43 protein-coding genes, 3 pseudogenes and 1 riboswitch are annotated in these 57,149 nt (G+C 72.7%); of the genes and pseudogenes, 25 read left to right on the forward strand and 21 right to left on the reverse strand.

Annotated elements, in window-relative coordinates:
* Positions 1-95: 95 nt before the first annotated feature.
* The gene (locus V7E46_RS10195) at positions 96-290 is read right to left on the reverse strand and encodes a hypothetical protein (protein ID WP_329182633.1); all 195 of its coding nucleotides are present in this window, start codon (positions 288-290) and stop codon (positions 96-98) included.
* A gap of 242 nt (positions 291-532) precedes the next feature.
* Here V7E46_RS10195 and V7E46_RS10200 point away from each other — a divergent pair, with 242 nt between their 5' ends.
* The 3 genes from V7E46_RS10200 to V7E46_RS10210 all read left to right on the forward strand — a co-directional run bounded on the left by V7E46_RS10200 (position 533) and on the right by V7E46_RS10210 (position 3,805).
* Entirely contained in the window at positions 533-1,162 is a 630-nt protein-coding gene (locus tag V7E46_RS10200; RefSeq protein WP_333768116.1) for a uridine kinase, read from the forward strand.
* Positions 1,163-1,383: 221 nt separating this feature from the next.
* Positions 1,384-2,400, forward strand: a complete 1,017-nt coding sequence (locus V7E46_RS10205; RefSeq protein ID WP_333768117.1) for a GNAT family N-acetyltransferase — start codon at positions 1,384-1,386, stop codon at positions 2,398-2,400.
* 388 nt (positions 2,401-2,788) lie between these two features.
* Positions 2,789-2,978, forward strand: a riboswitch (cyclic di-AMP (ydaO/yuaA leader).
* Positions 2,979-2,983: 5 nt separating this feature from the next.
* A complete protein-coding gene (locus V7E46_RS10210; RefSeq protein ID WP_333768118.1) occupies positions 2,984-3,805 on the forward strand; it encodes a M23 family metallopeptidase in 822 nt (273 codons plus the stop codon).
* A gap of 98 nt (positions 3,806-3,903) precedes the next feature.
* Here V7E46_RS10210 and V7E46_RS10215 read toward each other — a convergent pair whose 3' ends face one another.
* From V7E46_RS10215 to V7E46_RS10235, 5 genes and pseudogenes are all read right to left on the reverse strand, one after another.
* Positions 3,904-6,651: a helix-turn-helix transcriptional regulator gene (locus V7E46_RS10215; protein WP_333768119.1), complete on the reverse strand. Its 2,748-nt coding sequence runs from the start codon at positions 6,649-6,651 to the stop codon at positions 3,904-3,906.
* Positions 6,652-6,661: 10 nt separating this feature from the next.
* A pseudogene (locus tag V7E46_RS10220) lies at positions 6,662-6,826 on the reverse strand (phytanoyl-CoA dioxygenase); the annotation flags it as partial.
* A 217-nt stretch (positions 6,827-7,043) separates the two neighbouring features.
* Positions 7,044-8,195 (reverse strand): transcription termination factor Rho, encoded by a 1,152-nt coding sequence (gene rho, locus V7E46_RS10225; RefSeq protein ID WP_333768120.1) that lies wholly within the window; start codon positions 8,193-8,195, stop codon positions 7,044-7,046.
* A 342-nt stretch (positions 8,196-8,537) separates the two neighbouring features.
* Complete coding sequence (locus V7E46_RS10230; protein ID WP_333768121.1) at positions 8,538-9,743, reverse strand: D-alanyl-D-alanine carboxypeptidase family protein; 1,206 nt, start codon at positions 9,741-9,743, stop codon at positions 8,538-8,540.
* Between the two features lie 392 nt (positions 9,744-10,135).
* On the reverse strand, positions 10,136-11,182 hold the full coding sequence (locus V7E46_RS10235) for an LLM class flavin-dependent oxidoreductase (RefSeq protein WP_333768122.1): 1,047 nt from the start codon (positions 11,180-11,182) through the stop codon (positions 10,136-10,138).
* Positions 11,183-11,372: 190 nt separating this feature from the next.
* Between V7E46_RS10235 and V7E46_RS10240 the strand changes: the two genes are divergently transcribed.
* The gene (locus V7E46_RS10240; protein ID WP_333768123.1) at positions 11,373-12,602 is read left to right on the forward strand and encodes a transglycosylase family protein; all 1,230 of its coding nucleotides are present in this window, start codon (positions 11,373-11,375) and stop codon (positions 12,600-12,602) included.
* Positions 12,603-12,809: 207 nt separating this feature from the next.
* On the opposite strand, the gene V7E46_RS10245 is transcribed toward V7E46_RS10240, so the two are convergent.
* Positions 12,810-13,814, reverse strand: coding sequence for an aldo/keto reductase family protein (locus V7E46_RS10245; protein ID WP_333768124.1), 1,005 nt, complete (start codon positions 13,812-13,814; stop codon positions 12,810-12,812).
* Between the two features lie 48 nt (positions 13,815-13,862).
* Positions 13,863-16,124 (reverse strand): galactose-binding domain-containing protein, encoded by a 2,262-nt coding sequence (locus tag V7E46_RS10250; protein WP_333768125.1) that lies wholly within the window; start codon positions 16,122-16,124, stop codon positions 13,863-13,865.
* Positions 16,125-16,295: 171 nt separating this feature from the next.
* On the opposite strand from V7E46_RS10250, the gene V7E46_RS10255 reads away from it, so the two are divergent.
* The 6 genes from V7E46_RS10255 to V7E46_RS10280 all read left to right on the forward strand — a co-directional run bounded on the left by V7E46_RS10255 (position 16,296) and on the right by V7E46_RS10280 (position 24,681).
* The gene (locus V7E46_RS10255; protein WP_333768126.1) at positions 16,296-17,321 is read left to right on the forward strand and encodes a LacI family DNA-binding transcriptional regulator; all 1,026 of its coding nucleotides are present in this window, start codon (positions 16,296-16,298) and stop codon (positions 17,319-17,321) included.
* 300 nt (positions 17,322-17,621) lie between these two features.
* A complete protein-coding gene (locus tag V7E46_RS10260) occupies positions 17,622-19,025 on the forward strand; it encodes an ABC transporter substrate-binding protein (RefSeq protein ID WP_333768127.1) in 1,404 nt (467 codons plus the stop codon).
* A gap of 167 nt (positions 19,026-19,192) precedes the next feature.
* A complete protein-coding gene (locus V7E46_RS10265) occupies positions 19,193-20,146 on the forward strand; it encodes a carbohydrate ABC transporter permease (protein WP_329179521.1) in 954 nt (317 codons plus the stop codon).
* Between the two features lie 14 nt (positions 20,147-20,160).
* On the forward strand, positions 20,161-21,051 hold the full coding sequence (locus tag V7E46_RS10270; RefSeq protein WP_329179519.1) for a carbohydrate ABC transporter permease: 891 nt from the start codon (positions 20,161-20,163) through the stop codon (positions 21,049-21,051).
* 65 nt (positions 21,052-21,116) lie between these two features.
* Positions 21,117-22,820, forward strand: coding sequence for a glycoside hydrolase family 13 protein (locus V7E46_RS10275; protein WP_443054106.1), 1,704 nt, complete (start codon positions 21,117-21,119; stop codon positions 22,818-22,820).
* Positions 22,821-22,920: 100 nt separating this feature from the next.
* Positions 22,921-24,681 carry an NAD+ synthase gene (locus tag V7E46_RS10280; RefSeq protein WP_329179515.1) on the forward strand — a complete coding sequence of 587 codons (1,761 nt, stop codon included), beginning with the start codon at positions 22,921-22,923 and terminating at the stop codon, positions 24,679-24,681.
* Here the strand turns inward: V7E46_RS10280 and V7E46_RS10285 are convergent.
* The 3 genes from V7E46_RS10285 to V7E46_RS10295 form a co-directional block, all read right to left on the reverse strand.
* Positions 24,678-25,604, reverse strand: a complete 927-nt coding sequence (locus V7E46_RS10285) for an endonuclease/exonuclease/phosphatase family protein (protein WP_443054109.1) — start codon at positions 25,602-25,604, stop codon at positions 24,678-24,680. The genes V7E46_RS10280 and V7E46_RS10285 overlap by 4 nt on opposite strands.
* A gap of 287 nt (positions 25,605-25,891) precedes the next feature.
* On the reverse strand, positions 25,892-26,506 hold the full coding sequence (locus V7E46_RS10290; protein ID WP_329179511.1) for a TetR/AcrR family transcriptional regulator: 615 nt from the start codon (positions 26,504-26,506) through the stop codon (positions 25,892-25,894).
* Entirely contained in the window at positions 26,503-28,095 is a 1,593-nt protein-coding gene (locus V7E46_RS10295; protein ID WP_333768129.1) for an MFS transporter, read from the reverse strand. Before V7E46_RS10295 ends, V7E46_RS10290 begins: the two co-directional genes overlap by 4 nt.
* Before the next feature lie 221 nt (positions 28,096-28,316).
* Here V7E46_RS10295 and V7E46_RS10300 point away from each other — a divergent pair, with 221 nt between their 5' ends.
* From V7E46_RS10300 to V7E46_RS10325, 6 genes and pseudogenes are all read left to right on the forward strand, one after another.
* Entirely contained in the window at positions 28,317-30,707 is a 2,391-nt protein-coding gene (locus tag V7E46_RS10300; RefSeq protein WP_333768150.1) for an excinuclease ABC subunit UvrA, read from the forward strand.
* Positions 30,708-31,132: 425 nt separating this feature from the next.
* Complete coding sequence (gene panB / locus V7E46_RS10305; protein ID WP_329179506.1) at positions 31,133-32,017, forward strand: 3-methyl-2-oxobutanoate hydroxymethyltransferase; 885 nt, start codon at positions 31,133-31,135, stop codon at positions 32,015-32,017.
* A gap of 302 nt (positions 32,018-32,319) precedes the next feature.
* The gene (locus V7E46_RS10310; RefSeq protein ID WP_443054110.1) at positions 32,320-32,811 is read left to right on the forward strand and encodes a sigma-70 family RNA polymerase sigma factor; all 492 of its coding nucleotides are present in this window, start codon (positions 32,320-32,322) and stop codon (positions 32,809-32,811) included.
* Positions 32,808-33,494, forward strand: coding sequence for an anti-sigma factor family protein (locus tag V7E46_RS10315; RefSeq protein ID WP_333768130.1), 687 nt, complete (start codon positions 32,808-32,810; stop codon positions 33,492-33,494). The genes V7E46_RS10310 and V7E46_RS10315 overlap by 4 nt, the downstream gene beginning before the upstream one ends.
* 204 nt (positions 33,495-33,698) lie before the next feature.
* A pseudogene (locus V7E46_RS10320) lies at positions 33,699-34,634 on the forward strand (ATP-binding cassette domain-containing protein); the annotation flags it as partial.
* Complete coding sequence (locus V7E46_RS10325; RefSeq protein ID WP_333768132.1) at positions 34,631-35,464, forward strand: ABC transporter permease; 834 nt, start codon at positions 34,631-34,633, stop codon at positions 35,462-35,464. The pseudogene V7E46_RS10320 and the gene V7E46_RS10325, both read left to right, overlap by 4 nt.
* Positions 35,465-35,479: 15 nt before the next feature.
* Here the strand turns inward: V7E46_RS10325 and V7E46_RS10330 are convergent, their stop codons facing one another.
* On the reverse strand, positions 35,480-38,857 hold the full coding sequence (locus tag V7E46_RS10330) for an AfsR/SARP family transcriptional regulator (RefSeq protein ID WP_333768133.1): 3,378 nt from the start codon (positions 38,855-38,857) through the stop codon (positions 35,480-35,482).
* Positions 38,858-39,435: 578 nt separating this feature from the next.
* Here V7E46_RS10330 and V7E46_RS10335 point away from each other — a divergent pair.
* A complete protein-coding gene (locus V7E46_RS10335; RefSeq protein ID WP_333768134.1) occupies positions 39,436-40,215 on the forward strand; it encodes a site-2 protease family protein in 780 nt (259 codons plus the stop codon).
* Between the two features lie 25 nt (positions 40,216-40,240).
* Here V7E46_RS10335 and V7E46_RS10340 read toward each other — a convergent pair whose 3' ends face one another.
* Positions 40,241-40,420: a hypothetical protein gene (locus tag V7E46_RS10340; protein WP_329179493.1), complete on the reverse strand. Its 180-nt coding sequence runs from the start codon at positions 40,418-40,420 to the stop codon at positions 40,241-40,243.
* 139 nt (positions 40,421-40,559) lie between these two features.
* Between V7E46_RS10340 and V7E46_RS10345 the strand changes: the two genes are divergently transcribed.
* Positions 40,560-41,501 carry an NADP-dependent oxidoreductase gene (locus V7E46_RS10345; RefSeq protein ID WP_333768135.1) on the forward strand — a complete coding sequence of 314 codons (942 nt, stop codon included), beginning with the start codon at positions 40,560-40,562 and terminating at the stop codon, positions 41,499-41,501.
* A gap of 313 nt (positions 41,502-41,814) precedes the next feature.
* Here V7E46_RS10345 and npdG read toward each other — a convergent pair whose 3' ends face one another.
* From npdG to V7E46_RS10360, 3 genes and pseudogenes are all read right to left on the reverse strand, one after another.
* Positions 41,815-42,534, reverse strand: a complete 720-nt coding sequence (gene npdG / locus V7E46_RS10350; protein ID WP_329179489.1) for an NADPH-dependent F420 reductase — start codon at positions 42,532-42,534, stop codon at positions 41,815-41,817.
* 138 nt (positions 42,535-42,672) lie between these two features.
* Positions 42,673-43,542: a dimethylargininase gene (ddaH, locus tag V7E46_RS10355; RefSeq protein WP_333768136.1), complete on the reverse strand. Its 870-nt coding sequence runs from the start codon at positions 43,540-43,542 to the stop codon at positions 42,673-42,675.
* A gap of 146 nt (positions 43,543-43,688) precedes the next feature.
* Positions 43,689-44,503, reverse strand: a pseudogene (locus V7E46_RS10360) (heme ABC transporter ATP-binding protein).
* Between V7E46_RS10360 and V7E46_RS10365 the strand changes: the two are divergent.
* A complete protein-coding gene (locus tag V7E46_RS10365) occupies positions 44,502-44,738 on the forward strand; it encodes a hypothetical protein (protein WP_333768137.1) in 237 nt (78 codons plus the stop codon). The pseudogene V7E46_RS10360 and the gene V7E46_RS10365 overlap by 2 nt on opposite strands.
* 265 nt (positions 44,739-45,003) lie before the next feature.
* On the opposite strand, the gene V7E46_RS10370 is transcribed toward V7E46_RS10365, so the two are convergent.
* On the reverse strand, positions 45,004-45,657 hold the full coding sequence (locus tag V7E46_RS10370) for a biliverdin-producing heme oxygenase (protein ID WP_333768138.1): 654 nt from the start codon (positions 45,655-45,657) through the stop codon (positions 45,004-45,006).
* Positions 45,658-45,876: 219 nt separating this feature from the next.
* Between V7E46_RS10370 and V7E46_RS10375 the strand changes: the two genes are divergently transcribed.
* The gene (locus V7E46_RS10375; RefSeq protein ID WP_333768139.1) at positions 45,877-46,593 is read left to right on the forward strand and encodes a bifunctional DNA primase/polymerase; all 717 of its coding nucleotides are present in this window, start codon (positions 45,877-45,879) and stop codon (positions 46,591-46,593) included.
* A gap of 19 nt (positions 46,594-46,612) precedes the next feature.
* Here V7E46_RS10375 and V7E46_RS10380 read toward each other — a convergent pair whose 3' ends face one another.
* Together V7E46_RS10380 and map are read right to left on the reverse strand one after the other, a co-directional pair.
* The gene (locus tag V7E46_RS10380) at positions 46,613-47,581 is read right to left on the reverse strand and encodes a hypothetical protein (protein WP_333768140.1); all 969 of its coding nucleotides are present in this window, start codon (positions 47,579-47,581) and stop codon (positions 46,613-46,615) included.
* 66 nt (positions 47,582-47,647) lie between these two features.
* Complete coding sequence (map, locus tag V7E46_RS10385; RefSeq protein ID WP_333768141.1) at positions 47,648-48,505, reverse strand: type I methionyl aminopeptidase; 858 nt, start codon at positions 48,503-48,505, stop codon at positions 47,648-47,650.
* Positions 48,506-48,582: 77 nt separating this feature from the next.
* Here map and V7E46_RS10390 point away from each other — a divergent pair, with 77 nt between their 5' ends.
* From V7E46_RS10390 to corA, 3 genes are all read left to right on the forward strand, one after another.
* Positions 48,583-48,795, forward strand: a complete 213-nt coding sequence (locus V7E46_RS10390) for a hypothetical protein (RefSeq protein WP_329179472.1) — start codon at positions 48,583-48,585, stop codon at positions 48,793-48,795.
* A gap of 327 nt (positions 48,796-49,122) precedes the next feature.
* Entirely contained in the window at positions 49,123-50,664 is a 1,542-nt protein-coding gene (locus V7E46_RS10395; RefSeq protein ID WP_333768142.1) for a phytoene desaturase family protein, read from the forward strand.
* Entirely contained in the window at positions 50,661-51,776 is a 1,116-nt protein-coding gene (gene corA / locus V7E46_RS10400; protein WP_329179470.1) for a magnesium/cobalt transporter CorA, read from the forward strand. The genes V7E46_RS10395 and corA overlap by 4 nt, the downstream gene beginning before the upstream one ends.
* A gap of 264 nt (positions 51,777-52,040) precedes the next feature.
* Here the strand turns inward: corA and V7E46_RS10405 are convergent, their stop codons facing one another.
* Entirely contained in the window at positions 52,041-53,039 is a 999-nt protein-coding gene (locus tag V7E46_RS10405) for a small ribosomal subunit Rsm22 family protein (protein WP_443054107.1), read from the reverse strand.
* Positions 53,040-53,527: 488 nt separating this feature from the next.
* On the opposite strand from V7E46_RS10405, the gene V7E46_RS10410 reads away from it, so the two are divergent.
* Positions 53,528-54,886 carry a sugar transferase gene (locus V7E46_RS10410; RefSeq protein WP_333768152.1) on the forward strand — a complete coding sequence of 453 codons (1,359 nt, stop codon included), beginning with the start codon at positions 53,528-53,530 and terminating at the stop codon, positions 54,884-54,886.
* Here the strand turns inward: V7E46_RS10410 and V7E46_RS10415 are convergent.
* Positions 54,883-55,890, reverse strand: coding sequence for a GDP-L-fucose synthase family protein (locus V7E46_RS10415; RefSeq protein ID WP_443054108.1), 1,008 nt, complete (start codon positions 55,888-55,890; stop codon positions 54,883-54,885). The two genes, V7E46_RS10410 and V7E46_RS10415, sit on opposite strands and share 4 nt — an antisense overlap.
* Before the next feature lie 88 nt (positions 55,891-55,978).
* Here V7E46_RS10415 and gmd point away from each other — a divergent pair, with 88 nt between their 5' ends.
* Positions 55,979-56,992 (forward strand): GDP-mannose 4,6-dehydratase, encoded by a 1,014-nt coding sequence (gene gmd, locus V7E46_RS10420; protein WP_329179462.1) that lies wholly within the window; start codon positions 55,979-55,981, stop codon positions 56,990-56,992.
* Positions 56,993-57,149 lie beyond the last annotated feature (157 nt).

A 57,149-nucleotide genomic window follows, 5' to 3' on the forward strand; every position in this document is an offset into this window, starting at 1 on the left:
GGTGCGGAGGGGGAGGGGCCGAAAGCGACCCGGGAGCGGGGCGACCGCTCCCGGGTCCGGGGGTGACATGCGCGCCGTCTGCCGTGGACGGCGGGCTAGATCTTGATCCCGCTCAGCATGCCGGCCAGGCTCGCGCCGCCCGCGGTGATGCTCGGAGCGATGGCGGTGCTCGCGAGGTAGAAGCCGAAGAGAGCGCTGACGATGCCGTGGGACACCTTCAGCCCGTCCTTGCGGAAGAACAGGAAGACGACGACGCCGAGCAGGACGACGCCGGAGATCGACAGGATCATTGCTTTCTCCTGGGTGCTGGGGACGGTCACCATGAGTTCTTCCAGAGTCACAAAAAGTCATGAATCCCGCTCGGTGGCAAATGGGTGATTTATAGATAATTTGGCCCACGAGGGTGGAAGCCCGGACGAGTCGGCCCGGATGCCGCCGCGCCCCCGCCCCGCCGCGCCACGGCCGATCCCGCCCGAACGAGTGAGCCGGCGTCCGCACGCCGTGCGGACGCCGGCTCCGGCAGGATGGCCGTGTGCAGCTCACCCCGATCACCTGGCCCCGGCTCGCCGAAGCCCTCGCCGACCGGATCACCGCGGCTCCGCCGCCCGCGGGCCCCTGGTGGCGCGTCGCGGTGGACGGTGCGCCCGCCGCCGGCACCGCCGACCTCGCGGACGCGCTGGCGGCCGCGCTGCCCGCGCTCGGTCACCCCGTGCTGAGGGTGCGCTCGGCCGGCTTCTGGCGGCCCGCCTCGCAGCGCCTGGAGTACGGGCACGAGGACGTGGACGCGTACTACCAGCTGTGGCTGGACACCGGCGCCCTGCGCCGCGAGGTGCTCGACCCGCTGGGACCCGGCGGCACCGGCCGCGCCCTGCCGTCGCTGCGCGACGCCGGCACCGACCGCTCCACCCGGGCGGAATATGTGACGCTGCCGCCCGGCGGCGTCCTCGTGCTGGACGGCCCGCTGCTGCTCGGCCAGGGCCTGCCGCTGGACCTGACGGTCCATCTGCGGCTGTCGCGGGCCGCGCTGGAGCGGCGTACGGAAGCGGCCGAGCGCTGGACGCTGCCCGCTTACGAGCGCTACGCCCGCGAGGCGCTGCCGGAGGAGAGCGCCGATGTCCTGGTGCGTGCCGACGACCCGCGGCACCCGGCCTGGACCGGCTGAGGGCAGGCGCGCCGTACCGGGACCGGCGCGGCAAACGGGTGCCGCGGCCCGGCCCCGACCGCCGCGGCAAACGGCGCCGCACCCCGGCCCGGACGGGCGCGGCAAACGGGCGCCGCGCCCGTTCCCGGAGTGGCTGAAGGCCCCGCCCCGCACCGGTTGGCGGCCCCTGGACGTCCCGCCTTGCCCTGGGGGTGCGCACGCCGCTAGCGTCCTCGAACACCATGACTGTCGCCACCGCGCCGCTGACCGCCGAGCACATACCCCTGGCCGTGCAGCGCTACGACCGCTGGTTCTCGCGCGCCCGGCTTCCCCCCTCCCAGCGGTCCTGGCTGGCGGACGGACCTGTGCGCGGCGACGAGTTGGTGGGCAAGCTGCACGCCGTGCCCGGCCTCGAATCCTGCCGCGCGCTGGACGGCGACGGCAATCTGATCGGCTACCTCGCCGCCCAGCCGGTCACCCTCGCCCCGGACGACCCGGCGGCGCTGCGCACCCACCCGCGCTCCGCCCTGGTCCCCTACGGCGGCCACGCGCTGCCCGGCGGCCGGGAGACCGAGGTGCTGCGCTCGCTGTACGCCCGGATCGCCGACCGGCTGGTCGCCGACCGCCGTCTGGTCCACTACGTACAGGTGCCGGCCGGCGAGATCGCCACCGCCCCCTGGTCCGACCTCGGCTTCGGGCGCGAGCTGGTGCACGGCCTGATGGCGGTCAAGGCCAGGGGCCGCCAGCCGCGCGGCGTCGACGGCCTCGGCATCCGCCGGGCCGGCCCCGGCGACCTGCCGCAGATCGGCCGGATGGCCGCCGAGTCCTCCCGGCGGCAGCGCGAGTCGGCGATGTTCCAGCCGCAGCCGGAGGGCGCGCTCGCCGCGCTGCGGCTGCACTACGCCGACGCGCTCGCCGACCCGCGCTGCGGCGCCTGGATCGCGTCCCGCAGGGGCGAGGAGATCGCCATGGTGCTGGTCGTCCCGGCCGTCGCCGACCCGGTGACACCCGAAGCCTGCGTCGAACTCGCCGAGGCGTACGTGGCGCCCGCCGCGCGCGGCGAGGGCATCAGCCGGGTGCTGCTGGCCACCGCGCTGGCCTGGGCCTACGACGGCGGCCACCGCTACATGTCGGCCCGCTGGCACTCCGCCTCCCCGCTGGCCGCCGGACACTGGCCCGCGGTCGGCTTCCGGCCGGTGGGCTACCGGCTCAGCAGGACGCTGGACGCGCGGATCGGCGGAGCGCCGGGCAGCTACTGACGGGCGGACCGGCGCCCTGTCGGCCGCGACTCAGGGCACATCCGAAACGGCCGTACATATCCGGCATTTCACGGTGATGCGGGTCACCTCCGGCTCGTCGTGTGACCGGCGTCATGGTGTGAACACGGTCCGGCTTCCCCGGACCACCCGCTGTTCACGGCGCGGCCCGTTTCTCACCCCGCGCACCCCGCCGCTCGACCCGCCGTGACCGGCGCGCACACGTACCGGTGCGCGCGGATGGCGAGGAGTAACCACCGGTACGGGCGGAATGGTGCGGCATGCCGCGTTTGGTTGCCCGCCGCTCGGGGCGTCGTCTAGCTTCGCCCTACCGCGGGCCGGACGTCCGCGAGATCCGCCGGGCGGAACGCCGAATCCTGCCGCCGCCCGGTCACCGGAACAGCCGAGCATTCAGGGCAGGAGCGGGGGACCCAGGCAAGCCGCCGTCCGGGAGGACCCGGACGGCTCGGGGTGAAGCCGCACTGCCGTACGCGCGCCGCACAGCGCGACCACGGCGGACCGCGGCCGGGCATCTCCTGCCCGAACCCGACAGCTCACCTCGCAGGCGTAGGAGAGGAAATCCCCCATGCCCGCAAAGGGACAGCACCGCAAGCCCCGCTCACTCAACCGCCTCACCCGCGTGTGCATCGCCGCGGGCACCGGAGGCGTCGCCCTCGTGGTGCCGCTGGTCGGCGTCGCCCACGCGTCGGCCGCCGAGCCGGCCAAGGCGCCGGCCGTGTCCGCCAAGGCCCAGCAGTACACCGTGGTCCCCGGCGACACGCTGGCGAAGATCGCCGCCGCCCACCACGTCAAGGGCGGCTGGAAGCCGCTCTACGAGGCCAACAAGAAGGTCATCGGCGCCAACCCCGGCCTGATCCGGCCCGGCCTGCACCTCACGCTGAACACCGCCCCGGTCAAGGCCGCCCCGGCCCCGGCGGCGAAGACCGCGTCCGCCCCGGCTGCGAAGGCGGCGCCCGCCGCCGTGAAGGCCGCAAGCTCCACCGCCTACAGCAAGCCGGTCGGCGACGCCGCGATCGGTACGCAGTACCACGCCGAAGGCTCCAACTGGTCCTCCGGCTACCACACCGGTGTCGACTTCCTGGTCAACAGCGACACCCCGGTCCACTCGGTGGCCGCGGGCACCGTGGTGCACGCCGGCGCGGACGGCGCCTACGGCAACGACGTGATCATCCAGCACGCCGACGGCAAGTACACCCTGTACGGGCACCTGACCGACCCGGTGGTCTCGGTCGGCCAGACCGTCACCTCCGGCCAGGAGATCGGCATCTCCGGCGCGACCGGCAACGTCACCGGGCCGCACCTGCACTTCGAGGTGCGCACCACCCCGGACTACGGCTCCGACATCGACCCGGTCGCCTACCTCGCGGCGCACGGCGTCACCGTCTGACCCTCCGGCGCGCCCCCCGAGAACGTGCCCGCCCGGATTCCATCCCCGGGCGGGCACCGCCTTTTCCCCGGCCGCTCCCCGGCATCCTTCGGTCCCGGCTACCCGAACATCCCGGCCAGCTCGCCGCGCGAGACCACACCGAGCTTCGGATACGCCTTGTAGAGGTGGTAGCCGACCGTCCGCGGACTGAGGAACAGCCGGGCCGCGATGTCCTTGTTCGACAGGCCCTCCGCGGCCAGCCGCACGATCTGCGACTCCTGCGGGGTGAGCCCCGCCGCCGCGTCCACCGGGCCGCCGTCCCCGGCCGCCTCCGGCACCGTGCCGCCCGCCGCGCCCAGCTCACCGCGCGCCCGGTCCGCCCACGGGTGCGCGCCGAGCCGCTCGAAGGTGTCCAGGGCACCGCGCAGCCGCACCCGGGCCTCGTTCTTGCGCCGCGCCCGCCGCAGCCACTCCCCGTACAGCAGCTCGGTGCGGGCCGACTCCATGGCACGCCGGTGCGGGTCGTGCGCCGCCAGCGCCTCGTGGAAGTACGCCTCCGCGCCGGTATCCGGCGCCCGCAGCGCCCGGCAGCGGGCCACCAGCGCCGCCGCCCACTCCTGGCGGGACCGCGCCGCCCATGCCTCGAACCGGGCGAAGGACGCGTCCGCCCGCCCGGGCTCGCCGACCCGGACCGCGGCCTCCACCAGGTCGGGCACACTGCGGGTCGCGCAGATGTGGTGGCGCACCGACTCCTCGCCGAGCAGCGCGAGCCGGTCCAGCGCCGCCCGGGCGCGGCCGAGCCCCAGGTCCAGCAGGCCCTGGGACCAGTACGCCCAGGGCGCGCCCGGTGCCATCGCCGTACCCGAGCCGCCCGCGAGGGCCGCGTCCACCATGCGGCGGCAGCCGTCCTCGTCACCGCGCAGCGCGGCGATGTGCGCCAGGGCGCTGCTCAGCTGGCTCACCCACTGCCGCTGGCCGGTGTCCGCCGCGATCCGCAGCCCCTCCGCGGCGGTCGCCGCGGCGTCGCCGTAGCGGCCGTCGAAGATCTCCGCCTCCGCGCGGAAGAACATGATCGTGGTGAGCCGCCCCACCCCGCCGCTCTCCCGGCTCTCCGCGGCCAGCGCCGTGGTCAGCTCGTGCGACTGGGCGTCCTGGCCGAGGGTGAGGCCCACCCCGCACAGCATCACCAGGTCCCGCGGGTCCACCCGCCCGCCGTGCGCCGCCCGCGCCGCCGCGGCGGCCTCGCCGACGGCCGGCGGCACCCGGCCGGCGGCGCCCCGGCCCAGCGCGCCGGTCAGGAAGCCGGCGACCGGCAGGATCGGGGCGCCGGCGGGCAGCCGCAGCGCCGCCAGCCGCTCGACGGTGTCGGCGACCTCCTCCGCGCCGAGATACCACGCGGTGTGCGTGGCCTGCACCAGCATCCGCGCCGCCCGCGCCGGATCGGTCCCGGCGACCAGCGCGGCGCCCTCGATGAGCACCCGGTGCGCCCCGGGGAAGTCGCCCTCCCAGAAGCCGGCCAGCCCCCGTACGTGCAAGGCCCGCGCCGCCGCCTGTCCGGTGGGGTCCGCGCCGGGGGCGGCCGCCGCGCGGGCGGCCTCCTCCGCGAAGGTGCGGGCACGCGGGATCTCGCCCGCCTCCGAGGCGGACTCCGCCGCCAGCAGCAGCCGGCGCAGCCGGGCGCCCGGGTCGGTGCTCAGGCGTGCGGCACGGTCGTAGGCGGCGGCTGCCGCGGTGTGCCCGCTGCGTTCCCTGGCGCGGCCCGCGGTCTGTTCGAGCGCGGTCGCCACCTCCTCGTCGGGGCCGGTCGCGGCGGCGGCCAGGTGCCAGGCCCGGTGGTCCGGGTCGCGCCGCGGGTCGGCGGCGCGGGCCAGGGCGCGGTGGGCGGCGAGGCGTTCGGGCAGCGCGGCCCGCTGGTGGATCGCGGCCCGCACCAGCGGGTGGCGGAACCGCAGCGCGGTGCCGTCCACCGTGACGAGCCCGTTGTCCTGCGCGGGCGGCAGGTCCGCGACGCCCGCGCCCAGATCGGCCGCGGCCCGCAGGATCGTGCCCAGCTCGCCGGTGTGGTCGGCGGCGGCCACCAGCAGCAGCGTCCGGGTGGCCCGCGGCAGATGGCTGACCCGGCCGTGGAAGGCCAGTTGCAGCCGGCTGGTCAGCGGCAGCGTCCCCGCCGAAGCCGCGCCCGCGTCCGTACCGCGCAGGCCGACCGGAAGTTCGAGCAGCGCCAGCGGATTGCCCTGCGCCTCGGCGAGCACCCGGCGCCGTACCGGCTCCGCGAGCGGCCCCGCCCGGTCGGCGAGCAGCGCGCCGGCCGCGGCCTCGTCCAGCGCGGCCGGGCGCAGCTCGGGCAGCCCGGGCGCGGTGAAGGCGCCCTCGCCGTCCCGTGCGGCGAAGACCATCGCGATGCCTTCCGCGTCCAGCCGCCGGGCGGCGAACAGCAGCGCGTCGGTGGACGCCCGGTCCAGCCACTGGGCATCGTCCACCACACACAGCAGCGGCGCGTCCCCCGCGTGCTCCGACAGCAGCGACAGCACCGCGAGCCCGACGAACATCGGCTCGCCCGCCCCCTCGGTCGCCAGCCCGAACGCGGCCCGCAGCGCCCGCCGTTGCGGCTCGGGCAGCGCGTCCAGCGACCCCAGCGCGGTACGCAGCAGCAACTGGATTCCGGCGAAAGGGAGTTCGGCCTCGAATTCGACGCCCGAGCCGCGTACCACCGTCATCGGGCCGGCCGCGGCCACCGCATGTTCGAGCAGCGCGGTCTTGCCGATCCCGGCCTCCCCGCGCAGCACCAGCACCCCGCTGCGCCCGGCCCGCGCGTCGTCGAGCAGGGCACGCAGCGCCGCGGCCTCCCCGTCCCGTCCGTGCAGCATGCCCAGCACGCTAACCGATCGGCCCGCCGCGGTCCGCCCCGGCGAGCCCCCGCCGGATCGCCGGCTCCACCGGTGTGTACGCCCCGTCGGCCCGCTCCAGCTCCAGCGGCGCCGCCGGACAGAGCGGCGGCTGCGCCGGGAAGCGCGGCCTGGTGCCGTGGTCGGGCAGCGCCGCGCACTCCTGTGCGGTCGCCGCAGGGAAGGCGCCCTCGATCTTCACGAAGCCGTCCCGCAGGAAGGCCTCCGTCATCGCCGTACCTGCGGCCGTATCGTGCGCCTGGTCCTCAGGTCCGATCACCACCCGCCCCGGACACCTGCGGCCACCGGATTTCCGCCCCGCGTCCGCCCGCCGCGCCGCCGGTCGCGGGGTCGTACGCGGGCGGCCCTGCCGGTCAGCCGCCGGTGGGAACGGTGGACTGCACCTGGCGCAGGAAGGCCGCGTTGTCCGGCGTCCTGCGCAGCTTGTCCAGCAGTACGTCCAGGCCGGACTGCGCGTCCCGGCCGTGCAGCACCTGCCGCAGCCCGCGGATCACGGACAATTCACCGGCCGGCAGCAGGAGTTCCTCGCGCCGGGTGCCGGAGGCGGTCACGTCCACCGCGGGGAAGATCCGCCGCTCGGCCAGCGAACGGTCCAGGTGCAGCTCCATGTTGCCGGTGCCCTTCAACTCCTCGTAGAAGAAGTTGTCGGCCCGTGACCCGGTGTCCACCAGCGCGGTCGCCAGGATGGTCAGCGACCCGCCCTCCTCGGACAGCCGCGCCGCCCCGAACAGCCGCTTCGGCGCCAGCAGCGCGGCGGCGTCCACACCGCCGGACAGCGTACGGCCGCTGCTCGCGCCCGCCGTGTTGTGCGCCCGGCACAGCCGGGTCAGCGAGTCCAGCAGGATCACCACGTCCTGCCCCAGCTCCACCAGCCGCTTGGCCCGCTCCACCGCCAGCTCGGCCAGCGCGATGTGCTCCTTCGCGGGCCGGTCGAAGGTCGAGGAGAGCACCTCGCCGCGCACACCGCGCCGCATGTCGGTGACCTCTTCCGGGCGTTCGTCCAGCAGCACCACCATCAGGTGGCACTCCGGGTGGTTGGCGGCGATCGCCGCCGCGATGTTCTGCAGCAGGATGGTCTTGCCCGCCTTCGGCGGGGCCACGATCAGACCGCGCTGGCCCTTGCCGACCGGCGAGACCAGGTCCATCAGCCGGCCGGACAGCGCGCCCGAGCCCTTGAGCAGCGGGCTCTCCAGCCGCAGCCGCTCCCGGGGGTGAAGCGGCGTCAGGTCCGCGAAGTGCGGCCGGCCGTACCGGGCCGGCACACCGTTGACCAGCGTGACGTCGCCGAGGACGCCGGGCCGCAGGGCCGTGCCCTCCACCAGGTCCCCCCGGCGCAGGCCCGCCCTGCGGATCTGCGCCGCGGAGATCTGGACGTCGCCGGGGGCCGCGTGCCACCCGGAGGTGCGCAGGCGGCCCTGGCCGCCGGCGCCCTGGATGTCGAGGACACCCGCCACGCGGGCGGATGTCTGCGGCCGTACGTCCGGCCGCTCAAGGATGTCGGTCATGAAAAGTCGTCCTTTCGCGGACGGAAGAAGAAGAGGGGAAAGCGGGTGTGCGGCGCGAGCGGACTCGTCACGCTCCGCGACCGCGGACGTCACCCGGTGGCCCGGGCCGCGGCATCTCGCCACGGCGCTGGGGGCGAACCGGCGCACATCACTGGGTGTGGGGCTATGGGGGACCGCACTCTCAGGATTGCGGAGAAGAACCACCGGGCCGGACAGGATTGCCGACGGGCGATGGGATTTCGGAACCAGCACCGGCGCCGCTGACAAGAGGGCGCAGACATGTGCTACTCGAACTGTAGCACGCGATCCTTGGCGGTCGGGGCGGCGCCGGGCGGTCCGCCGTCACCGGTTCCGGCCGCCGCCGGTCCTGCGCCGCAGCAGCAGCACGGAGCCGGCCGCCAGCACGGCCAGACCGCCGCCCACGTACCAGGCCCGCGCCGAGGCGTTCGAGGAGTGCGCGGCGGGCGCGGGCGCCGGGCGCGGGTGCCGCTGGGCGGGCGCCGGGGCCCGCGCGGGGACGCCCGCCAGGTGGTACGCGGTCGGCGCGGCGTTCAGCGTGCCCACGGAGGCGGTGTGCCCCGCGGCGGCGAAGCCCCAGTCGAGCAGCTTGCCCGCCTCCGTGTAGACCGCCTGCGGCACGCCCGACTGCGGGTTCATCACGGTGACGATCAGCGTCCTGCCCTGCCGGGTCGCGGCGGCGACCAGGGTGTTGCCCGCGTTGCTGGTGTAGCCGTTCTTCACCCCGATCAGCCCCTCGTACGGGTGGACGCCGCCCGCGCCGGTCAGCAGCCGGTTGGTGTTCTGGATGCCGAACGACTTCACGAACACGCCGTGCGCGTCGTAGCCGCCGGGGAATTGCGCGGACGCCGTCGAGGCGTAGGCGGCGAAGTCGCGGTTGCCCAGGCCCGCGCGGGCGAACAGCGCCAGGTCGTAGGCGGACGAGACCTGGCCGGGGTTGTCGTAGCCGTCGGGGGAGACGACATGCGTGTCGTCGGCGCCCAGCATCCGCGCCTTGGCCTGCATCTGAGCCACCGTCTGCGACACCGAGCCGTTCATGTGCGCCAGGACGTGCACCGCGTCGTTGCCCGACGCGAGGAAGACGCCGCGCCACAGGTCGGCGACGGTGTACGTCTGCCCGGCCTGCACACCGACCATGCTGCTGCCCGCGCCGATGCCGGTCAGGTCGTGATCGGTGACCGTATGGGCCTGGTCGGCGGGGAAGCGGGGGAGCACCGTCACCGCGAAGAGCGTCTTGAGCGTGGAGGCGGGCGGAAGCCGGCGGTGCGCGTTCTTCGCGGCGAGGACCTGGCCGGTCCTGGCGTCGGAGACGGTCCACGACAGGGCGGAGATGCCGGAGGGCAGTTCGGGGGCGCCGTCCTCGCGGTCCACATGCACGCCGGGCTCGGCGAGCAGCGCCCCGCCGGCCTGCGCGGCCGGGCCCCCGTCCGCGGCCTGGGTCGGCGCCGCGAGCACCCCCAGGCAGCACGCCGCCCCGAACACGGCGGCGACGCGGCGGCGGACGCGGGCGGCTGCGCGGCGGTTGCTCATACGCTCACCGTATGAACGCGGTCAGCTCGCGGGCGCGGTGACGAGGCCCATCCGGGCCAGGCTTGCCACCCCCGGGTGAACGACCTCTGCTCCGACCAGCCGATCCCCTCCGGGGGCGCGCGAGTCTGTACCGCACCCCTGCCGCGCGAGGGCGCCCCTCCCGAGGGCACGACCCGTCCGCGGCCCCACCGTGCCCCGGCCAGGGGCGCGGGGAACGGCGCGGGCAGCCCACCGTCGGCGGTTGGTCCGGATCGGACCGGTCCGCCCCGCCGGGCCGTTGGCGACCCGAGCGCAGGTGGGGACCGGCCGCGCCGTTCCCCGCATCCCTGGGGGTTGGCCTCCGCGGCGGGGAACCGCCTGGGGGTTGGCCTCTCCGGAGGAGGAAGCCGGGCTCAGCCGGTAGCCGGCCCGGGGTGTACGGAACCCTCTGCGGGATGCAGGGAGAGGACGCCGGCCAGAAGCCGGTAGGAGTCGAGCAGCCGACGGCGGTCATACGTACTGGTCGTCACCAGGAATTCATCCGCCCCGCTGCGCCCGAGCAGCGAGGAGAGAGCCGCCGCCACCTCCCCCGGAGCACCGTGCACCTGCCCGGCCAGCGCCGCGTCGAAGCGGCCCCGCTCCGCGGCGGTCATCGTCCTCGCCTCGATCGCCTCGGCCGGCGCGAGCGGGGGGAAGACGCCGTGGGTGCGCGAGTACGCCGTCGACCAGGCCTCGGGGATCAGCATGCGGCGGGCCTCAGCGGCCGAGGGCGCGACCGCGACCGTACCGGAGAGCACGACGTGGGGCGCGTCCGCCCAGGCCGAGGGGCGGAAGGCGGCCCGGTAGCGGTCGACCGCCCGCAGCATCGCGTCCTCGCCGCGGATACCGCCGATGACCAGCGGCAGCCCCAGCTCCGCCGCGAGGTCCGCGCCGCTGCCGGTGGCCAGCAGGAAGGGCGCCGGGCGCAGCCCTTCCGCGGGCCACGCGCGCACCCGCGGGTGCGCGTCCCGGTCGCCGGTGAACCAGCCGAGCAGCTCGGTCAGCTGCTCCCCGAACGACCCCGCCGCGTCCTTGCCGCGCCCCAGCGCCCGCCGGACGTCGTCGGTGAAGCCGACCGAGCGGCCGAGGCCCATGTCGATGCGGCCGGGGAAGAGCGATTCGAGTACGCCGAACTGCTCGGCCACGACCAGTGGTTGGTGATTGGGCAGCATCACCCCGCCCGTACCGACCCGGATCCGCGAGGTGGCCGCGGCGACCGCGGCGGCCAGGACCGTGGGCGCGGAGCCGGCCACCCCCGGCACCCCGTGGTGCTCGGCGACCCAGAAGCGGTGAAAGCCCATGGCCTCGGCCTCGCGGGCGAGGGCCACCGTGTCGCGCAGCGCCCGCGGGGCGTCCTCGCCCTCCCGGACCCTCGACCGGTCGAGGACCGAGAACGGCGTGTCGCGCAGTACGGAACTCACCCTCGTTCCAACGCCCACGCCCGCCGGTGATTCCCGGACGCCCGCGGCCGTACGGGGGCGCACACGTGCTGTGCGCCCTTGTGGTGCGCCCGGGCCGGGCCTAATCTGTGGCGCGCCCGGCCAATCGGGCATACGGCAGCCCGGGTCGCGGAGCGCGGCGCCGGGCCGGTCCTGGGGAAGGACTCGTGCTATGCCCTTACGCGGTCGTCACCGCCGTTATCGCCCGAGCCGGGTCTCCCAGGCCTCACTGACCGTCACCGCGGGCGGCGCGGGCCTCGCGCTCCCGCTGATCGGCCTGAGCAGCGCGCACGCGGAATCGGCGGGCGTGTGGGACAAGGTCGCCAACTGCGAGTCGTCGGGCAACTGGCACGTCAACACCGGCAACGGCTACTACGGCGGCCTGCAGTTCACCACCTCCACCTGGAAGTCCTTCGGCGGCGGCAGCTACGCGTCCCGCGCGGACCTCGCCACGAAGAACCAGCAGATAGCGGTGGCCGAGAAGGTGCTGCGCAGCCAGGGCCCCGGCGCCTGGCCGGTCTGCTCGATACGGGCCGGGCTCACCCGGCAGGCGGCCACGGCGTCGCACGCCGTGCACGTGCCGGCGGCGAAGATCAAGCCCGTGGCGAAGAAGCACACCACCGCGGCGAAGGCCCCCGCCAAGGCCCCGGCGAGGACTCCCGCCAAGGCGCCGGCGAAGGCGCAGGCCGAAGCGCCGGCCCGCCCGGCGGCGCACGACCGCTACACGGTCGCCTCCGGCGACACGCTGTCGGGGATCGCCGCCGACCAGCACGTCAGGGGCGGCTGGCCGCGGCTCTACGCCGACAACCGCTCGGTCGTCGGCAGCGACCCCGACCTGATCATTCCGGGCCAGCGTCTCGCCCTGACCGCCCCGCCGGCCGCGCCCGCGAAGGCCGCGCCGAAGCCGGCGCCCAAGGCGGCCCCGAAGCCCAAGGCCGCCCCGAAGAAGACCGTCACCCCCGCCTCGGCCCACACCAAGCCCGTCGCCGCCCCGCACACCGGCTACACCCTGCCGGTGCACGCCAAGCTCGGGACGCCGTACGACGCGTCCGGCAGCCACTGGGCCAGCGGCCACCACACCGGTATGGACTTCCTGGTCCCGACCGGCACCGCCGTGCACTCGGTCGCCGCGGGCAAGGTCGTCACGGCCGGCTGGGGCGGCTCGTACGGCTACCAGGTGGTGATCCTGCACGCGGACGGGCACTACAGCCAGTACGGCCACCTGTCGCAGATCTCGGTCAAGGCCGGCCAGCACGTCACCGAGGGCCAGCGGATCGCGCGGTCCGGCTCGACCGGGAATGTCACCGGGCCGCATCTGCACTTCGAGATCAGGACGGGCCCGGTCTACGGCGACGACATCGACCCGCTGCGGTATCTGCGCGCCCACGGCGTCCCGGTCTGACCGCCGGGCGTCCTGGCGACTGCCGGGCGTCCCGGGCCGGCCGTAGGGTCCGCTCAAGGCGCTCAAGGCGCTCAAGGCGCTCAAGGCGTTCAGGCGCTCAGCGGCGGCAGCGGCCGGGACAGCCCCGGCCGTAAGGTCGTCGCCCGGGTGACCCTCCCACGGCGGCGGGGCGCGCGGCCGTATGCCCCGGCCGCGCGCCGCCGTAGGCTACGGCCGGGCCGTGGGGACGTTGTCGTGCACCTCGACCGGGTCGGTCACCGCGACCGGTTCGAGGATCTGCTCGATCTTCGCCATGACCTCGGCGTCGATCCGGACGCCGGACGCCTTGGCGTTCTCCGCGACCTGCTCGGGGCGGGACGCGCCGACGATGGCGGCCGAGACATTGGGGTTCTGCAGCACCCAGGCCACCGCGAGCTGCGCGAGTGAGAGGCCCGCGTCGGCGGCCAGCGGCTTGAGCTCCTGGACCCGGGCCAGCAGATCGTCCCGCATCCAGCGGTTGATCATGTTGGCGCCGCCCTTGTCGTCGGTGGCCCGCGAGCCCTCCGGCGGCTGCTGGCCCGGCAGGTACTTGCCGGTGAGCACGCCCTGCGCGATCGGCGAGAACACGACCTGGCCGAGGCCCAGCTCCTCCGAGGCCGGCACGACCTCGCCCTCGATGATCCGCCACAGCGCTGAATACTGCGGCTGGTTGGACACCAGCGGGACCCGCAGCTCGCGCGCCAGCGCGTGGCCGCGGCGGATCTGGTCCGCGGTCCACTCCGACACGCCGATGTAGTGCGCCTTACCGGAGTGCACGACGTCGGCGAAGGCCTCCATCGTCTCTTCGAGCGGGGTGAACCGGTCGTAGCGGTGGGCCTGGTAGACGTCGACGTGGTCGGTCTGGAGCCGTCGCAGCGAGTTGTCGATCGACTCCATGATGTGCTTGCGCGACAGGCCCCGGTCGTTGCGACCGGGGCCTGTGGGCCAGAAGACCTTGGTGAGGATCTCCAGGCCTTCGCGGCGCTCACCCTTCAGCGCCCTGCCGAGTACGGACTCCGCGCGGGTCTGCGCGTAGACGTCGGCGGTGTCGAAGGTGGTGATGCCGACGTCCAGCGCGGCGCGTACGCACGCGGTGGCCGCGTCCTCCTCCACCTGGGAGCCGTGGGTGAGCCAGTTTCCGTAGGCGATCTCGCTGACGATCAGGCCGCTGCGGCCGAGGTGACGGTATTCCATGGTCCTGGACCTTAATCAATCGTCGCCCCGGCACGCGGAGAAGGCGCCTCAGGAGGTGTAGGCCTCCAGCTCGGAGAGCTGGGCTGCCGGCCAGCCGGTGTTGCCGGTGACGGTGAGCCGCAGGTAGCGGGTGCTGGTGGGGGTCAGGGTGATGGTGGCGGTGTTGCCGGTGGCCGGGTTGAGGGTGTAGCCGGCCGAGTTCTTCAGGGTGGTCCAGGTGCTGTTGTTGGTGGAGCCGAGCACGGAGAGGGTCTCGGTGCGGGTGGCCCAGGCGGTGGCCGGGGGCAGTTTGACCACGACGCGGCCGACGGTCCTGGCCGCGCCGAGGTCGACGGTGATCGACTGCGGGAAGGCGTTGTTGGTGCTCTCCCAGTAGCTGTTGGCGTTGCCGTCGACCGCGTTGCCCGCGGTGTAGACGTCGGCGTGGCCGGTGTCGCTGACCGGACGGCCCAGCGCCAGGTTGCTGTTGGCCGGCGGGGGCGTGGTCGTACCGCCCGTGGTGCCGCCCGCCGTGCTGCCGGGGCCGCTGCCGGGCTGCGGCCAGCTGTTGCAGTCGCCCCAGGTGCCGTCCCAACCGCTGTTCCCCGCGCCCTTGTTGATGGTGAAGGCGGGCAGGTTCGCCGGGTAGGAGCAGTTGTAGACGCCGGTCGCGCCGGTGCTGGTGGCCGTCACGTTGCTGATCGACGCGGAGCCCGGGGTCTCGGCCTGCACCACGACGGTGCCGGTGCCGGACGCGGTCGCGCCGCTGATCGTCACGCCGCTGACCTGGTAGCCGTGGCCGCCGCCGGAGACGAACTCGAAGTCGCTGTACGGGCTGTCGATGAAGGTGGTGTTGCTGATCCGCACATCGTTGCTGATGGCGTAGTCGTAGGAGTCGACCCGCAGCGCACCCATCGGGTGGCCCCAGTTGGGGTTCAGCGCGCCGGTGCGGATCAGGGTGTTGCCGGAGACGGTGACCGTGCCCGACAACGGGTTGAACGGCTGCAGGAAGGCCTGGTTGGAGATCGCGATGCCGCTGCCGAGCGCGTTGGTGTCGGCGATGACGTTGTTGGAGGCGGTGTTGTTGCTGCCGCCGTAGATCGCGATGCCGTTGGCCAGGTTGGGCTGCACGATGGTGTTGCCGGTGAAGGAGTTGCCGGTGTCGGGCGAGCCCAGCGACCACATGGCGAGCGAGTCGTCACCCTGGTTGCGCAGGAAGTTGTTCTTGACGGTGACGTTGTGGGCGCTGCCGTCGAGGTTCAGCCCGTCGGCGGTGGTGCCGATGATCCGGCTGTTCTGCACCACCAGGTTGTCGTTGTTGCCGGTCAGCCACAGGCCGACCTTCTCGCGCTGCACCCACATCCCGGAGACGACCGAGTTCGGGCCGAGGCTGCCGGTGATGAAGTTGTCGGGCGAGTTGTCGTTGCGGACGCTGACGTCGCCGAAGACGGCGAAGTCGTAGAGCTTGGTGTTGCCGCCCGCGGAGCCCTGGTCGATGAAGTGCGAACTGTGCACCACCGAGTACCAGTTGCCGGCGCCGCGCAGGGTGACGCCGTCGGCCGGGATCTGCGAGGTGACCTTGAAGTCGCCCTGCGGGATCCAGACCTCCTTGCCCTGTGCCCTGGCGTCGGATATCGCCTGCCGGAACGCCTGGGTGGAGTCGCCGCTTCCGCTGGCGTCGGCGCCGTCGGTGACGACGGAGACGGAGTTCGCGGGCTGGGTGGCGGCGCCCGCGACCTGCTCGAAGTCGGCCACGTCGATGGTGGCGCTGCCGGTGTCGCCCGCGTCGAGCTGGAGCTTGACCTTGGCGCCCGCGGCGGCGTTCCGGCCGAGCAGCAGCCGGGAGTCGTCGAAGAAGTGGTGCGTCTTGGCGCCGGCGATCCAGCCGGTGTCGACGTACGAATACTGCGAGGTCACCGCGAGCTTGCCGGCGATCTTGGTGCCGTCGACGTAGACCGAGACGGTGCCGGAGGCGCCGCGCGGCAGGTTCACGGCCACGTCGACCGCGTTGGCGGCCTTGGTGAGCGTGAACTCCACGTACTTGCCCTGGCCGCTGAGGGTGACCGCGCGGCGGCCGGACGCCTCGGAGGCCACGGTCGACTGCGTGTAGTCGGGTCCGACCTGCGAACCGTTGGTGGCCGCGGCCTCGGCCTCGTACTCGGTGAACGGTACGGTGGCGCCGCCGCTGACGGCGAAGGGTGAGACGGCGGCCTGTGCGGTGGGGGCGGCACTGGCCTGCTGAGTGGTCATGGCGACGGCGAGTGCGCCGGCGGCGAGCGCGGCGGCGGTCGCCGAGGCGAGCCAGACCGATGAGCGACGTCTGGTGTCCATGCGGTGGGGGGGTCCCTTCTGACGGGAGTCGCTGGTGTGACGACCGACACCCTAGGGACAGCAACCTGACGCAGCAATATGTCGACCAGGTTTCGCAAAATTTGGATGACTTGCAGAGATTCCGCAAAATCACCGCAAGAATCTTGCGCCACCTGTACTAGAATCGACGCCATGACACGACGACTTGCCGAGGTGGCAAAGAAGGTCGGGGTGAGCGAGGCCACCGTCAGCCGGGTGCTGAACGGAAAGCCCGGCGTCTCCGACGCTACCCGGGCCGCGGTCCTCACCGCCCTTGACGTGCTCGGATACGAACGGCCCACCCAGCTGCGGGGCGAACGCGCCCGGCTGGTCGGCATGGTCATGCCCGAGCTGCAGAACCCGATCTTCCCCGCTTTCGCGGAGGTGGTCGGCGGCGCGCTGGCACAGCAGGGCTTCACCCCGGTGCTGTGCACCCAGACCGCGGGCGGTGTCTCCGAGGCCGACTATGTCGAGTTGCTGCTCCAGCAACATGTCTCCGGGGTCGTCTTCTTCGGCGGGCTGTACGCCCAGGCCGAGTCGCCGCACGATCATTACGCGCGGCTCGCGGAACGCAATCTGCCCACCGTGCTGATGAACGCCGCCATCGACCATCTCGACTTCCCCCGGGTCTCCTGCGACGACGCGGTGGCGGTGGAGCAGGCGATGAACCACCTGATCTCCCTGGGCCACCAGCGGATCGCGCTGGTGCTCGGCCCGCCCGACCACGTACCGTCCCGGCGCAAACTGGCCGCCGCACGCCGGGTCGACCCGTCGGTGACCGTGGAACACGCGCTGTTCACACTGGAGGGCGGCCAGGCCGCCGCCAGCCGGCTGCTTGCGCGCGGCATCACGGCCTTCATCTGCGCGTCCGACCTGCTGGCGCTCGGCACCATAAGAGCCGCCCGCAGACGGCGGCTGTCGGTGCCGGACGACGTGTCGGTAATCGGTTACGACGACTCGTCGCTGATGAACTGCACCGAGCCGCCGCTGACCACCGTACGGCAGCCCATCGAGGCGATGGGACGGGCCGCGGTGGACCTGCTGGCCGGGGAGATCAGCGGTGCGTCGGTCGATCACGACGAGCTGTTCTTCGAGCCGGAGCTGGTAGTACGCGGTTCCACGGGACCGGCCCCGCACCAGGCCCGCATCCCGCACCCGGAGGCCCGTACGAACGTCTAGCGGTGCCCCTGGGACGGCCGTCCCGGGGGCGGAGCGCGCAGTTCCCCGTGCCGGGCGCCGGCGCGGTGCGGCTGCGCGCTCAGTCGTCTCCGCGGCGCAAACAGCACCGGCCACCGTCGTGACCAAGTCGTGTCTTTGCGAAATTCACGCGACATCTTGCGGACATCTATCGGGTTAAGTACGTTGAGCCAACCCGAGACGGTGGCGCGCACCTGGGCCGGACATCATGTGCATCAAGCGCCGCGGGGGTCCCAGATCGCAGTCCAACGACGCGCAGTGGTTCAGGGGAAGGGTTTGATCATGAGCAGAATCCGCTACCGCAGACTGGTGGCAGTGGCGCTGGTCGCAGGCATCGGATTGACCGGTGCCGCGTGCTCCTCCAGCGACAAGAAGGACGACAACGGCAGCAAGACCAGCAGCTCCGGCGCCGGTACCCCCTTGGACCCGAAGACCAAGGTGACGATCAGCGTCGACTGCATGCCGCCCACCACGAAGAAGCCCGAGCGGAAGCAGTGGCTCGACGACATCGCCGAGTTCCACAAGACCTACCCGAACGTGACCATCAACAGCAAGGACACGTTCCCCTGCGAGGACACGGACAAGTTCACGGCCCAGCTGCAGGGCCAGTCCGAGACCAACGTCTTCTACAGCTACGTCACGGACCTCAACCAGGTCCTGGACGCGGGCCAGGCCGCTGACATCACCGACTACGTCAACGACAAGACGGTCCCGAACCTCAAGGACATCGACCCCAACGTCCTGGCGATCCTCAAGGACAGCGGCAAGCTCTACGGCCTCCCGACGACCAACTACTCGATGGGCCTGATCTACAACCGCAAGATCTTCAAGGACGCCGGCCTCGACCCCGACAAGCCGCCGACCACCTGGGACGAGATCCGTACCGACTCCAAGGTCATCCAGGACAAGCTCGGCAGCAAGGGCATCCACGGCTTCTTCGAGTACGGCGCCGGCAACCAGGGCGGCTGGCACCTGACCTCGGCGCTGTACGGCGCGGGCAACAACGTGGTCAGCGAGGACGGCACCAAGGCCGCGTTCAACGGCCCCGAGGCCACCTCGATCCTGCAGACCATCCACGACATGCGCTGGGTGGACAACAGCATGCCCTCCAGCGCCGGCAAGGAGTGGGGCGAGAGCCAGAAGGCGATGGGCGCCGGCCAGATCGGCATGTACCTCGCCGCGCCGGACGACATCCAGCTCATGGTCCAGCAGTACGGTGCCAACTTCGACGACCTGGGCATGGCGCCGATCCCCGGCGGCAAGACCTCGCTGATGGGCGGCAACGACTACTTCTTCAAGAAGTCGGACTCGCCGGACCAGATCAAGGCCGGTATCGCCTGGATCAACTTCAAGTTCCTGACCCTGAAGAAGGGCCAGTTCAACTACGGGCGCAACAAGGCCGACGGCATCCCGGTCGGCCTGCCGCAGCCCTTCTTCTTCACCGGCCAGGCCAAGGCCACGGACACCGCGGACAAGACCCAGTACGCGACCGTGCCGGTGGCGAACTACAAGTCCTACGTGGACGCGCAGGTCCCGGTGAAGGGTGAGCCGCCGAACGCGCAGAAGCTCTACACCGTGCTCGACACCGTGATGTCCGGCGTGCTGAGCAACAAGAACGCCGATGTCAGCAAGCTGCTCTCGTCCGCCGAGACGCAGGCGAACCAGCTGCTGGCCGCCGGCCAGTAACAGCACAGCCCCCCGGGGGGGGGGGGGGGGGGGGGGGGGGGGGGGGGGGGGGGGGGGGGGGGGGGGGCGCCCCCCCCCCCCCCCCCCCCCCCCCCCCCCCCCCCCCCCCCCCCCCCCCCCCCGGCGCGGCACGGACCTCTTGCACCGCTTCCAGCCGAGGAGCCTTCATGGCGGCGACGACCGTCCCCGACAAAACAACCAGGCGCCACGCCGGGCGCGCCGCAGGTCCTAAGGCCCAAGGCGGCCGGGGCGGCCTGAGCCGCAAGCTGAGCCAGAACCTCCAGGCCTACGGGTTCCTCATCGGGGCGATCCTCTGCTTCGGGTTCTTCTCCTGGTACCCGATGGTCCGGGAGTTCATCATGAGCTTCCAGCAGACCAAGCGCGGGGTGACCAGCTGGGTCGGTTTCCACAACATCAAGACCGTCTACCACGACCCGTACTTCTGGACGGCGTGGAAGAACACCGGGCTCTTCACGCTCTACGCGCTGGTGATCGGCTTCGCCGTTCCGTTCTTCGTGGCGATCCTGCTCAACGAACTGCGGCACGCACGGGCCTATCTGCGGGTTCTGGTGTACCTGCCCGTCATGCTCCCGCCGGTGGCGGGCGCGCTGCTTTTCAAGTACTTCTACAACCCCGAATACGGGCTGTTCAACCGCATTCTCAAGATCTTCCACCTGCCGACGTCGCAATGGCTCGACTCGTCGCACACCGCGCTGATCTCGGTGGTCATCGCGGCGACCTGGATGAGCATGGGCAGCGCCACCCTGATCTACCTGGCGGCGCTGCAGAACATCCCCGGTGAGCTGTACGAGGCCGCCGACCTGGACGGCGCGGGCCTGTGGAGCAAGATCTGGCACGTCACGATCCCGCAGACCAAGCTGGTGCTCTCGCTCATGCTGCTGCTCCAGATCGTGGCGACCATGCAGGAGTTCACCAACGTCTTCTTGATGGCCGGCGGAAACGGTCCCGAGAATTCCACGATGACCGTGGTCTACATGGTCTACCAGTACGGCTACCGCTACAACAATTTCGGTGGCGCGGCCGCACTCGGCCTCTTCCTGCTCCTGGTACTCGCCGGATTCTCCGGCCTGTACGCACGGCTCAACCGGAACAGCGACTAGGACGGATCACGATCATGGCAGAGTTCTCCTCCGCGAACCGGACGCTGATCTCGTCCGCGACCCTGGCCAGGCCCCGGGGCAAGGCCATCTACTGGACCGTGCTGTCCGTGGTGCTCGTGGTCTTCACGCTGGTCTTCCTCGGGCCGCTGTACTGGATGGCCACCAGCGGTTTCAAGTCGGTGCACGAAGTGCTGCAGAACCCGCCGACGCTCATACCGAAGGACCCGCACCCGTCGAACTACAAGACGGCCTGGACCCAGCTCAAGCTCGCCAAGCTGCTGTGGAACACCTTCTACTACGCCTTCGGCGCGCTGGCCTTCCAGCTGGTCTTCGACGTGGCCGCAGCCTACGCGCTGTCCAAGCTGCGTCCTGTGCTCGGCAACATCGTGCTCGGCGGCATGCTCGCCACCTTGATGATCCCGTCGGCGGTGCTGATCATCCCGCAGTACATGACGGTGCTCGACCTGCCGCTGCTGCACGTCAACCTGATCAACCACCCGTGGGCGATCTGGCTGCCGACGGTCGCCAACGGCTTCAACATCTTCCTGCTCAAACGATTCTTCGACTCGATCCCCGACGACCTGATGGCTGCCGCGGCCATCGACGGGGCCGGGCCGACCCGCACCCTGCTGTCGATCGTGCTGCCGATGTCCCGGCCGATCCTCGGCGTCGTGTCGATCTTCGCGGTGGTCAACGTCTGGAAGGACTTCCTCTGGCCGATGCTGGTGGAGCCCGACCCGTCGAAGCAGCCGATCAACATCGGTATCAACTCGCTCTCGCAGGGCGTACCGCAGAACGTGCTCATCGCCGCACTGGCCATCTCCGCGCTGCCGACCCTGCTGATCTTCCTGCTCTTCCAACGCAACATCATGTCCGGCCTGACCGCCGGCAGCCTCAAGGGCTGACCGGCCCATGAGGCCGCGCAGCCTTCCGTAACGCACCACCCCACAGCACTCCGCCGCCGGTCCTCATGCCCACATCCCCGCCTCCTGGGGCCGGCGGCGGGGTCCCACCTGCCCGAAAGGACGTTGACGTGGCAGACACCCCTCAGCCCGAGGCCGACGAGAACTGGTGGCGCGGCGCGGTCATCTACCAGGTCTATCCGCGGAGCTTCGCCGACAGCAACGGTGACGGGACCGGTGATCTCGCCGGCGTGCGGTCCCGGCTGCCGTACCTGGCCGAGCTGGGCGTCAACGCTCTGTGGTTCTGTCCGTGGTATCCGTCCCCGATGGCCGACGGCGGCTACGACGTCGCCGACTACCGGGACGTCGAGCCGGTCTTCGGGACGCTGGCCGAGGCGGAGAAGCTGATCTCCGAGGCCCTCGCGCTGGGCATCAGGACGATCATCGACGTCGTGCCGAACCACATATCCGCCGCGCACCCGTGGTTCCGCGAGGCGCTGGCCGCCGGCCCCGGGTCGGCGGCGCGGGAACGCTTCTGGTTCCGCCCCGGCCGCGGCGAGCACGGTGAGCTGCCGCCGAACAACTGGCCGTCGCAGTTCGGCGGCCCGGCGTGGACCAGGACCACCAACCCGGACGGCACACCGGGCGACTGGTTCTTGAACCTCTTCGACTCCGAGCAGCCCGACCTCAACTGGAACTTCCCCGAGGTCCGCGCGGAGCACGAGGACATCCTGCGGTTCTGGTTCGACCGCGGGGCCGGCGGAGTCCGCATCGACTCGGCCGCCATGGTCTCCAAGGACCCCGGCCTGCCCGACCTGACCGACGAGCCGGGCGTACCGCACCCGTACGTCGACCGCGACGAGCTGCACGGCATCTACCGCGGCTGGCGGCGGATCGCCGACTCCTACCCGGGTGCGCGCATCCTGGTCGGCGAGGTGTGGCTGCCCGACGCGGAGCGCTTCGCGCGCTACCTGCGGCCGGACGAGATGCACACCGCGTTCAACTTCGACTTCCTGGCCTGCCCCTGGGAGGCCGACCGGCTGCGGACGTCCATCGACACGACGCTGGCCGCGCATGCCCCGGTGAGCGCGCCCGCCACCTGGGTGCTGTGCAACCACGATGTGACGCGGACGGTGACGCGCTACGGACGGGCCGACACCGGTTTCGACTTCGCCACGAAGGCCTTCGGCATCCCGACCGACCTGGAACTCGGCACCCGGCGGGCACGGGCCGCGGCCCTGCTCACCCTGGCGCTGCCCGGCTCGGTCTACCTCTACCAGGGCGAGGAGCTGGGGCTGCCCGAGGTCGAGGACATCCCGCTGAACAAGCTCCAGGACCCGATGTACCTGCGGTCCGCCGACACCAACCCGGGCCGGGACGGCTGCCGGGTCCCGCTGCCGTGGGCCGGCTCGACCGCTCCGTTCGGCTTCAGCCCGGCCGGCACCACCGCCGAGCCGTGGCTGCCGCAGCCGGCCGACTGGGCCGACCGCACCGCCGAGGCGCAGTCCGCCGACCCTGACTCGATGCTGTCGCTCTACCGGGCGGCGCTGCGCCTGCGGCAGGCGGAGCCGGGCCTGGGCGACGGTACGTTCTCCTGGCTGGAGTCGGCCCCGGGCGTCCTGGCCTTCCGCCGCTCCCCCGGGTTCGTCTGCGTGCTGAACCTGGCGGACGCGCCCGCGGAGCTGCCCGAGCACACCGAAGTCCTGCTGACCAGCGGGCCGCTCGCGGAGGGCCGCCTGCCCGCCGACACGGCCGCCTGGCTGCGCACCTGATCCTCGCGCCCGGTGGGCGCCCCCTTCCGGGGCGCACCCCGGGGGCGACGTGACCGGGCCAACAGCGACATTGTGTCGAGGTGACGATTAGACTGGGGCCGTGCCTCAACTACGACTCGCCCTGAATCAGATCGACGCCCGCGTCGGCGACATCGCCGGGAACGCCGAGTCGGTCCTGCGCTGGTCCCGGCATGCCGCCGGGCAGGGAGCCCACCTCGTGGCGTTCCCCGAGATGATGCTCACCGGCTACCCGGTGGAGGACCTGGCCCTGCGGTCGTCCTTCGTCGAGGCGAGCCGCACCGCGCTGGTCGAACTGGCCGAGCGGCTGGCCGCCGAGGGCCTCGGCGAGCTGCCGGTCGTGGTCGGCTACCTGGGCCGCAGCGAGAACGCGCGGCCCCGCTTCGGCCAGCCGGCCGGCGCCCCGCAGAACTGCGCGGCGGTGCTGCACGGCGGCAAGGTCGCGCTGCGCTTCGCCAAGCACCACCTGCCCAACTACGGCGTCTTCGACGAATTCCGCTACTTCGTGCCCGGCGACACCATGCCGGTGATCCGGGTCCGCGGTGTGGATGTGGCGCTGGCCATCTGCGAGGACCTGTGGCAGGACGGTGGCCGGGTGCCGGCCGCCCGCTCGGCGGGCGCGGGCCTGCTGCTGTCGGTCAACGCCTCCCCCTACGAGCGGGACAAGGACGACAGCCGGCTGGAACTGGTCCGCAAGCGGGCCCAGGAGGCCGGCTGCACCCTGGTGTACCTGGCGATGGTCGGCGGCCAGGACGAGCTGGTCTTCGACGGTGACACGATCGCGGTGTCGCAGAGCGGTGACGTCATCGCGCGGGCGCCGCAATTCACCGAGGACTGCGTCATCCTCGACCTCGACCTGCCGGCCGCGTCGCCGCAGCCGCCGTCCGGCCGGGTGGACGACGGCCTGGAGATCCGCCATGTGACGCTGTCCGAGGAGCCGGTGGCCGGCTACGCCCCGCAGTTCGCCGGCGAGGTCGCCGAGCGTCTGGAGGACGCCGCCGAGGTCTACGGAGCGCTGGTCACAGGCCTGCGCGCGTACGTCGAGAAGAACGGCTTCCGCTCGGTGCTGATCGGGGTGTCGGGCGGTATCGACTCGGCCCTGGTCGCGGCCATCGCCTGCGACGCGGTCGGCGCGGCCAACGTCTACGGGGTCTCGATGCCGTCGGCCTACTCCTCGGACCACTCCCGCGGCGACGCCGCCGAGCTGGCCCGCAGGACCGGCCTGAACTTCCGTACGGTGCCGATCGCGCCGATGTTCGACGCCTATATGGCGTCGCTGTCGCTGACCGGGCTCGCCGAGGAGAATCTGCAATCCCGGCTGCGCGGGGTGACGTTGATGGCGATCTCCAACCAGGAGGGCCACATCGTGCTCGCGCCGGGCAACAAGAGCGAGCTGGCGGTGGGCTATTCGACGCTGTACGGCGACTCGGTGGGGGCGTACGGCCCGATCAAGGACGTCTACAAGACCACCGTCTTCCGGCTGGCCCGCTGGCGCAACGCGGCGGCCGCGGCGCAGGGCGAGACCCCGCCGATCCCGGAGAACTCGATCAGCAAGCCGCCGAGCGCGGAGCTGCGCCCGGGCCAGGTGGACACCGACTCGCTGCCGGACTACGACGTGCTCGACCGGATCCTGGAGCTGTACGTGGACCGCGACCAGGGCCGGGAGGCGATCATCGCGGCCGGCTTCGACGAGGAGCTGGTGACCCGGATCCTCAAGCTCACCGACACCGCCGAGTACAAGCGGCGGCAGTATCCGCCGGGCACGAAGATCTCCGCGAAGGGCTTCGGCAAGGACCGCAGGCTCCCCATCACCAACCGCTGGCGCGAGGGCGACAGGCCTTAGTCCTCGGGCAGTTGGAGGCGGGCGGCGACCGGGAGGTGGTCGCTGCCCGTCCTCGGCAGGGTCCAGGAGGACCTGGGCTCCGCGCCCTTGACCATGATCTGGTCGATCCGCGCCATCGGCTCGCCGGCCGGCCAGCTGAATCCCATGCCGTTGCCCGCGGCGCCCTGCGTGGAGCGCATCTGCGAGGTGACCGAGGCCAACGCCCGGTCGTTCATGGTGCCGTTGAGGTCGCCGAGCAGGACGACGCTGTGCAGCGACTCCGCCGCGATGGCCTCGCCGAGCGCGTTGGCGGCGCTGTCGCGCTGCCCGGCGGTGAAGCCGGCGTCGAACTTCACCCGCACGGACGGCAGATGGGCGACGTAGACCGCGACCTTCCCGTCGGGCGTGCTGACCGCGGCCCGCATCGCCCGGGTCCAGCCCATCTTGATGTCCACCGGCCGCACCCCGCTCAGCGGGTACTTGCTCCACAGCCCGACCGTGCCCTGCACCGAGTGGTACGGATACGCCGCCGCGAGATCGTGCGCGTACCGGGGCGCCTCGCTCTCGGCCAGCTCCTCCAGCGCGAGGACGTCGGCCCCGGCCGCGATCAGGTCCTTGGCGGTGCCGTCGGGGTCCGGGTTCTCGGCGTTGACGTTGTGCGTCGCCACGGTCAGGTCGCCGCCGGACGAGGACTTGTCGGTGAGCAGCCCGCCGAACAGGTTGAGCCACACCAGGGTCGGCAGCAGCAGGGCGATCAGGGCGGTTGTCGAGCGGCGCAGCACCGCGAGTACGAACAGCACCGGCAGCGCGACGCCCAGCCAGGGCAGGAACGTCTCCAGCAGGCTGCCCAGATTGCCGATCCGGTTGGGGATGTCGGAGTGGAAGAACAGCACTCCGGTGAGCAGGACGCACAGGGCGGCGAGCACGATCCCGCGCCGCCACATTCCGGCGGGCCGCCACCAGCGCAGGAACCGCCGCACCGCACGGTCCCGTCCGCCGGCGTCGGCGCGGTCCTGCGTACCGTCGCCGCCCGCGGTCGCGTCCGTGCTGCTCTGCGCCTGGGTCATGTGGATCCTCGCTGCCTTGCCGGGTGCACTGCCGACCTTAGGGGATCGGTATGTGAACCGACGGCCCCCGCACCCGTGCGGGTTCCCCCGGCCGTCCCATACGCCCCGCTTGTGACAAAACCCTTACGTGCGGCGGCACCCGGCGGCGGCACCCGGCACGTGCGTCAGGGCGGCGGGGCGATGCCGCGCAGGATCAGGTCGACCACGCGCTCGGAGAGCCCTTCGCCCAGGGACGCGCCCTGGTGGAAGGCGGTCCTGGTGAGCAGCGGGCCGGTGACGAAGTCGATCAGCAGCTCGATGTCGGCGCCCAGTTCCGGCCGTACCGCCCCGACGGCGATGCCCTCCTCCAGCAGCCGCCCGAGGGCGGCGCGCCGGGTGGCGATGACCGTGTCGTGGTAGCGCTGCCACAGCGCGGGGTTGTTCTGGATCTGGGTCAGCATGTTGCGCAGCATCGCGGATTCGCGCTTGGCCAGGCCCCGCTTGCGTATCGACTCCACCGCGACCACCAGGTCGTCGCGGAAGGACGTGCCGGGCAGCGCCGGCAGCACGGGGGTGTCTATCGCGGCCAGCACGTCGAGCAGCAGCGCGTCCTTGCTCGCCCACCGCCGGTAGACGGTGGCCTTGCCGACACCGGCCTCGCGGGCGATACCCTCCATCGTCAGATCGCCGAAGGTCGTGCCGTCGGCGATGAGCCCCAGGACCGTCTCGACGACCTTGTGCCCGACGGCCGCGTCGCGCGGTCGCCCGCGCGGCACGGCCGTCGTATCCGGGGCCCTCATTGCTCGGCACCGGCCATCGTCAGCTCCGCCTCACCGCCGGGCGCGGCGGCCGCGGGCACGGGCTTGGCGGGCAGGTAGAACAGGACGATGAGCGCGCCGAACAGGGCGGCGCCGCCCGAGGCCGCCGCCGTGACGTGCATGGCGTGGATGAAGGCGTGGTGGGCCGGCTCGACCAGCACCTGCCCCTTGGGGCCGAGCTTCGCGGCGACGCCGAGCGTGGCCTCGATGGACTCCCCCGCCGAGTGCCGGGCGGGCGCGGGCAGGCTGTCGAGGTGGCCGCGGATGCTGTCGCGGTAGACCGTGGACATCACCGAGCCCAGCACGGCGACCCCGATCGCGCCGCCGACCTGCCGGAAGACGTTGTTGACGGCCGATCCGGAACCGGCCTTCTCGCGCGGCAGCGCCGACATGATCATCACGGTGGCGGGCGGCATGACGTGCGCCATGGCCGCGCCCATCAGGAAGAACAGCACCTCCATGACCCAGATCGGGGTGTCCGTGTCCAGCAGCAGGAAGCCGAGAAAGGCCAGCCCGGTCATCGCCATGCCGCCCGTGCAGACCGCCCTGGCGCCGAACTTGTCTACCAGCAGCCGCGCCCTGGGCGCGAAGACCATCTGCGCGGCGGCCAGCGGGAGCAGCAGCAGGCCGGACTGCAGGGCGCTGTAGCCGCGGACGGACTGGATGTAGAAGACCATGAAGAAGGTCACGCCCATCAGGGCGAAGAAGATCAGGCCGATAGCGGCGACCGACGCGGAGAACTGCCGGTTCTTGAAGTACGTCACGTCCAGCGCCGGGTGGTCGCTGCGCTTCTCGTACCAGACGAAGCCGGCCAGGATCAGCAGGCCGGCGACCGAGGTCGCCCACACCTCGGGCTCGGTGAAGTCGCCCGCCTGGCCGCCCTTGATGATGCCGTAGACGAGCAGGACCAGGCCCGCCACGGACAGCCCGACGCCGACCGGGTCGAGCCGGCCGGGCTTGGGGTCCTTGGAGTCGGGGACGAGGATGAACATCGCGATCAGGCCGGCGACCACGATCGGCACGTTGACCAGGAAGACCGAGCCCCACCAGAAGTGCTGGAGCAGCAGTCCGCCGGTGATCGGCCCGACGGCGATGCCGAGGCCGACGACGCCGGCCCAGATGCCGATCGCCTTCGGCTGCTCCTCGCGCTGGAAGACGTTCATGATGATGGCCAGCGTCGCGGGCATGATGAACGCGCCGCCGATGCCCATCAGCCCGCGCCAGGCGATCAGTTCGCCCGCCGAGCTGGACACCGCGGACAGCGCGGAGCCGACGCCGAAGATCAGCATGCCGGCCAGCAGCACCTTCTTGCGCCCGAGCCGGTCGCCGAGCAGGCCGGCGGTGAACAGTATCCCGGCGAAGACCAGGGTGTAGGAGTTGATCGCCCATTCCAGCTGACTCTGCGTCGCCCCGAGCCCGGTCGGCTTGGGCTGCGCGATCGTCTTCATCGCCACGTTGAGGATCGAGTTGTCCAGCACCACGACGAGCAGACTGAACAGCAGCACGGTGAGGATCGCCCAGCGTCGGCGGTGTATCGCCTCCGGGACGGCAAAAGTCGCATTGTCGGCCATGCGTGCCAGCGTAAGCGGCACTTACGATACGGGGGTGTCTCGTATCGTAAAGTCCGGGTAAAACCGGTTCGGGCCTGTGCCGCGGGGTGTGCGGCACCGTCCGCGGCAGGTCGGTCACAAATGGAGAAGCGCGCGCCGCGGCCCGCCCGTAGCGTGACAGCATGGCCGCTCCGACGGGGGCGGCCATGGGACAGCGGCACCGCGCGACGGACGGAGACACGATGACCACGGCCAGGAGGAAGGGCGCGAAGCCGCCGGCGGGGGACGGCGCGGACAGCCACGACCTGATCCGCGTGCACGGCGCCCGCGTGAACAACCTCAAGGACGTCAGCATCGGGATCCCGAAGCGCCGGCTGACGGTCTTCACCGGTGTGTCGGGGTCGGGCAAGAGCTCCCTGGTGTTCGGCACCGTCGCCGCCGAGTCGCAGCGGCTGATCAACGAGACCTACAGCGCCTTCGTGCAGGGCTTCATGCCGACGCTGGCGCGGCCCGACGTCGATGTGCTCGAAGGGCTGACGACCGCGATCGTGGTCGACCAGCAGCGGCTGGGCGCCGACCCGCGCTCCACCGTCGGCACCGCCACGGACGCCAACGCGCTGCTGCGGATCCTGTTCAGCCGGCTCGGGCAGCCGCACATCGGCCCGCCCAGCGCGTACGCCTTCAACGTGCCCTCGGTCCAGGCCAGCGGTGCGATGACCGTCGAGCGCGGCGCCAGGAAGGCGGTGAAGGTCACCTACCACCGCACCGGCGGCATGTGCCCGAACTGCGAGGGCCGCGGCACCGTCTCCGACATCGACCTCACCCAGCTCTACGACGACTCCAAGTCGATCGCCGGGGGCGCGTTCACCATCCCGGGCTGGACGGCGGACAGCTTCTGGACGGTACGGGTCTATGCCGAGTCCGGTGTGCTCGACCCGGACAAGCCGATCCGCACGTTCACCAAGCGGGAGATGCACGACTTCCTCCACAAGGAGCCGACCAAGGTCAAGGTCGAGGGCGTCAACCTCACCTACGAGGGGCTGATCCCGAAGATCCAGAAGTCGATGCTGTCCAAGGACAAGGAGTCGCTCCAGCCGCATATCCGGGCGTTCGTGGAGCGGGCGGTCACCTTCACCACCTGTCCCGAGTGCGACGGCACCCGGCTCGCGGAAGGCGCCAGGTCATCGAGGATCGACGGGGCGAGCATCGCCGACGCGTGCGCGATGCAGATCAGCGACCTGGCCGAGTGGGTGCGCGGCCTCGACGAGCCGTCGGTGGCGCCGCTGCTGGCCACGCTGGGCGACAGCCTCGACTCGTTCGTGGAGATCGGCCTGGGCTATCTCTCGCTCGACCGCCCGGCCGGCACCCTGTCGGGCGGCGAGGCGCAGCGGGTCAAGATGGTCCGCCACCTCGGCTCGCCGCTCACCGACGTCACCTACGTCTTCGACGAGCCGACCATCGGGCTGCACCCGCACGACATCCAGCGGATGAACGGCCTGCTGCTGCGGCTGCGGGACAAGGGCAACACGGTGCTGGTCGTGGAGCACAAGCCGGAGACGATCGTGATCGCGGACCACGCGGTCGACCTCGGCCCCGGCGCCGGCGCGGACGGCGGCACCGTCTGCTTCGAGGGCACCGTCGAGGAGCTGCGCGCCAGCGGCACCGTCACCGGCCGCCACCTGGACGACCGGGCCGTCCTCAAGAAGGCGGTACGCGAGCCGGCCGGCGTGCTGGAGATCCGCGGCGCCGGCACGCACAACCTGCGGGACGTCGACGTCGACGTCCCGCTCGGGGTGCTCACCGTCGTGACCGGCGTCGCCGGCTCCGGCAAGAGCTCGCTCGTGCACGGCTCGATCCCGGCGGGCGCCGACGTGGTCGCGATCGACCAGAGCCCGATCCGCGGCTCGCGCCGCAGCAATCCGGCCACGTACACGGGGCTGCTCGACCCGGTCCGCAAGGCGTTCGCGAAGGCCAACGGCGTCAAGCCGGCGCTCTTCAGCGCCAATTCCGAGGGCGCCTGCCCCACCTGCAACGGCGCCGGCGTCGTCTACACCGACCTGGCGATGATGGCCGGTGTCGCGAGCGTCTGCGAGGAGTGCGGGGGCAGGCGGTTCCAGGCGTCGGTGCTCGAATACCGCTTCGGCGGCCGGGACATCAGCGAGGTACTCGCGATGTCGGTGACCGAGGCCGAGGAGTTCTTCGGCTCGGGCGACGCCCGTACGCCCGCCGCGCACACCGTCCTCACCCGGCTCGCCGACGTGGGCCTGGGCTACCTCAGCCTCGGCCAGCCGCTCACCACGCTGTCCGGCGGCGAGCGGCAGCGCCTGAGACTGGCCACGCACATGGCGGACAAGGCCGGCGTCTACGTCCTGGACGAACCGACCTCGGGCCTGCACCTCGCCGACGTCGAACAGCTCCTCGCCCTGCTCGACCGCCTTGTCGACGCCGGCAAGTCCGTCATCGTCGTGGAGCACCACCAGGCGGTCATGGCGCACGCCGACTGGATCATCGACCTCGGCCCCGGCGCCGGCCACGACGGCGGCCGGATCGTCTTCGAGGGCACCCCCGCCGACCTGGTCGCCGCCCGCTCCACCCTCACCGGCGAGCATCTGGCGCAATACGTCGGCGGGTGAGCGGCAGCTGTCGTTCCCGGCGCACCGGCCGGTGGCCGGCTGAGCGCGCAGTTCCCCGCGCCCCTTCGGGGCACCCCTTGGCGGAGGGGGACCGCACAGCCGCTGGACCTCACCGTCGCGCAGTACGCGGCCCTCTTCGGGCCGGCCGGCAGCCCCGGTATCTCGGCCGCCGCACTCGCCCGCGCCGGCCTGCCGGCCGTACGGACCGAGGGCCGTATCGCCGCGGAGTCCAGCCCCGCGGGACGCGCCGCGCTCACGAGCCTGCCGGCCCGGGCCGCCGAGGCCGCGGGCGCCCCGGCCGACGGGAATTAGTGCCGTACGGCACAGCACCCGCGCTCTTTGCGCCGCCCGCGAGCCGTGTCAGCATGGAAGGGATCCGGGGACGCCGTCAGGGCGCCTCGAGATGACATGAGGGAGCTGTCACCATGACGCAACTTCCGGCTGCCCAGAAGTCCCCCGCGGGCGGCGACGCGAGCACGGACAACCCCAAGGCGCTCTACGGCGGCACCAGCACCCGCCGGGTCACCGTGCGCGACCTGGCCCTCGCCAAGGAGCGGGGCGAGCGGTGGCCCATGCTCACCGCGTACGACGCGATGACCGCGTCCGTCTTCGACGAGGCCGGTATCCCGGTGCTGCTGGTCGGCGACTCGATGGGCAACTGCCACCTCGGCTTCGACAGCACGGTGCCGGTCACGATGGACCACATGACGATGCTGGCCGCGGCGGTCGTCCGCGGTACGAGCCGGGCGCTGGTCGTCGGCGACCTGACCTTCGGGTCGTACCAGGAAGGCGCCGTGCAGGCGCTGCGCAGCGCCACCCGGCTGGTCAAGGAGGCCGGGGTCGGGGCGGTCAAGCTGGAGGGCGGCGAGCGGTCGCTGCCGCAGACCGAGGCCATCGTGCAGGCCGGTATCCCGGTGATGGCGCACCTCGGGCTGACCCCGCAGTCGGTCGGCACGCTGGGCCACCGCGTGCAGGGCCGCGGCGAGGAGGCCGCACAGCAGCTGATCAGGGACGCGAAGGGGGCGCAGAACGCCGGCGCCTTCGCCGTGGTGCTCGAACTGGTGCCGGCCGAGGTGGCGGCCGAGGTCACGCGCTCGCTGCACATCCCGGTGATCGGGATCGGGGCCGGACCCGACACCGACGCGCAGGTGCTGGTGTGGACGGACATGGTCGGCCTGACCGGCGGGAAGGTGCCGCGCTTCACCAAGCAGTACCTGAACCTGCGGCAGACCCTCGGGGACGCGGCCAAGGCCTTCGCGGGCGAGGTCGTCGGCGGCGCCTTCCCGGCCGAGGAGCACACCTTCCACTAGGTCCTGTCACGACACCTCCGGGTTTTTCCGAAGTGCCGTGCGCTCCATTTGAGACAGACCGCCGCCGGATCCGTACGGGTCGGTGAGCGCCTCCCCCGAGGCGGCCACCGACCCGTACGGGAAGCCACCATGTCCTTCACGCTCCACCGCGCCGCGGCGCCGGCGGGCTCCGGCGGCCGCTGATGTCCGGGCCGGCTGCAGGCGAACTCGACCGGGCGCGCCGGGTAGGGCAGGATGCGCCCGTGGACGGACCACCTCTCGGACCTTCGGAGCCCGCCGGCGCGGCCCCGGAGGAAGAGCTGATGCGGGCGCTGTACCGCGAGCACGCGGGCGCGCTCTACGCGTACGTGCTCCGGCTCGTCGCCGGCGACCGGTTCCTGGCCGAGGACATCGTGCAGGAGACGCTGCTGCGGGCCTGGAAGAGCGCGTCCCGGCTGGACCCCGCGGCCAGGTCGCTGCGGCCCTGGCTGATCACGGTCGCCCGGCGGATCGTCATCGACGGCCACCGCAGCCGCCAGGCCCGCCCGCCCGAGACGTCGCCCGCGGCGCTCGACCAGCTGCCGGCCAACGACGAGATGGAGCGCTCGCTGCGGCTGATGACGATCTCGGACGCGCTCCAGGACCTCTCCGAGGCGCACCGGGAGGCGCTGATCGCCACGTACTTCGGCGGCCGTACGGTCAATGAGGCGGCCGAGGAACTGGGGCTGCCGCCCGGGACCGTACGCTCCAGGGTGTTCTACGCGCTGCGCGCCCTGCGGAACGCGCTGGAGGAGAGAGGGGTGACCACCTCATGAACCCGCATATGGACGTGGGCGCCTATCTGCTCGGCGCGCTGGACGACGACGAGATGGAGCGCTTCGAGGCGCACCTGGTCGACTGCGAGCTGTGCGGGAACGAGCTGGACGAGCTGAGCGGTGTCGTGCCGGTGATCGAGGAGCTGCGGGTCGACGGGCTGGGCGTCGCCGAGATGCCCAGCGGCGACGCGATGCTCGACCGGCTGCTGGTACGAGTCTCCGGTGAGCGCCGGGCGGCCCACCGGCGGCGCCGGCTGATCGCGGTCGCCGCCGCCGCGGTGCTCGTCATGGGCGGCTCCACGATCGCCGTACTGGCGGCCAGGGACGGCGGCCGCGGCTCCGCCGCGGCGGCCCAGCGCTTCGGCACCGACCAGCACACCGCCTCCAACCCGGCGACCGGTGTCTCGGCGGTCGTCGCCCTCACCGACCGGGGCTGGGGCAGCGTGGTCGATCTGCGCCTCAGCGGCGTCCGCGGCCCGCTGACCTGTAGCCTTGTCGCTTTCGCGATCGACGGGAACGGCCAGACGGTGGCGACGTGGTCCGTGCCGACCGAGGGCTACGGCACCAATACGCAGCCGGATCCGCTCACCGTCCACGGAGCGGCGGGGCTGCACGCCTCGGCCATCACCCGCTTCGAGGTCCGCACCGAATCCGGCACGCTCCTGCTCACCGTCCCGACCTGACCTCCACGGGGTACGGGGGTCCCGCGGTTCCCCTGACACCGCACCGACACGGCGCGTCGGTGGGATGTCGGCGCCGTGTCGGAGGGACCCGGCATCGTAGGGGGCATGACGACGCGACTGAGTGACAACGGCGGAGGCGCCGCCGTCGAGGTGCGGGGGCTGGTAAAGCACTACGGCCAGACCAAAGCACTCGACGGGGTCGACCTCGATGTACGGCAGGGAACGGTGCTCGGAGTGCTCGGGCCCAACGGTGCCGGGAAGACCACCCTGGTCAGGGTGCTGTCCACACTGATAAAGCCCGACGCGGGCAGCGCACGGGTGGCGGGCTACGACGTGCTGCGGCAGCCCCGGCAGCTGCGGCGGGTGATCGGCCTCACCGGCCAGTACGCCTCGGTGGACGAGAAGCTGTCCGGCCGGGAGAACCTGTACATGATCGGGCGGCTGCTGGACCTGCCGGGCAAGGAGGCCAAGGCCCGGGCGGACGAACTGCTGGAGCGGTTCTCGCTGACCGAGGCGGCCAAGCGGCCCGCGATGCAGTATTCGGGCGGCATGCGCCGCCGCCTCGACCTGGCGGCGAGCATGATCGGGCACCCGTCGGTGCTGTATCTGGACGAGCCGACCACCGGCCTGGACCCGCGCACCCGCAACGAGGTGTGGGAGGAGGTCCAGCGGATGGTCGCCGAGGGCGCCACCGTCCTGCTGACCACGCAGTACATGGAGGAGGCCGAGCAGCTGGCCAGCGAGCTGACGGTGATCGACCGCGGCAAGGTGATCGCCAACGGCCGGGTGGCGGAGCTCAAGGCGAAGGTCGGCGGCCGGACGCTGCAGATCAGCCCGAGCGACCCGGGCCAGCTCGGCGCGATGGCCGCGGCGATCGGCGAGGCGGGCCTCGACGGGATCGCCGGGGTGCAGACCGACCAGGCGTCCGGCACGGTCTCGGTGCCGATCCTCACCGACGCGCAACTGACCGCGGTGGTCGGCCTGCTGGCCGCCCGCGGGTACGGCATCGCGCACATCGGCACCCATCTGCCCAGCCTGGACGAGGTGTTCCTGGCGATCACCGGCAAGAAGGCCGCCGCCGAGCCGGCGGACACCGGCACGGACGCGCACGCGAACGACAAGGAAGAGGTGACGGTATGACCACGGCCACGGCCACGTTCGACCGGCCGGCGGCGGCCGTCGCGGACGACGAGGGCCGGATCGGCCTGCGGGCCAACCTGCGGCACATCGGTGCCCTCGCCCGCCGCAACATGCTCCAGATCAAGCAGGACCCGGAGTCGATGTTCGACGTCCTGCTGATGCCGATCATCTTCACCCTGCTGTTCGTGTACGTCTTCGGCGGCGCGGTGTCCGGCAAGGGCAACCAGCAGGAGTACGTGAACTACGTGGTGCCCGGCCTGATGGCCATGATGGGCATGAACATCGCGATGGCGGTCGGCACCGGCATCAACGACGACTTCAAGAAGGGGGTCATGGACCGGTTCCGTACGATGCCCATCGCACGGTCCTCGGTACTGATCGCCAAGATCGTCGTGGAGCTGGGCCGGATGATGATCGCCACGGTGATCCTGCTGGGCGTGGGCTTCGCGCTCGGCCTGACGATCCACACCGATGTGCTGCACCTGCTCGGCTCCGTCGCCCTGTCGGCCGTCTTCGGCGCCTCACTGATGTGGATCTTCATCCTGCTGGGTCTGACCATGAAAACGCCGCAGGCGGTTCAGGGGGTCGCCATGCTCGTGCTGATGCCGTTGCAGTTCGGCAGCTCGATCTTCGCCAAGCCCACCACGATGCCGGGCTGGCTGGAGGGATTCACCAAGGTCAACCCGCTGTCCAACCTGGCGGACGCGGCCCGCGCCATGATCAACGGCGGCCCTGTCGCCCACTCGGTGTGGATCACGCTGGCCTGGTCGGTGGGCATCACCGCGGTGACCGCGCCGCTGGCGGTGGCCCGCTTCCGCAAGAAGACCTGACGGTCCCCGCCCGCCTCAGTCCACGTCGCGCATCAGGGCGACGGCCTCGTCCACACCGAGGCCGTCGCCTTCGGCGTATCCGGCGGCGTACCCGTCCTCGCCGAGCAGCGCGAGCAACCGGGCCTTGGAGCGGGCCAGTTCGTCCGCCTCGGCGGGCGGGACGGCGGACGGGCGGAGCCGGTCGTGGGCGTTCACCAGGATCGCGGCCCGGTGGGCACGGAGCTCGCCGACGCCGTCGGGGCCGCCCCGCTCGGCCAGCAGCGCCAGCAGTTCGATCGCGCCGGGCGCCAGCAGGATGCCGAGCCGCGGGGTGATCACGCTGGCCAGCGGGTGCTCGGACAGCGTGGCCAGGCCCTCCTGGAGCATGCCGAGGCCCGCTTCGGGCTCGCCGAGTATGCCGATCAGATAGCCCTTCAGACCCAGCAGCATGCCGAGCACGAAGCCGGGCTGCCCGTTGGCCGCGGCGCCCTGCGCCATCGTCTCCTCGACCAGGACCAGCGCCTCGGCGGCCTGCCCGGTGTGGCTGAGCGCGCCGGCGAGCAGGATCTTGCCGTAGAAGGCGGCGCCGTCGTTGTCGGTGCCGAACCGCTCGGCGTCGTTCACCCCCTCCCAGAGCTTGCGCATGCCCTCCTCGACGTGGCCGGCGTTGACCAGGGCGTCGCCCAGACGCACGGTGAGGACCGGTATGCGCTGGTGGGAGCCGATCTTGCGGGCCAGTTCCATGCCCCGGACACAGCACTCGGCCGAGTGGTCCCAGTCGCCCGCGTTGCTCGCGGCCTCGGCCTCCGCCGACAGCGTCTCGGCCGTGCCCCACTCGTCGCCGAGCCGCTCGAAGATCCGGCGGCTCTCACCGATGTCCCGGATCGACTCCGCGAGGCGCTCCGCCACATCGTTGTTGACCTTGGCCCGCAGCTGGAGCGCGAACGCCAGCTCCCAGTCCCTGTGATGGCGCCGGCAGGCCTCCACCGTGTCGCTGACAAGGGCCTGCAACTGATCGAACCTGCCGCTGAAGAAGGCACCGAAGGGGCGCATGATGCCCGGCAGTCGGGCCGCCTGCGGCAGGTGCGGCGGGTAGTTGGCGATCAGCGACTCCCCGGCCCTGGCCAGGGACGGGTCCGTCCACCACTCCGTCTCGCCCTCGGCAGCGGTCAGTTCGATCACCCGCACCCAGCGGCGGGCCTCCAGCAGCCGAGGTCCCGTCAGCGGCGGCGGGTCGTCCAGCGGCCCGCGCTCCACCGGCTCCAGGTCCGGCGGCAGGGTGAAGGGGTCGTCACCCATGGCGGCCACCCGCTTGGGCCAGTAGCGGCGCTCCGAGATGTAGTTGCGCACCTCCCAGAACCAGGCGCAGCCCAGCACCAGCATCAGCGCTTCCTGCTCGTCCCCGGCGTCCACCGCCCGGCGCAGCGCGGCCCGCAGATTCTCGTGCTCGCGCTCCAGCCGGTCGAACCAGACCAGTTGGCCCGCCTGGCGCAGCAACGGGTCAGCGGTGCGGGCGTATTCGCGGAAGTACGTCAGGTGCCGCCGCTCCACCGCGGCCCGCTCCCCCGACTCGTCCAGCCGCTCGGCGGCGTATTCGGAGATCGTCTCCAGCATCCGGTAGCGCTCGCTGTCCGCGGTCAGCTCGGCGAGCACCAGCGACTTGTCGACCAGCGAGGCCAGCAGCGGGGCGGCGTCGGCGGGGCCGATCGGCGGCCGCGGCCCGGCCCCGGCGGGATGCGCCGGCGGCGGGTCGGCGCATATCGCCTCGGCCGCCTCCAGGGTCCAGCCGCCGCGGAAGACCGCCAGCCGCCGCAGCAGAGTCCGCTCGGCCGGGTCGAGCAGGTCCCAGGACCAGTCCACGACGGCCCGCAGGGTCTGCTGGCGGGGCAGCAGCGTACGGCTGCCACCGGTGAGCAGCCGGAAGCGGTCGTCGAGCCGGTCGGCGAGCCCGCGCGGCGACAGGCTGCGCAGCCGGGCCGCGGCCAGCTCGATGGCCAGCGGCAGTCCGTCGAGGCGGTGGCACAGTTCGGCGCAGGCGACCGGGTCGTCGTCCACCGAGAAGCCGGGCCGGGCCGCGGCGCCCCGGTCGGCCAGCAGCCGCAGCGCGGTGGGGTCGGGCAGCGGGTCCAGCGGGCGTACCAACTCCCCCGGTACGCCGAGCGGTTCGCGGCTGGTGGCCAGCACCGCCAGGCCCGGGCAGTTGGCGAGCAGCTGCTCGGCCAGCTTGGCCGCCGCGTCGATCACATGCTCGCAGTTGTCCAGTACGAGCAGTATCTCGCGGGTCGCCAGGTGGTCGGCGAGGCGGCGCACGGGGTCCTTGGCCTTGGTCTCCACCGCGATGGCCGCCTCGGCCGCGCCACCGTGCAGCAGCGTGTCGCGCAGCCCGAGCGAGCTGATCACGGCCTCGGGGAGGGTGCGGGGGTCGCTGACCGGGGCCAGTTCGGCGTACCAGACGCCGTCCGGCCAGCGCCCGGCGACCAGGTCGCCGGCCTCCTGCGACAGCCGGGTCTTGCCGGTGCCGCCGTGTCCGGTGATCGTCACCAGCCGGGCGCGGGACAAGTCGGCTTCCACCGCCGCGAGTTCGGCCTCCCGGCCGACGAAGCTGGTCAACCGGGCACGGGCGTTGCCGCCGGGCCTGCCGGGTGCGCCGCCGCTGCCGGGCCGCAGCGGGGCGGGCGGCTGCGGCGGATCCTGCCGGGGGTTGAGCAACTCGGCGTGCAGCGCGCGCAGTTCCGGGCTCGGGTCGGTGCCGAGTTCGCCGGCCAGGGCCCGGCGCACCACGTCGTACGCCGCCAGGGCGTCGGCCGTGCGGCCCGCCGCGCGCAGCGCGCGGATGTGCAGGGCGTGCAGGGGCTCGTCCAGCGGGTGGTCGGCGGCCAGCTCCGCCAGCTCGGGCAGCACATGTGCCGCCCGGCCGAGGCCCAGCTCCGCCGTCAGCCGCAGCCGCCGGGTGTCCAGCCGCAGGGCCTCGCTTCGTACGGCCGCGGTGCCGCGGTCGGGCAGGTCGGCCAGGGCGGGGCCGCGCCACAGGGCGAGCGCGTCGGCCAGCAGCCCGGCCGCCTTCACCGGGTCGCCGTCGGCCAGCGCCCGCGCGCCCTCGTCGGCGAGCCGCTGGAAACGGTAGAGGTCGATGTCGTCGCGTTCCGCCACGAGCCGGTAGCCGCCCTCGACGGAGCCGACCGCGTCGTGCCCGATGGCCTTGCGCAGCCGTCCGACCAGGGCTTGCAGCGCCCCGGTCGCGCCGGCCGGCGGGTCCCCGTCCCACACCTCGTCGATCAGGACGTCCGCGGTCACCACCCGGCCGGGGCGCAGCGCGAGCGCCGTCAGCAGCGCGCGGAGCCGGCCGCCCGCGAGGGCGACCGGCTCCGCGTCGTCCCGCAGGGCCTGGGTGGTGCCGAGAATCGTGTATCGCACGGGCCCATTCTTACGGAGTTGCCACCGGCCTGCGGCCCGCGCCTCACCTCTCTCCCGGGGCGCCGCCCTCCCGACCCGCGATGGGCAGGCCTCGCCCTGCGGGAGGGGGCGCCCCGCAGGGGCGCGGGGAACGGCGCGAGCAGCCCGCCACTCGCACCGCCCCAAGGGGCGCGGGTCGCCACCGGCCCAAAGGGGCAGACCGGTCCGCCCCGGACCACCGCCCGGTGGACGGCTGAGCGCGCAGTTCCCCGCGCCCCTGATGGGCACCCCCTTGCCGAAGGGAACCGCACACCCCCACGCCTGGGGAAGGCGCACTCCGGGCACAAGGGCAACCGCACCACCCCGTGCCCGGGTAANTGGGCACCCCCTTGCCGAAGGGAACCGCACACCCCCACGCCTGGGGAAGGCGCACTCCGGGCACAAGGGCAACCGCACCACCCCGTGCCCGGGTAAAGCGGACCGGCGACGCAGCGGCACCCCCTTCACGGCCGCGCCAGCGAGATGGCGAGGTCATGGGATGATCGGGCGCCCGGGGCGCGCCATTGGCACCCCACGACCGCCGGAAGCTGGAGCACTCCATGAGCGTGACGCCGATTCGCCAAGCCCGCCGCGGCGGTGAGCGCATCAGCCCCGTCTTCCTCGGCATCGCGGCGGTCATGGCCGTGTCCGGCTGGGCGGTGTGGACCGGCTTCGCCTCGGACGCCGGCTTCGCGGTCTTCCTGTTCGTCGTGTCCGGCTGGGTCGTCTCGCTGTGCCTGCACGAGTACGCCCATGCCCGTACCGCCCTGCACAGCGGCGACATCACCATCGGCGACAAGGGCTACCTCACCCTCAACCCGCTGAAGTACACCAACGCCGCGCTCTCCGTCGTCCTCCCGGTGATCTTCGTGATCATGGGCGGTATCGGCCTGCCCGGCGGCGCCGTCTTCATCGAGCGGGGCCGCATCCACGGCCGGTGGCGGCACAGCCTCATCTCGGCCGCGGGCCCGCTGACGAACGTGCTGTTCGCCGTCGCGCTGATGCTGCCCTTCACCCTGCACGTGGACAGCTGGCCGCCGACTTTCCTGTCCGCCCTGGGCTTCCTGGCGTTCCTCCAGGTCAGCGCGGCCTTCCTGAACCTGCTGCCGATCCCGGGCCTGGACGGCTACGGCATCTGGGAGCCCTGGCTCCCGTACAGCTTCCGCCGCCAGGTGGAGCCCTTCGCGCCCTTCGGGCTGATCGCCACCTTCGGGGTGCTGTACATCCCCTCGGTCAACGAGAAGTTCTTCGACGGCGTCTACCACGTGATGGGCTGGTTCAACGTGCCGGACGAGTTCGCGAACTACGGCTACTGGCTCTTCCGCTTCTGGAGCCACTGACCCCGCGGCCGGCGGGCCGGTCGCGTCACGCGGCGGCGCGGGCCTCCGCCTTGGCCTTGCGGCGGTAGAACCACCACATGTTGCTGGACGCGCCCGCGAGCAGCACCCACACCACGCCGAGCCAGTTGCCGTTCACGAAGGACACGACGGCGGCGGTGACGGCGAGTACGCACACGACGAGTGCGTAGAGGGCGAGGCGGGGCATGGGGTGGACGGCTCCTGTCCTGACACGTACGGGCTGCGTACGCCCATTGTCCCCCATGGCCCGCGGTGGGGAGGCGGGCGGCCCGCGGAGCCGGTTGACTGGACGCGGCAGCGCCACCCCCGTCGGGAGAGGACGTCCTGTGGACACCACCATGCACGCGGTACGCGGTCACCGCCGCGGCGGTCCCGACGTATTGGCGTACGAGGTCGCACCGCGCCCGGTGCCGGGGGACGGCGACGTCCTGGTCGAGGTGCGGTCGGCGTCGATCACCGCGGGCGAGCTGGACTGGGACGCCACCTGGACCGACAGCCTCGCGCCCGGCGGCGCGTCCCGGCTGCCGGTGATCCCGGCGAAGCAGGTGGCGGGGGTGGTGGTCGCGGTGGGCCCGGACGCCGACGGTCCCGGCGTGGGCGACGAGGTCTTCGGGCTGATCCCCTTCACCCGGGACGGCGCCGCCGCGGAATTCACCGCGGTGCCGGCCGCGGTGCTCGCCGCGAAACCGCCGGGGCTCGGCTTCGACGAGGCCGCCGCCCTGAGCCTGGCGGGGCTGACCGCCTGGCAGGGCCTGGTACGGCACGGCGGCCTGCGGAGCGGTCAGCGGGTCCTGGTCCACGGTGCCGCGGGCGGCGTCGGGTCGCTCGCCGTACAGGTCGCGGCGGCGCTCGGCGCGGAAGTGATCGGCACGGCGGGAGCGCGGCACCTGGACTTCGTACGCGGACTGGGCGCCGAGCGGGTCATCGACCACCGGGCGGAACGCTTCGAGGACCTGGTCGACGAGGTGGACATCGTCTTCGACGCGGTCGGCGGTGAGGTGCAGCGGCGCTCGTGGGGGGTGCTGCGGGACAGCGGGGTGCTGGTGAGCATCGTCTCCCCGCCGCATCCGGACGCCGCCGTCCCTCGCGGGGTCTTCTTCGTCGTGGAGCCGGACCGTGCCGGGCTGACCGAGCTGTCCCGCCTGGTCGAGGCGGGGCGGCTGCGCGTGCCGGTCGATCAGGTGGTGCCGCTGTCCACGGCGTCTGCGGCGTACGCCGCGCTTGAGCGTCGGGGCCGACGCGGCAAACTCGTCCTCCGCGTCGCCTGATCCCGCCCTGGGGGCCGGCCTCCTACGCCGAACGGGCCGCGGGCCCAAAGGGGCGCGGGGGACTGCGCCACCAGCCCGCCACCGGAGGCGCGGGTCGCCACCGGACGAAAAGGGTCTCTTCGGTCCGTCCCGGACCACCGGCCGGCGGTGGGTTGCGCGCGCCGTTCCCCGCACCCCTGGGTGGGCACCGCCTGGCGCAGAGGTACCCCCCAGGCCCGGCCAGCGGGAGGGCACCCCCTTGCCGAAAGGGAGCCGCACCACCCCCGCGCCCGGGGAAAGCGCGCCGGCCGACGCAGGCGGCACCCTGGACGGGTCAGAGGTCGGTCAGGCGGAGGCCCGCGTGGGATTTGTAGCGGCGGTTGACCGAGATGAGGTTGGCCACGAGGGACTCGACCTGGTGGGCGTTACGCAGGCGGCCTGCGAAAACGCCGCGCATGCCGGGAATGCGGCCGGCCAGCGCCTGGACGACCTCCGCGTCGGCGCGGGATTCGCCGAGCACCATCACGTCGGTGTCGATCTCCTCGATCTCCGGGTTCTGCAGCAGCACCGCCGAGAGGTGGTGGAACGCGGCCGTGACCCGGGAGTCGGGCAGCAGCGCCGCGGCCTGCTGGGCCGCGCTGCCCTCGTCGGGCGTCAGCGCGTACGCCCCCTGCTTGTCGAAACCGAGCGGGTTGACGCAGTCCACGACGAGCTTGCCGGCCAGCTCCTCGCGCAGCGACTCCAGGGTCTTGGCGTGGCCCTCCCACGGCACCGCGACGATCACCACGTCGCTGCGCCGCGCGCACTCCGCGTTGTCGGCGCCCTCGACACCGTGCCCCAGCTCCGCGGCGGCGGACTGCGCGCGCTCCGCGTTGCGCGAGCCGATGATCACCTGCTGGCCGGCCCTGGCCAGCCGGTAGGCCAGGCCCCGGCCCTGGTCGCCGGTGCCGCCGAGGACTCCGACCACCAGGCCGGACACGTCGGGCAGCTGCCAGGGGTCCTTGGCCGGGGCTTTGGCGGGAGGCGCGGTCCTGCTGTCGTCAGCGTGAGTCATGACGGCGATCCTGCCAGGTGCGGGGCGCCGCGAGGCCGGGTGCCCCGCCCGGGGTGGCGGGGATCACCCGGCGGGGTGCGGGCGGCAGCGGGCCCGGGCGCAAGCGGCGTGACCGCCGAGGCCGCCGCGGGCGTACCGTCAGGCGGGCGGCGCCGGACGCAGCTCCATCGTGCAGCACTTGACGCTGCCGCCGGCCTTGTGGAATTCCGACATGTCCACGCCGACCGGCGCGTAACCGCGTTCCCGCAGCGGGGCGAAGAGTCCCGTCGCCTCGCGCGGCAGCAGCACGTTCAGGCCGTCGCTGACGGCGTTGAGGCCGAAGACGGCCGCGTCCTCCGCGGTGGCGAGCACCGCGCCGGGGAAGAGCCGGGCGAGCACGGCCTGCGAGCCGGGCGAGAAGGCGCCGGGGTAGTACATGATCTCGTCGGCGGTCTCGTCGAGCACGGCCAGCGCGGTGTCCAGGTGGTAATACCGCGGGTCGGTCAGTTCCAGGCTGATCACCGGCCGCCCGAAGAACTCCTGTGCCTCGTCGTGCGCGAGCGGGCTGCTGCGGAAGCCCTGCCCGGCCAGCAGCCAGGACGAGGTGACGGCGAAGTCGCCCTCGGCCTCGTTGACGTGCTCCGGCTCCCGTACGTCCGCGAAGTCGGCCGCGCGGGCCAGGAACCACGCGAGGTGCGCAGGGGCCTCGGCGGCCCGCTCCGGGTTGGCGAACCGCGCGCCCAGCACCCGTCCGTCGACCACGGTGGCGCCGTTCGCCGCGAAGACCATGTCGGGCAGTCCCTCGACCGGGTCGAGCAGCTCGACGGTGTGGCCGAGCGAGCGGTAGCGGTCGCGCAGGTCTTCCCACTGGAAGAGCGCGAGCACCGGGTCCACCGGTTTGTCCGGGTCCATCCACGGGTTGATGGAGTACGCCACACGGAAGTGCGCCGGGGGACACATCAGATACCGGCGGGGTGTCGCAGTGCGCAAAGAGGGCTCCTCGTGGTGGTGAGTGTGCCTGGGGTGCACGGGGGGCGGTCCCCCGCCGAACGGTCGGCCCGGCCGGGAACGTACTACCAGGATTGTGCGCCCGATCGCCGTATTCGGCGCCGGACTTCACGCAGAAGTAACTGCGCACCGCAGTTAGTGCGGCCGTGCTCCCGGCCGGCGCTCGGTCAGCGCTCGGGGAGCACGAGCGGGAGACCGGTGCGGGGGTGCGGGAACACCTCCACCGGATGGCGGTGGACCGCGCTGAGCAGGTCCGCCGTCAGCACGTCCGCCGGCGGGCCGTCCGCCGCAATGCGGCCGTCGGCGAGCACCGCCACCCGGTCGGCGTGTGCGGCGGCGAGCCCGAGGTCGTGCAGGACGACCACGACCGCGCGCCCGCGGCCGGCCTGCCCCCGGCAGATCCGCAGCACCGGCTCCCGGTGGTGCAGATCCAGCGCGGCGGTGGGTTCGTCGAGCCGCAGCAGACCGCCCGCTGGGCCAGTACCCGGGCCAGCGCCACCCGGGCGCGCTCGCCGCCGGACAGCGCGGGGAAGGGCCGGTCGGCGAAGCCGGCCGTCTCGGTGGCCGCCATCGCCTCGGCCACCGCGGGCTCGTCCTCGTCGGCGAGCGCGGCGCCCGCCCAGGGCGCCCGCCCCATCCGTACGACGTCGCCCGCGGTGAAGGGGAAGGCCAGCGGCGCGGACTGCGGCAGGACGGCCCGGCGCAGGGCGAGTTGCCGCGCCGACCGGTCGCCGGCCGGCGCCCCGCCGACCAGGACGCCGCCGCCCGCGGCGGGCACGTCCCCGGCCAGGGCGCCGAGCAGGGTGGACTTGCCCGCGCCGTTCGGGCCGACCAGGGCGAGCACCTGGCCCGCGGCCACGTCGAGGCCGACGCCGCCGAGCACCGGCCGGGACCCGAGCCGTACCCGCAGGCCGTCGGCGCGGGCCAGCACGTCGCCGGCGCGCGGCGGCGCGGGGAGCACGGTACGGCCGGGGCGCCTCATGCCCAACCCCCTGCCGGTTGCGGGTCCTGCGCAGCAGCCAGAAGAAGAACGGGCTGCCGACCAGCGCGGTCAGTACGCCGAGCGGCAGTTCCGCGGGCGCGGCCAGCGCACGGGCGGCGGCACCCTCGCGGCCACGGGCGCCGGCCTGCCGTCCGGCACGCTGCCCGGCGCCGCGGGCGCCCTGGTGCCCGCGGGCGCCGGGGTGACCGTGACAGCCGCACGCCGCCGCTCCTGACCCGCGTCCGGCAGCACGAGCGCCGGGCGGACCACTGTGGTCCGCCCGGCGCTCGCGGGTGGTTGTCGGGGCGGCGTTCGCGGGCTGGAGTCCGGTCGGCCTTCGCGGTACGGCGTCCGGTCGGCGTCATCGGGCGCGGGGGGGGGGGGGGGGGGGGGGGGGGGGGGGGGGGGGGGGGGGGGGGGGGGGGGGGGGGGGGGGGGGGNCCCCCCCCCCCCCCCCCCCCCCCCCCCCCCCCCCCCCCCCCCCCCCCCCCCGCCAAAGGTCAGGCGCTGCGCGGGAAGGCCTCGCCCAGGTCGGTGAAGACCGCGCTGTTCAGCGCGAACGCGTTCCTGCACTCCTCGACGACCCGCTGCCGCTCCAGGTCGTCCACCGCGAGCCCGTCAAGCAGCAGCCGGTAGTCCCGCTTGAAGGCGGCCGGGTTGGCGATGTCCTCGAAGACGTAGAAGCGGACGCCGTCGCCCTTGTGCGTGAGGTCCCAGGTCTTCTCGGCTATTCCGCGGATCACCTGCCCGCCGGACAGGTCGCCCAGATAGCGGGTGTAGTGGTGGGCGACATAGCCGGCCGGCCACTCGGCCGCGGTCTCGGCGATCCGGGCGGCGTAGCGGGCGGTGGCGGGCAGCGGCGAGGCCCGCTCCTGCCAGTCCCCGCCGAGCAGATGCCCGAGGTCGCGCTCCAGGGCGGCCAGCCTGAACAGTTCCGGCCGGATGAAGGGTCCGGCCACCGGATCGCCCGCGAGGCCCGCCGCGCCCTCCTCCAGCGCCCGGTAGACGAACCACAGCTGCTCCGTGTAGCGGGCGTACGCGGCGACGCCGAGCCCCCCGCCGAGCAGGTCGGCCATGAAGGAGGAGTTCTCCGCCTCGGTGTGCTGCTGCCGGCTCGCGTCGCGGATGACGGCGGAGAAGGGTTGCGCGGGCATGGGGCCTCCGGTTTCGGGCGGGCGGACCGGCTGGTGCCGCCGGCTCGATCCTGACAAGTTAGGTATACCTAAGTCAATGCCTTCCCGACAGGCTGTCGGGAAATTCTCTCCGGGAACACTTCCACCCCGGGTGGGTGTTCATTCCCGGCAAGAGGGAGGATGTCCTCCACCACCCGCGTAGCGTTGACACTGCGGGACGGGGGCGAGGGAAGGAGCTCGATGGCAGGCAAGAGCAGGTTGTCCGAGTGGGTGCGCCGCCGTACGGAGGGCAATTCGGGTGCCCCCCGGGCAGCGGAGCCGGACCTGCGCCGAGACCCTCTGGTCAGAGCTGCCGCCACCGCCGGCTTCCCGGTCGCGCCCGCCGCGCACCCCGCCAACTTCGGCTGTTCCTGTGAGCGCATCGGCTGTCCGATTCCGGCCGTCCACCCGGTGTCGCTGGCCTGGCAGACCCAGGCGAGCACCGAGCAGGACAAGGTCGACCACTGGCTGCGCACCGACCCGGTGGCCAACTTCGTGACCGCCACCGGCATCGCGCACGACGTCCTGGACGTCCCGGCGGAGGCCGGCCGGCTCGCCATCGAGCGGCTGATCGCCGACGGCGCCACCCTCGGCCCGGTCGCCGCCCGCGCCGACCGGCTGCTGTTCTTCACCGAGACCCGCGGCAATCCCGCCGACGAGGACGAGTGGTGGCCCTGCGAGCTGGACTGCCACCCCGAGACCGCCGACGAGCACCCCGGTATCCGCTGGCACTCCCGCGGCAGCTACGTGCTCCTGCCGCCGTCCCGGCTCCCCTCGGGCCTGACTGTCGAGTGGCTGCCCCAGCACGGCCCCGACCTGCCGCTCCAGGACCCGCTCCCGGTGCTGGACGTCCTCGCCGACGCCTGCGCCCAGTTCGCCTACGAGCCCGAGCGCGTACCGGCCACCTGGCTGCGCTGACCGGCGGCGGGGGTAGGGCTCACTCGCCCCTGGCGGACACCAGACCGACGACGCGGCTGAGGAAGACGGCCCGGCCGCTGCCGCCGGCCGGCGGGACGGTGACCGCCTCGTCGGCGAGGTGGCTCAGGGTGACCGAGGTCCGCGGGGTGCCCGTCATGAGGGCCTTGGTGTCGGCATCGATCGCCAGCTTGTAGCCGGCCCGGAAGGTCGCCCTCGACTGGTGGTGCGACGCGAAGAACACCAGCGCGCCGCCGTCCGCCGTCCGCAGCGCGACCGGCGTGAAGTCACCGCCCGCGGCGGGCTGGTCGGCGTACTGGGTGACCGAATTCGCGTTCTGGGCGTGGGCGCTACGGCCGCTGCGCAACTGCGAGGTGGCCGGTCCCGCCGCGAAGACGGTGCCCGCGTCGCTGCCGCCCAGATAGGTGGCGTAGTCCGCGCTCAGCTGCCCGGGCTGCACGAGCAGGTCGGTCCCCGCCAGGCCGAGCACGACGGCGTAACCGTCCTTGTCCCGGGCGAATTTCGGTACGTCCGCGGTGGCGACCGACGCGACGTACACCGCCTTCCACGGCTGCCCGGCGGCGGACCGCCGGAAGACCAGCAGCCAACGCGCCCCGGTGGCGCGGTTGGTGGCGGTGTCGGCCACGAAATACTTCGGCCAGCCGACCTGCCGGGGTATCAGGTACCGCGGGTCGGAGAAGGCCAGCGGGCGGAAGCCGGCGTTGCCGTCCGGGTGGTTGGCGTGCTTGGCGCGCAGCCCGGCCTCGTCGGTGGTGCCGAGCGCGCCCGACTCGACCGCGCCGATGCCGCCGGCGTCGTAGACCTTGCCCACCCGGTTGTTGACCGCGGCGAAGTTCGCCAGCACCCGCGCGGCCTCGTCCTCGCGCACCGACGGTACGTTCGCGCGCTCGCCGTGCACCGTCACGCACCCGGCCAGCGGCAGCACCAGCGCGATGACGGCGGCCCCGAGGCACAACCTGCGGCGGTTCATGGCGCGTGGGCTCCTCAACGACTCATCCGCACGATCGCCGCCACCCTACCCGCCGCGCACCGGCCCCTACGGCAGGGTCAGGATCTCCGCACCGTCCGCGGTGACGACCAGCGTGTGCTCGAACTGCGCTGTCCGCTTGCGGTCCTTGGTCACGACCGTCCAGCCGTCGTCCCACACCTCGTACTCGTGGGTGCCCAGCGTCAGCATCGGCTCGATCGTGAAGGTCATGCCCGGCTGCATCACGGTGGTCGCCCGCGGGTCGTCGTAGTGCGGGATGATCAGACCGGAGTGGAAGGACGTGTTGATGCCGTGCCCGGTGAAGTCCCGCACCACTCCGTAGCCGAAGCGCTTCGCGTACGACTCGATGACCCGGCCGATCACGTTGATCTGCCGCCCGGGCCGCACCGTCTTGATGGCCCGCGCCAGCGACTCCCGGGTGCGCTCCACCAGCAGCCGCGACTCCTCGGCGACGTCGCCGACGTAGTAGGTGGCGTTGCAGTCGCCGTGCACCCCGTGGATGTACGCGGTCACGTCCAGATTCACGATGTCGCCGTCGCGCAGGACCGTCGAATCGGGGATGCCGTGGCAGATCACCTCGTTGAGCGAGGTGCACAGCGACTTCGGGAAGCCGCGGTAGCCCAGGTCCGACGGGTAGGCGCCGTGCCCGGTCATGTACTCGTGCGCGATCCGGTCCAGCTCGTCCGTGGTCACCCCGGGCGCGACGGCCTTGGCCGCCTCCTCCATCGCCTGCGCCGCGATCCGCGACGCGATCCGCATCCGGTCCACCGTCTCCGCGTCCTGGACCTCCGGACCGGTGTACGGCGTCGGCCCCGGCTTCCCCACGTATTCGGGGCGCGGGATCGAGGCGGGCACCTGCCGGGTGGGCGAGAGTTTTCCGGGGACGAGCAGCGACTGGTCAGACATGCCGACGAGTGTATCCGCGCACGATCGGGCAGGCTGGCCGCATGGGGCTCCGCCCGGGGCCAGGACAGGAGAGACAGATGGCACTCTTCCGCGAGAAGAAGCCGGCCGGCAAGCCGGGCGAGTGGTTCTACTGCATCGAGCACAAGCGGGCCGAGGAGGGCCCGGACTGCCCGTCCAAGAACCGCTTCGGCCCGTACCCGTCCCGGGCGGAGGCGGAACACGCGATGCAGCGGGCCGCTGAGCGCAATCTCGAATGGGACACGGATCCCCGGTGGGACGACAAGTCCTGAACATGCGGGCCGCGGTCCTACCGCCCCCGCCCGCGGTGGGTGCGTGCCTGCCCTCCGCCGCAGAGGGTGCCCCCCGGGGGCGCGGGGAACTGCGCGCGCAACCCACCATCAGCGTCGCGTGACGACGGACCGCACCACCCCGGGGGCGCGGGGAACCGCGCGAACAGCCGTCGACCAGCGGCACGTCGCCACCGGCAAAGGGGCTGTTGCTGTCGCGTCCGGACCACCGGCCGGTGGCGGCCGGGCGCGCAGTTCTCCGCGCCCCTGAGGGGGCACCCTCTGCCGTAGAGGGCACCCCGGGGAGAAAGCAGCGCCTAAAGTGCGGGGATGGCGTATGACGCAGTCGTCGTGGGCGGCGGGCACAACGGACTCGTGGCAGCGGCTTACCTGGCCCGGGCAGGGCGCCGCGTCCTGGTGGTGGAGCGGCTCGGCGCGGTCGGCGGCGCCGCGGTGTCGAGCCGGGCGTTCAACGGGCTGGACGCCCGCCTCTCCCGGTATTCGTACCTGGTCAGCCTCCTGCCCAGGAAAATCGTGGACGACCTCGGCCTGGACTTCGCGGTCCGGCGCCGCCGGATCTCCTCGTACACCCCGTACGGCGGCACCGGGCTGCTGGTCGACGCGCAGGACGCGGCCAGGACCCGTGCGGGTTTCGCGCGGCTGACCGGGGGCGACCGGGAGTACGAGGCCTGGGAGCGCTTCTACGCGATGACGCGCCGGGTGGCGGAAGCCGTTTTCCCGACGCTCACCGGGCCGCTGCCCAGCCGGGCCGAGCTGGAGCGCAGGGTCGGCGACCCGGACACCTGGTCCGCGCTGTTCGAGCGGCCGCTCGGCGAGGCCGTCGAAGCGGCCTTCACCGACGACACCGTGCGCGGCATCGTGCTGACGGACGCCCTGATCGGCACGTTCACCCACGCTCACGACCCGTCGCTGCGGCAGAACCGCTGCTTCCTCTACCACGTGATCGGCGGCGGCACCGGCGACTGGGACGTGCCGGTGGGCGGCATGGGCGCGTTCACCGACGCGCTGGCCGCCGCCGCACGCGCGGCCGGCGCGGAGATCGTCACCGGCACCGAGGTCACCGCGATCGAGGCCGACGGCGTACGCGCGGCGCTGACCTTCGCGGACGGCCGTACCGTCGAGGCGCGGGACGTCCTGGTGAACGCCTCCCCGTACACCCTGGCGGGCCTGCTCGGCGAGCAGCGGCCGGTGCCCGCGCCCGAGGGCGCCCAGCTCAAGGTGAACATGCTGCTGCGCCGGCTGCCGCGGCTGCGGGACACCTCGGTCGACCCGCGCGAGGCCTTCGCCGGGACCTTCCACATCGCCGAGGGCTACAGCGCGCTCCAGACGGCGTACGAGCAGGCCGCGGCCGGGCGGGTGCCGGACGCGCCGCCGTCGGAGATCTACTGCCACAGCCTGACCGACCCGTCGATCCTGTCCCCCGAACTCGCCGGGCAGGGCACGCACACGCTGACGCTGTTCGGGCTGCACGCACCCGCGCGGCTCTTCGCGGCCGACCCGGCGGGCACGAAGGACGCGCTGCTGCGGGCCACCCTGGCGCAACTGGACGCGGTGCTCGCCGAGCCGCTGGCGGACTGCCTGGCCCTGGACGCGGACGGCCGGCCGTGCATCGAGGCGAAGTCGCCGCTGGACCTGGAGCGCGAGGTGGGGCTGCCCGGCGGGCACATCTTCCACCGCGACCTGTCGTGGCCCTACGCGGAGGAGGGCGCGGCGGACGCCATGGGGAGGTGGGGCGTCGGCACCCCTTATGCCAACGTCTACGTGTGCGGCGCCGGCGCGGTCCGCGGCGGCGGGGTCAGCGGTGTCCCTGGGCACAACGCGGCGATGGCGGTACTGGAGAAGGCACGATGAAGCAGCACAGGACCACGGCGGTAGCCCGGCGCGCGATCGGCCGCCAGTGGCGGCGCGGCGGCCGGTGGCACACCCTGGAGGGCGGCGCGGAGGGTGTGCCCGAGCAGCGGCGCTGCACCGCAGACGTGGTGGTGGACTGCGCGGTCTACGAGGACGGCTGCCGGGCGGCGTCGCTGCCGCCGCAGCAGGCGCTGGACGAGGCGCGCAAGCGCGGCGGCTTCGCGTGGATCGGACTGCACCAGCCGGAGGCCGAGCACCTGGCGGAGATCGCCGAGGTCTTCGGGCTGCACCCGCTGGCGGTCGAGGACGCGGTGCAGGCGCATCAGCGGCCGAAACTGGAGCGGTACGGCGACACGCTCTTCCTGGTGCTCAAGACGATCGTCTTCGTGGAGCACGAGCGGCTCACCGCGACGAGCGAGGTCGTGGACACCGGCGAGCTGATGATCTTCCTGGGGCCCGACTTCGTGGTCGTGGTGCGGCACGGCAGCGCACCGGGCCTCTCCCGGGTGCGCAAGGCGCTGGAGGCCCGCCCCGACATGCTCAGGCACGGCCCCGCGGCCGTGCTGCACGCGATCACCGACCAGGTCACCGACGACTACCTCGACGTCGCGGACGCGGTCGAACTCGACGTGGACACCCTGGAGGCCGACGTCTTCTCCGCCGCCCATGGCGACGACGCCGAACGGATCTACCAGCTCAAGCGGGAGCTGATCGAGTTCAAGCACGCCGTCTACCCGATGGCCCGCCCCCTGGACCGGCTGACCGAGGGCGCGGACGGGCTGATCGGCGCGGAGATGCGGCGCTACTTCCGTGACGTGTCCGACCACCTGTCGCACGTCAAGGAACGGCTGCTGGCGTACAGCGAACTGGTGGACGGGCTGCTGGCGGCGAATCTCAGCCAGCTCGCCGTGCAGCAGAACGTGGACATGCGGCGGATCAGTGCCGCCGCGGCGATTCTGGCGATCCCGACGATGATCGCCGGCTTCTACGGGATGAACTTCGACCACATGCCGGAGCTGCGGTGGTCGTTCGGCTACCCCCTGATGCTGGGCGTCACAGCCACCCTGTCCGCCCTCGTCTACCGCGCCTTCCGCCGCTACGGCTGGCTCTGACGACGGCCCCTCTGCCCGAGGAGGGCGCGCCCCTCCCCAGGGCACGGGGGTTCTGGGGTACCCCTTCCGCAAGGGGGTACCCCTCAGGGGCGCGGGCACCTGTGCGAACGACCACCCACCGGCCGGTGGTCCGGAGCGAACCGAACGGCCTCTTTCGGCCGGTGGCGACGTGCACCCCGTCGACGGCAGCCGCGCAGTTCCCCGCGCCCCTGTAAGGCGCCGCCTTACGCGGCAAGCGCCCCCGCCCCGCACCAGCGGGAGACGTTACGCGGGGTCAGCCGGGGGCCAGGCGTTACCCCAGTCGGTGTCGCGCGCGGCACGGTACGTGGAACCGTGCCGCTTGCTCACCGCCGTACGCTCCAGCGCCGCCGGCACCCGGCAGAGGTCCAGCAGGACCAGCCCCTTGCGGATCTGCGGGTGCCTGACCACCCGCGCCCCCGCCGGGGCCGCCGGAAAGCGTGCGGCGGCCACGTAGCTGAACTTCTCGTCCTCGTAGGGCAGTACCGCCCCCTTGACCTGCCGGTGCAGCGCGGTGCGCTGCACCCGCGCCGCGAAGTGGCACCAGTCGTCGCCGGTGACCGGGCAGCGCCCGTCGTGCGGGCAGGGCGCGAGGACGTGCAGCCCGGCGGCGATGAGGCGGTCGCGCGCGTCGATGACGCGCGCGTACCCCTCGGGGGTGCCGGGCTCGACCACGACGACCGCGCCCCCCGCGGCCTCGGCGGCGGCGGTGACCAGGGACTCCCTGGCGGCGGCGGTGAGTTCGCCGAGCACGTAGGAGACGGTGACCAGATCGGTCCGCGGCAGCGGGGCGGCGGCGCCGAGCGGCTGCCTGGTCCACTCGGCGTCGCGTACTGCCGCGGAGTCCGCGGCCTTCGCCAGGGTGGCGCCGAGGGTCAGCGCGGGCTGCGACCAGTCGAGCACGGTGCTGTGGTGCGCGGCGTCCCGCCAGGCGTCGGCCACCGCCCAGGTGGCCGCCCCGGTCCCGCCGCCGAGGTCGAGGTGTGTGCGCGGGGTCCAGTCGCCGGACTGCAAGCGGAATGCGCCGAGTGCCGCCCGGACCGCGGCATACGTGGCCGGCATGCGGTATGCGGCATAGGCGGCGACATCCGCCGCGTCGCGCAGGATCGGGGCCGCTGTAGGGGTCGCGCCGCGATAGTTCTCGATCAGCCGGTCGACGTGTGCGGACGCTCTGCTCGGGGCGGTGGACTGCAGTTCGTCGGCGAGAGCCGCGCGCAGATCGGCGGGGAGGGGCACGGTAGGCACAAGCCCCAACTGTAGTGGGCTTTCACAGTGGTAACGGCGGCCTTACACTGTGTGGTCATCCGTGCGCCATAGCGACGTTAACTCGGTCATAACATCGGCTCGAATATACGTAAACCACAGCGGAAGGATGGCTCGTTGGCCTAGCGTTCGCTGGTACCACGGAATGCCGCCACTTGGGGAAGTGGAAGGGCGTCGAAGGTCGCGAGGTGCCAGGGGGGTACATGCGGCGTGTCGAAGCACAGTCGGCCATACCAGTGATACCCGTAGCAGGTGAGCGGAGAACAGGTCGAAGCACACATCCGCCCGGATTCGGAGCACAGGGACCTCAGGGCCCGGCCGCAGGAGCGCTCGACGCGCCCCTGCCGCTGACGTATGCCGAGCGGCGTACGCGGCGGGCCGGGCGGAGTACGGCGGGACGGCACGGCGGGCAGCGCGCCTACGGCCACAAGGCCGACTGGTTCCTGCCGGTCGCGCTGGCCGCCGACGCGGTGGGCGCGGGTGTGCCCACCGCGGTGGTACTGCACGCGGGCGCGCAGCCGCACCCGCTGCTGTGCGGGCTGGCCGCCGCCGTGGCGTGGCCCGCGGTGCGGGCGGCGCGGCGGCGCTATGCGGCGGGCGCGCTCGGCGAGAGCCGCGGCAGCAGGCCGGTGCTCGGCGACTGGCTGGTCCTGCTCGGTGTGCTGGCGGTGCTGCGGACGGCGTTCGGCGAGACCGTCCCGGCGTCGTTCGCGCTCGCCGGGCTGGTCTGGGCGCCGCTGCTGACGGCGGTCTGCCGCAAGGTCACCTATCACCGGTTGATCGCCGCCCGCCGTGAGGCGCAGGCGGTGCGCCGGGTGCTGGTGATCGGCGAACCGGGCGCCGCCGACCACGTGGTGGGGCATCTGGCGGCCAGGACCGAGCACGCGTACGTGGTCGTCGGAGTGGTCCCGGTCGGCGGCGCGAAGCTGGAGTGCGGGGCGCCGGTGACCGAACGGCTCGGCGTCCTGGACCCGGCCGGGCCGCGGGACGACGCGGTGGTCGTCCTGCGGGCGGCCCGTGAGCACAGCGCGGAAATGGTGCTGGTGGCGCCAGGGGCGCGGCTGTCGGCCGAGCGGCTGCGCCGGCTGTCGTGGTGCCTGCACGACGAGGGGCTGCCGGTGGCGCTGCTGCCGGGCCTGGTCGATGTCCAGGTGCGCCGGGTCAGCCTCGACGCGCCCGCCGGGCTGGTGGTGCTGCACATCGCGCCGCCGGTCACCCGCGGGGTGCAGGTCGGCCTGAAAGCGGCGTTCGACAGGATCGGCGCGGCGTTCGGACTGCTGCTGCTGGCGCCGCTGTTCTGTGTGGTGGCGGCGACGATAAGGATCACCTCGCCGGGTCCCGCCTTCCACCGGCAGGTGCGCTGCGGCCAGCACCGTACGCCGTTCACCATGTGGAAGTTCCGCACGATGGTGGCGGACGCGGAGGCCCGCAAGGCGGAGTTGGAGCGTACGGGCGCGAACGAGCACGACGGGCTGATGTTCAAGATGCGCCGGGACCCGCGGGTGACCGCGGTGGGCCGGCTGCTGCGGCGCTGCTCGCTGGACGAACTGCCGCAGCTGGTCAATGTGCTGCGCGGCGAGATGTCACTGGTCGGCCCGCGCCCGCCGCTGCCGGAGGAGGTCGACCGGTACGACGAGGTGGCGCTGCGGCGGCTCGCGGTCAAGCCGGGCATCACCGGCCTGTGGCAGGTCAGCGGGCGCTCGGACCTGTCATGGGACGAGACGCTGGCGCTCGACCTGCGCTATGTGGACAACTGGTCGCTGGCCGGCGACCTGGAGGTCATGTCCCGCACCCTGCGGGCCGTGCTCGACGGCCGCGGGGCGTACTAGTGCGCGACCACCGTCTCGTCCGCGCCCGGGTCCGGCTCAGACCCGGTGGCCGGGGCCGAACCTTCGGCCCCGGCCTGCGCCCGCCACTGCCCGTAGACGGCGGCGATGCCGTCGCGCAGGGTGATCCGCGGCTGCCAGCCGAGCGCCGACAGCCGGGAGATGTCGAGCAGTTTGCGCGGGGTGCCGTCGGGCTTGCCGGTGTCCCAGCCGATCCGGCCGCGGTAGCCGACAACGTCCCTGACGGTTTCGGCGAGTTCGCGGATGGTCAGGTCCTCGCCGCAGCCGACGTTGACCGGCTCGTCGGCGTCGTAGTCGCGCAGCAGCAGTGTGCAGGCGGCGGCGAGGTCGTCCACGTGCAGGAATTCGCGGCGCGGGGTGCCGCTGCCCCACAGCGTCAGCTCGGGCGCCCCGTCCCGTTCGGCCTCGTGGAAGCGGCGGATCAGCGCGGGCAGGACGTGCGAGGTCGCCAGGTCGAAGTTGTCGCCGGGGCCGTAGAGGTTGGTCGGCATCGCCGAGATGTACGCGGCGCCGTACTGCCGGCGGTAGGACTGCACCTGGACGATCCCGGCGATCTTCGCCAGCGCGTACGCCTCGTTGGTCGGTTCCAGCGGGCCGGTCAGCAGCGCGTCCTCGCGGATCGGCTGCGGGGCGAACTTCGGGTAGATGCACGACGAGCCGAGGAACAGCAGCCGCCGCACCCCGGCCGCGTGGGCGCCGGCGATGACGCTCAGCTGGATCCGCAGGTTGTCCTCCAGGAACTGCACGGGGTAGGTCGAGTTGGCCATGATCCCCCCGACCCTGGCGGCGGCCAGCACCACCGCGTCCGGGCGGGTCTCGTCCAGCCAGGCGGCGGTGGCCGCCGCGTCGCGCAGGTCGAGTTCGGCCCGGGTGCGGGCCAGTACGTGATGGCCCTCGGCGGTGAGGCGGCGGACCACCGCCGAGCCGACGAGGCCGCGGTGGCCCGCGACGAAGATCCGCGCGCCATCCGGCAGTAGTTCTGTCATGAACAGCATTGTGTCAGCGCACTTCGGCTGTTCGGACGTTAATTCCGTATTCATGCGGACCTGAACCGCGACCACTTGGGGGAAACGCATGGGCAAGACCGCGCTCATCACCGGCGTGACCGGGCAGGACGGCTCCTATCTCGCCGAACTGCTGCTGGACAAGGGGTACACCGTGCACGGCCTCGTGCGCCGCTCGTCGTCGTTCAACACCGAGCGCATCGACCACATCTACCAGGACCCGCAGGCGGAGAACCGGTCCTTCGTGCTGCACCACGCCGACCTCACCGACGGGGTCGCCCTGGTCAACCTGCTGCGCGACCTGCGGCCCGACGAGATCTACAACCTCGGCGCCCAGTCACATGTCCGGGTGTCCTTCGACGCGCCGCTGTACACCGGCGACGTGACCGGGCTGTCCACCCTGCGGCTGCTGGAAGCGGTGCGCGCCAGCGGTACCGAGGCGCGGATCTACCAGGCCTCGTCCTCGGAGATGTTCGGCTCCGCGCCGCCGCCGCAGAGCGAGCACACCCCTTTCCACCCGCGCAGCCCGTACGGTTGCGCGAAGGTCTTCGGCTACTGGTCTACGGTCAACTACCGTGAGGCGTACGGGATGTACGCCGTCAACGGCATCCTGTTCAACCACGAGTCGCCGCGCCGCGGCGAGACCTTCGTGACCCGGAAGATCACCAGGGCGGTGGCCAGGATCAAGGCGGGGCTGCAGGACCGGCTGTATCTGGGAAATCTGGACGCGGTCCGCGACTGGGGCTACGCGCCCGAGTACGTGGACGCCATGTGGCGGATGCTCCAGCGCGACGAACCGGAGGACTACGTGGTGGCGACCGGCGAGGCCGCCACCGTACGGCAGTTCGTCGAGGTGGCCTTCGGGCACGCGGACCTGGACTGGACGCGCTATGTCCGCCACGACCCGAAGTACGAGCGCCCCACCGAGGTGGACGCGCTGATCGGCGACGCGAGCAAGGCCCGCGACCTGCTCGGCTGGGAGCCCAAGGTGCGGGTCGCCGACCTGGCCGGAATCATGGTCGAGGCCGATATCCGGCAGGTCGCCGACCAGTTGGCGGGCGCCACGATCCGGATCGACAGATGAGCTGCCGGGCGCTCCCGGCGCCGCGTCCGACAGATGCCGTGATGTCGGACGACTTCACCGTACTTCACCGGTTTCGGCAAAAAGCGAGACCTCGGCAAGCGGAAGCCCCTACTCTGCGGTCCACCACAACGGCCGTTCCTGGCCGCTGCACATCAGG

The organism is Streptomyces sp. IBSBF 2435 (assembly GCF_036815005.1).
Classification (GTDB): Bacteria; Actinomycetota; Actinomycetes; order Streptomycetales; family Streptomycetaceae; genus Actinacidiphila.

Coding starts and splice junctions, on each gene's coding strand:
- V7E46_RS10195 (WP_329182633.1), bottom strand. CDS start 290: ATGATCCTGTCGATCTCCGGCGTCGTCCTGCTCGGCGTCGTCGTCTTC.
- V7E46_RS10205 (WP_333768117.1), top strand. CDS start 1,384: ATGACTGTCGCCACCGCGCCGCTGACCGCCGAGCACATACCCCTGGCC.
- V7E46_RS10210 (WP_333768118.1), top strand. CDS start 2,984: ATGCCCGCAAAGGGACAGCACCGCAAGCCCCGCTCACTCAACCGCCTC.
- V7E46_RS10215 (WP_333768119.1), bottom strand. CDS start 6,651: ATGCTGCACGGACGGGACGGGGAGGCCGCGGCGCTGCGTGCCCTGCTC.
- rho (WP_333768120.1), bottom strand. CDS start 8,195: ATGACCGACATCCTTGAGCGGCCGGACGTACGGCCGCAGACATCCGCC.
- V7E46_RS10230 (WP_333768121.1), bottom strand. CDS start 9,743: ATGAGCAACCGCCGCGCAGCCGCCCGCGTCCGCCGCCGCGTCGCCGCC.
- V7E46_RS10240 (WP_333768123.1), top strand. CDS start 11,373: ATGCCCTTACGCGGTCGTCACCGCCGTTATCGCCCGAGCCGGGTCTCC.
- V7E46_RS10245 (WP_333768124.1), bottom strand. CDS start 13,814: ATGGAATACCGTCACCTCGGCCGCAGCGGCCTGATCGTCAGCGAGATC.
- V7E46_RS10250 (WP_333768125.1), bottom strand. CDS start 16,124: ATGGACACCAGACGTCGCTCATCGGTCTGGCTCGCCTCGGCGACCGCC.
- V7E46_RS10255 (WP_333768126.1), top strand. CDS start 16,296: ATGACACGACGACTTGCCGAGGTGGCAAAGAAGGTCGGGGTGAGCGAG.
- V7E46_RS10260 (WP_333768127.1), top strand. CDS start 17,622: ATGAGCAGAATCCGCTACCGCAGACTGGTGGCAGTGGCGCTGGTCGCA.
- V7E46_RS10265 (WP_329179521.1), top strand. CDS start 19,193: ATGGCGGCGACGACCGTCCCCGACAAAACAACCAGGCGCCACGCCGGG.
- V7E46_RS10270 (WP_329179519.1), top strand. CDS start 20,161: ATGGCAGAGTTCTCCTCCGCGAACCGGACGCTGATCTCGTCCGCGACC.
- V7E46_RS10275 (WP_443054106.1), top strand. CDS start 21,117: ATGCCCACATCCCCGCCTCCTGGGGCCGGCGGCGGGGTCCCACCTGCC.
- V7E46_RS10285 (WP_443054109.1), bottom strand. CDS start 25,604: ATGTGGCGGCGCGGGATCGTGCTCGCCGCCCTGTGCGTCCTGCTCACC.
- V7E46_RS10290 (WP_329179511.1), bottom strand. CDS start 26,506: ATGAGGGCCCCGGATACGACGGCCGTGCCGCGCGGGCGACCGCGCGAC.
- V7E46_RS10295 (WP_333768129.1), bottom strand. CDS start 28,095: ATGGCCGACAATGCGACTTTTGCCGTCCCGGAGGCGATACACCGCCGA.
- V7E46_RS10300 (WP_333768150.1), top strand. CDS start 28,317: ATGACCACGGCCAGGAGGAAGGGCGCGAAGCCGCCGGCGGGGGACGGC.
- panB (WP_329179506.1), top strand. CDS start 31,133: ATGACGCAACTTCCGGCTGCCCAGAAGTCCCCCGCGGGCGGCGACGCG.
- V7E46_RS10310 (WP_443054110.1), top strand. CDS start 32,320: ATGCGGGCGCTGTACCGCGAGCACGCGGGCGCGCTCTACGCGTACGTG.
- V7E46_RS10315 (WP_333768130.1), top strand. CDS start 32,808: ATGAACCCGCATATGGACGTGGGCGCCTATCTGCTCGGCGCGCTGGAC.
- V7E46_RS10325 (WP_333768132.1), top strand. CDS start 34,631: ATGACCACGGCCACGGCCACGTTCGACCGGCCGGCGGCGGCCGTCGCG.
- V7E46_RS10335 (WP_333768134.1), top strand. CDS start 39,436: ATGAGCGTGACGCCGATTCGCCAAGCCCGCCGCGGCGGTGAGCGCATC.
- V7E46_RS10340 (WP_329179493.1), bottom strand. CDS start 40,420: ATGCCCCGCCTCGCCCTCTACGCACTCGTCGTGTGCGTACTCGCCGTC.
- npdG (WP_329179489.1), bottom strand. CDS start 42,534: ATGACTCACGCTGACGACAGCAGGACCGCGCCTCCCGCCAAAGCCCCG.
- V7E46_RS10365 (WP_333768137.1), top strand. CDS start 44,502: ATGCCCAACCCCCTGCCGGTTGCGGGTCCTGCGCAGCAGCCAGAAGAA.
- V7E46_RS10370 (WP_333768138.1), bottom strand. CDS start 45,657: ATGCCCGCGCAACCCTTCTCCGCCGTCATCCGCGACGCGAGCCGGCAG.
- V7E46_RS10375 (WP_333768139.1), top strand. CDS start 45,877: ATGGCAGGCAAGAGCAGGTTGTCCGAGTGGGTGCGCCGCCGTACGGAG.
- V7E46_RS10380 (WP_333768140.1), bottom strand. CDS start 47,581: ATGAACCGCCGCAGGTTGTGCCTCGGGGCCGCCGTCATCGCGCTGGTG.
- map (WP_333768141.1), bottom strand. CDS start 48,505: ATGTCTGACCAGTCGCTGCTCGTCCCCGGAAAACTCTCGCCCACCCGG.
- V7E46_RS10390 (WP_329179472.1), top strand. CDS start 48,583: ATGGCACTCTTCCGCGAGAAGAAGCCGGCCGGCAAGCCGGGCGAGTGG.
- V7E46_RS10395 (WP_333768142.1), top strand. CDS start 49,123: ATGGCGTATGACGCAGTCGTCGTGGGCGGCGGGCACAACGGACTCGTG.
- corA (WP_329179470.1), top strand. CDS start 50,661: ATGAAGCAGCACAGGACCACGGCGGTAGCCCGGCGCGCGATCGGCCGC.
- V7E46_RS10415 (WP_443054108.1), bottom strand. CDS start 55,890: ATGACAGAACTACTGCCGGATGGCGCGCGGATCTTCGTCGCGGGCCAC.
- gmd (WP_329179462.1), top strand. CDS start 55,979: ATGGGCAAGACCGCGCTCATCACCGGCGTGACCGGGCAGGACGGCTCC.